The 57,671-nt window shown below is 63.7% G+C and carries 44 protein-coding genes and 1 pseudogene (1 of these 45 running past the window's edge); 15 read left to right on the forward strand and 30 right to left on the reverse strand.

Annotation, left to right across the window (positions count from 1 at the left end; genetic code table 11):
* The 12 genes and pseudogenes from A985_RS29350 to metE form a co-directional block, all read right to left on the reverse strand.
* Nucleotides 1-833 (reverse strand): type II toxin-antitoxin system HipA family toxin (locus A985_RS29350; protein ID WP_369751583.1); only part of this gene is annotated, 833 nt, incomplete at its 3' end.
* 26 nt (nucleotides 834-859) lie between these two features.
* Nucleotides 860-1,174 (reverse strand): helix-turn-helix transcriptional regulator, encoded by a 315-nt coding sequence (locus A985_RS0115715; protein WP_017234356.1) that lies wholly within the window; start codon nucleotides 1,172-1,174, stop codon nucleotides 860-862.
* Nucleotides 1,175-1,269: 95 nt separating this feature from the next.
* Nucleotides 1,270-1,686, reverse strand: coding sequence for an alternative ribosome rescue aminoacyl-tRNA hydrolase ArfB (arfB, locus tag A985_RS0115720; protein WP_017234357.1), 417 nt, complete (start codon nucleotides 1,684-1,686; stop codon nucleotides 1,270-1,272).
* A gap of 118 nt (nucleotides 1,687-1,804) precedes the next feature.
* On the reverse strand, nucleotides 1,805-3,259 hold the full coding sequence (locus A985_RS0115725; protein ID WP_083902326.1) for a heavy metal sensor histidine kinase: 1,455 nt from the start codon (nucleotides 3,257-3,259) through the stop codon (nucleotides 1,805-1,807).
* A gap of 32 nt (nucleotides 3,260-3,291) precedes the next feature.
* Entirely contained in the window at nucleotides 3,292-3,966 is a 675-nt protein-coding gene (locus A985_RS0115730; RefSeq protein ID WP_017234359.1) for a heavy metal response regulator transcription factor, read from the reverse strand.
* 9 nt (nucleotides 3,967-3,975) lie between these two features.
* Nucleotides 3,976-5,430, reverse strand: a complete 1,455-nt coding sequence (locus A985_RS0115735) for an efflux transporter outer membrane subunit (protein ID WP_017234360.1) — start codon at nucleotides 5,428-5,430, stop codon at nucleotides 3,976-3,978.
* An 8-nt stretch (nucleotides 5,431-5,438) separates the two neighbouring features.
* Nucleotides 5,439-6,692: an efflux RND transporter periplasmic adaptor subunit gene (locus A985_RS0115740; protein WP_017234361.1), complete on the reverse strand. Its 1,254-nt coding sequence runs from the start codon at nucleotides 6,690-6,692 to the stop codon at nucleotides 5,439-5,441.
* A 12-nt stretch (nucleotides 6,693-6,704) separates the two neighbouring features.
* Nucleotides 6,705-9,878, reverse strand: coding sequence for an efflux RND transporter permease subunit (locus A985_RS0115745; RefSeq protein ID WP_017234362.1), 3,174 nt, complete (start codon nucleotides 9,876-9,878; stop codon nucleotides 6,705-6,707).
* 317 nt (nucleotides 9,879-10,195) lie between these two features.
* Nucleotides 10,196-11,911 carry a glycosyltransferase family 39 protein gene (locus A985_RS0115750; protein WP_017234363.1) on the reverse strand — a complete coding sequence of 572 codons (1,716 nt, stop codon included), beginning with the start codon at nucleotides 11,909-11,911 and terminating at the stop codon, nucleotides 10,196-10,198.
* Nucleotides 11,912-11,971: 60 nt separating this feature from the next.
* On the reverse strand, nucleotides 11,972-13,339 hold the full coding sequence (locus tag A985_RS0115755; protein WP_017234364.1) for a HAMP domain-containing sensor histidine kinase: 1,368 nt from the start codon (nucleotides 13,337-13,339) through the stop codon (nucleotides 11,972-11,974).
* On the reverse strand, nucleotides 13,336-13,995 hold the full coding sequence (locus A985_RS0115760; protein WP_017234365.1) for a response regulator transcription factor: 660 nt from the start codon (nucleotides 13,993-13,995) through the stop codon (nucleotides 13,336-13,338). The genes A985_RS0115755 and A985_RS0115760 overlap by 4 nt, the downstream gene beginning before the upstream one ends.
* Nucleotides 13,996-14,377: 382 nt before the next feature.
* Nucleotides 14,378-16,677: pseudogene (metE, locus tag A985_RS25760) on the reverse strand (5-methyltetrahydropteroyltriglutamate--homocysteine S-methyltransferase).
* A gap of 345 nt (nucleotides 16,678-17,022) precedes the next feature.
* Between metE and A985_RS0115770 the strand changes: the two are divergent.
* Complete coding sequence (locus A985_RS0115770) at nucleotides 17,023-17,616, forward strand: molybdopterin-dependent oxidoreductase (protein WP_026132024.1); 594 nt, start codon at nucleotides 17,023-17,025, stop codon at nucleotides 17,614-17,616.
* 57 nt (nucleotides 17,617-17,673) lie between these two features.
* Here the strand turns inward: A985_RS0115770 and A985_RS0115775 are convergent, their stop codons facing one another.
* The 3 genes from A985_RS0115775 to A985_RS0115785 all read right to left on the reverse strand — a co-directional run bounded on the left by A985_RS0115775 (nucleotide 17,674) and on the right by A985_RS0115785 (nucleotide 20,545).
* Nucleotides 17,674-18,681: a sterol desaturase family protein gene (locus A985_RS0115775; protein ID WP_017234367.1), complete on the reverse strand. Its 1,008-nt coding sequence runs from the start codon at nucleotides 18,679-18,681 to the stop codon at nucleotides 17,674-17,676.
* An 11-nt stretch (nucleotides 18,682-18,692) separates the two neighbouring features.
* Nucleotides 18,693-19,637, reverse strand: a complete 945-nt coding sequence (locus tag A985_RS0115780) for a beta-propeller fold lactonase family protein (RefSeq protein WP_232424646.1) — start codon at nucleotides 19,635-19,637, stop codon at nucleotides 18,693-18,695.
* A gap of 338 nt (nucleotides 19,638-19,975) precedes the next feature.
* Nucleotides 19,976-20,545 (reverse strand): PadR family transcriptional regulator, encoded by a 570-nt coding sequence (locus tag A985_RS0115785; RefSeq protein ID WP_017234369.1) that lies wholly within the window; start codon nucleotides 20,543-20,545, stop codon nucleotides 19,976-19,978.
* A 188-nt stretch (nucleotides 20,546-20,733) separates the two neighbouring features.
* On the opposite strand from A985_RS0115785, the gene A985_RS0115790 reads away from it, so the two are divergent.
* Nucleotides 20,734-22,755: an NADPH-dependent 2,4-dienoyl-CoA reductase gene (locus A985_RS0115790; protein WP_017234370.1), complete on the forward strand. Its 2,022-nt coding sequence runs from the start codon at nucleotides 20,734-20,736 to the stop codon at nucleotides 22,753-22,755.
* A gap of 226 nt (nucleotides 22,756-22,981) precedes the next feature.
* On the forward strand, nucleotides 22,982-24,757 hold the full coding sequence (locus tag A985_RS25765; protein WP_017234371.1) for a diguanylate cyclase: 1,776 nt from the start codon (nucleotides 22,982-22,984) through the stop codon (nucleotides 24,755-24,757).
* A gap of 63 nt (nucleotides 24,758-24,820) precedes the next feature.
* Here the strand turns inward: A985_RS25765 and A985_RS0115800 are convergent, their stop codons facing one another.
* The 9 genes from A985_RS0115800 to A985_RS0115840 form a co-directional block, all read right to left on the reverse strand.
* Nucleotides 24,821-26,032, reverse strand: coding sequence for a cyclopropane-fatty-acyl-phospholipid synthase family protein (locus A985_RS0115800; RefSeq protein ID WP_017234372.1), 1,212 nt, complete (start codon nucleotides 26,030-26,032; stop codon nucleotides 24,821-24,823).
* Nucleotides 26,029-26,856, reverse strand: coding sequence for a DUF1365 domain-containing protein (locus A985_RS0115805; RefSeq protein ID WP_017234373.1), 828 nt, complete (start codon nucleotides 26,854-26,856; stop codon nucleotides 26,029-26,031). Before A985_RS0115805 ends, A985_RS0115800 begins: the two co-directional genes overlap by 4 nt.
* Nucleotides 26,853-28,157, reverse strand: a complete 1,305-nt coding sequence (locus tag A985_RS0115810; protein ID WP_017234374.1) for an NAD(P)/FAD-dependent oxidoreductase — start codon at nucleotides 28,155-28,157, stop codon at nucleotides 26,853-26,855. The genes A985_RS0115805 and A985_RS0115810 overlap by 4 nt, the downstream gene beginning before the upstream one ends.
* A gap of 151 nt (nucleotides 28,158-28,308) precedes the next feature.
* Entirely contained in the window at nucleotides 28,309-29,412 is a 1,104-nt protein-coding gene (locus A985_RS0115815; RefSeq protein WP_026132026.1) for a cyclopropane-fatty-acyl-phospholipid synthase family protein, read from the reverse strand.
* A 31-nt stretch (nucleotides 29,413-29,443) separates the two neighbouring features.
* The gene (locus A985_RS0115820; RefSeq protein WP_017234376.1) at nucleotides 29,444-30,235 is read right to left on the reverse strand and encodes a DUF1295 domain-containing protein; all 792 of its coding nucleotides are present in this window, start codon (nucleotides 30,233-30,235) and stop codon (nucleotides 29,444-29,446) included.
* A gap of 187 nt (nucleotides 30,236-30,422) precedes the next feature.
* Nucleotides 30,423-31,157, reverse strand: coding sequence for an anti-sigma factor domain-containing protein (locus tag A985_RS0115825; protein WP_017234377.1), 735 nt, complete (start codon nucleotides 31,155-31,157; stop codon nucleotides 30,423-30,425).
* Nucleotides 31,154-31,771 (reverse strand): sigma-70 family RNA polymerase sigma factor, encoded by a 618-nt coding sequence (locus A985_RS0115830; protein ID WP_026132027.1) that lies wholly within the window; start codon nucleotides 31,769-31,771, stop codon nucleotides 31,154-31,156. Before A985_RS0115830 ends, A985_RS0115825 begins: the two co-directional genes overlap by 4 nt.
* A 206-nt stretch (nucleotides 31,772-31,977) precedes the next feature.
* Nucleotides 31,978-34,530, reverse strand: coding sequence for a cation-translocating P-type ATPase (locus A985_RS25770; RefSeq protein ID WP_051060213.1), 2,553 nt, complete (start codon nucleotides 34,528-34,530; stop codon nucleotides 31,978-31,980).
* Between the two features lie 41 nt (nucleotides 34,531-34,571).
* Nucleotides 34,572-35,117: a carboxypeptidase-like regulatory domain-containing protein gene (locus A985_RS0115840; protein WP_232424638.1), complete on the reverse strand. Its 546-nt coding sequence runs from the start codon at nucleotides 35,115-35,117 to the stop codon at nucleotides 34,572-34,574.
* Between the two features lie 265 nt (nucleotides 35,118-35,382).
* Here A985_RS0115840 and A985_RS25775 point away from each other — a divergent pair, with 265 nt between their 5' ends.
* A complete protein-coding gene (locus A985_RS25775) occupies nucleotides 35,383-35,829 on the forward strand; it encodes a hypothetical protein (protein WP_017234381.1) in 447 nt (148 codons plus the stop codon).
* 56 nt (nucleotides 35,830-35,885) lie between these two features.
* Here the strand turns inward: A985_RS25775 and A985_RS0115850 are convergent, their stop codons facing one another.
* On the reverse strand, nucleotides 35,886-36,734 hold the full coding sequence (locus tag A985_RS0115850; RefSeq protein ID WP_017234382.1) for an SAM-dependent methyltransferase: 849 nt from the start codon (nucleotides 36,732-36,734) through the stop codon (nucleotides 35,886-35,888).
* Between the two features lie 368 nt (nucleotides 36,735-37,102).
* Nucleotides 37,103-38,131 (reverse strand): XdhC family protein, encoded by a 1,029-nt coding sequence (locus A985_RS0115855; RefSeq protein WP_017234383.1) that lies wholly within the window; start codon nucleotides 38,129-38,131, stop codon nucleotides 37,103-37,105.
* A 382-nt stretch (nucleotides 38,132-38,513) separates the two neighbouring features.
* Between A985_RS0115855 and A985_RS0115860 the strand changes: the two genes are divergently transcribed.
* From A985_RS0115860 to A985_RS0115870, 3 genes are all read left to right on the forward strand, one after another.
* On the forward strand, nucleotides 38,514-40,289 hold the full coding sequence (locus tag A985_RS0115860; protein WP_051060215.1) for a GMC family oxidoreductase N-terminal domain-containing protein: 1,776 nt from the start codon (nucleotides 38,514-38,516) through the stop codon (nucleotides 40,287-40,289).
* 114 nt (nucleotides 40,290-40,403) lie between these two features.
* Nucleotides 40,404-41,759: an MFS transporter gene (locus A985_RS0115865; RefSeq protein ID WP_017234385.1), complete on the forward strand. Its 1,356-nt coding sequence runs from the start codon at nucleotides 40,404-40,406 to the stop codon at nucleotides 41,757-41,759.
* A gap of 156 nt (nucleotides 41,760-41,915) precedes the next feature.
* Nucleotides 41,916-43,373 (forward strand): aldehyde dehydrogenase family protein, encoded by a 1,458-nt coding sequence (locus tag A985_RS0115870; protein ID WP_017234386.1) that lies wholly within the window; start codon nucleotides 41,916-41,918, stop codon nucleotides 43,371-43,373.
* An 80-nt stretch (nucleotides 43,374-43,453) separates the two neighbouring features.
* Here the strand turns inward: A985_RS0115870 and A985_RS0115875 are convergent, their stop codons facing one another.
* Nucleotides 43,454-44,143: a TetR/AcrR family transcriptional regulator gene (locus A985_RS0115875; RefSeq protein WP_017234387.1), complete on the reverse strand. Its 690-nt coding sequence runs from the start codon at nucleotides 44,141-44,143 to the stop codon at nucleotides 43,454-43,456.
* A 126-nt stretch (nucleotides 44,144-44,269) separates the two neighbouring features.
* Between A985_RS0115875 and A985_RS25780 the strand changes: the two genes are divergently transcribed.
* The 8 genes from A985_RS25780 to A985_RS0115915 all read left to right on the forward strand — a co-directional run bounded on the left by A985_RS25780 (nucleotide 44,270) and on the right by A985_RS0115915 (nucleotide 54,398).
* A complete protein-coding gene (locus A985_RS25780) occupies nucleotides 44,270-45,061 on the forward strand; it encodes a sterol desaturase family protein (protein WP_039830428.1) in 792 nt (263 codons plus the stop codon).
* 438 nt (nucleotides 45,062-45,499) lie between these two features.
* Nucleotides 45,500-48,544 carry a molybdopterin cofactor-binding domain-containing protein gene (locus A985_RS0115885; protein WP_017234389.1) on the forward strand — a complete coding sequence of 1,015 codons (3,045 nt, stop codon included), beginning with the start codon at nucleotides 45,500-45,502 and terminating at the stop codon, nucleotides 48,542-48,544.
* Entirely contained in the window at nucleotides 48,541-49,359 is an 819-nt protein-coding gene (locus A985_RS0115890; protein ID WP_017234390.1) for a xanthine dehydrogenase family protein subunit M, read from the forward strand. Before A985_RS0115885 ends, A985_RS0115890 begins: the two co-directional genes overlap by 4 nt.
* Entirely contained in the window at nucleotides 49,356-49,868 is a 513-nt protein-coding gene (locus A985_RS0115895) for a (2Fe-2S)-binding protein (protein ID WP_017234391.1), read from the forward strand. Before A985_RS0115890 ends, A985_RS0115895 begins: the two co-directional genes overlap by 4 nt.
* Before the next feature lie 11 nt (nucleotides 49,869-49,879).
* Nucleotides 49,880-51,433 (forward strand): AMP-binding protein, encoded by a 1,554-nt coding sequence (locus A985_RS0115900; protein ID WP_017234392.1) that lies wholly within the window; start codon nucleotides 49,880-49,882, stop codon nucleotides 51,431-51,433.
* A 20-nt stretch (nucleotides 51,434-51,453) separates the two neighbouring features.
* Nucleotides 51,454-52,911 carry a UbiD family decarboxylase gene (locus A985_RS0115905; RefSeq protein ID WP_017234393.1) on the forward strand — a complete coding sequence of 486 codons (1,458 nt, stop codon included), beginning with the start codon at nucleotides 51,454-51,456 and terminating at the stop codon, nucleotides 52,909-52,911.
* Entirely contained in the window at nucleotides 52,908-53,516 is a 609-nt protein-coding gene (locus tag A985_RS0115910; protein ID WP_017234394.1) for a UbiX family flavin prenyltransferase, read from the forward strand. The genes A985_RS0115905 and A985_RS0115910 overlap by 4 nt, the downstream gene beginning before the upstream one ends.
* Nucleotides 53,517-53,591: 75 nt before the next feature.
* The gene (locus A985_RS0115915; RefSeq protein WP_017234395.1) at nucleotides 53,592-54,398 is read left to right on the forward strand and encodes an enoyl-CoA hydratase/isomerase family protein; all 807 of its coding nucleotides are present in this window, start codon (nucleotides 53,592-53,594) and stop codon (nucleotides 54,396-54,398) included.
* Between the two features lie 66 nt (nucleotides 54,399-54,464).
* Here the strand turns inward: A985_RS0115915 and A985_RS25785 are convergent, their stop codons facing one another.
* From A985_RS25785 to A985_RS27115, 3 genes are all read right to left on the reverse strand, one after another.
* Nucleotides 54,465-55,427, reverse strand: coding sequence for a LysR family transcriptional regulator (locus A985_RS25785; RefSeq protein ID WP_017234396.1), 963 nt, complete (start codon nucleotides 55,425-55,427; stop codon nucleotides 54,465-54,467).
* A gap of 563 nt (nucleotides 55,428-55,990) precedes the next feature.
* Nucleotides 55,991-56,704, reverse strand: coding sequence for an HAD family hydrolase (locus A985_RS25790; RefSeq protein WP_017234397.1), 714 nt, complete (start codon nucleotides 56,702-56,704; stop codon nucleotides 55,991-55,993).
* A gap of 76 nt (nucleotides 56,705-56,780) precedes the next feature.
* Nucleotides 56,781-57,671 carry the 3' portion of a hypothetical protein gene (locus tag A985_RS27115; protein ID WP_125338883.1) on the reverse strand. Its footprint extends 975 nt past the window's final position, so 891 of the gene's 1,866 nt are visible here — the last part of the coding sequence; its start codon lies beyond the right edge, outside the window; the stop codon is at nucleotides 56,781-56,783.

Below are 57,671 nucleotides of genomic sequence, written 5' to 3' on the forward strand. Positions count from 1 at the left end.
AGCCCGCGCCCGTACTTGCTGCGCGGTGGATATTGCAGCACCTGCGCGAATTCCTCCATATGCACGCGCCGTCCGTCGGGCAGCCGGTCGAAGCGCGGCACGGCGAGGATATGTTCGAACGGTACCTGCTCGGGCAAGTCGGCATCGCGTCGCGAGATGATTTCGGCTTTCGCGCAATCGAGGCCGAGGGCCTCGCACAGTCGGTAGCCGGTGAATTCGTTCTCCACGAGATCCGGGTGGCGCGTCGTCGGCAACTTTAGAATGACCGAGCCCGCGCGCCCCTGGCGCTTGACGACGTAGCGCCGTCCATCGCGAACGGCTGAGAACTTGGTCACCACGCCGGGTAGCGATGCGGCGTCTTCCACCGGCGTATCAACGAAACCGGGTTCCACCATTTCCAGACCAAGCGCCGTGTGCCAGCGATGCACGATGTCGGGCACGCCCTCGCGCAAGGGCACGGGCTCGACCTCGAGTGCCCCCATCAGGTCGTGTCCGGCGGCGGCGAGCAGTTCGAACTCGTCGTCGGGGCTGCAGCGGCGCTCGGCGGCGAGTCGTTCGCGGTTATGGCCCTCGGGCAGCAGGTTCTCGAAATACATCGGCCAACGGCCGTCGGTGCGCACGAGACGCGCATCGTGGGGCGACGCGAGAATGGCTCGCGTGGCCGTCTCGTTGGCGCCGCGGTAGGCCAGGGAGAGCGCCGGCCGCTGGGCGTCGGCGATGTAGTCTTCATCGAACGACATGCGCAGGATGTCACCGTACTGCGACAGATAGCCGATGGGGCGGCGTGTTCCATCGGGCATGTGCAGGTACGCGCGCAGGTATTTGATGTTCATGAGCAGTGGCGTGATCCCATGGCTGGTTAGCCGGCAAGCGTCTCGACGATGGAGGGCGGGGCGGCGATGCCGCTGGGTTGCGCGAGGTATTTGCCGCCGGAGCGAAGAAAGGCTTCGACCTCCTGTCGCAGACCCGCCGGTACCAGCATCGGTTCGAGGCCGAGGGCGCGCGCGGCCTCAAGCACGGTCGACAGGCGCGGATCGAACGCGCCAGACTCCACTTTTTGTACGGTCATGCGTGACAACCCCGCCTGATCGGCGAGTTCCGCCTGCGTCAGGCCGGCTGCCTTGCGTGCCGCGATCAGCGGTGCAATGAAGCTCATCATGATGTGCTTTTGCATGGAAAAGATGCTTTATCTTAGCATTTTCTCAAGAGAATTTCCATGAAAGCTAATAATGATGATCTTTTATTGTTAAAAGATTGTTATTGTTATCATCAATCCTCGCGACCCGCATGCACCTTGCCACGCGTTGCCTTGACGCGGGCGCGACCTTGTTTGGCGTCTCGTCGGCGGACTTGACTGCCGAGCGTGGGCCGGGTCGGAACCCGCCGACGCGGCGCTACGGCTGCCGCATCGACCAGCGCCTGCAGACGCGCAAGGGCATCGGCCCGGTTGAGTTCCTGCGAGCGATGCTGCTGTGCCTTGATGACGATCACGCCGTCCTGAGTGATGCGCTGGTCGAGCCGGGAGAGCAAACGCGATTTGACATCGTCGGGCAAGGACGAACGCATCACGTCGAAGCGCAGATGGATGGCGCTGGAGACTTTATTGACGTTTTGGCCGCCGGCGCCCTGGGCGCGCATGGCAGTGAGTTCGACGTCTTCGGGAGCAATGAGAATGCGACGGTTCATGGGGCAAGGATACCGTTCTCACCGTCTCGCTCACAAGCGCGCCGAACGACGGCGCCGTGCCAAGGTGAGCGTGGGGTGAGCGTGGGGCGAGACTAGGGCAGCGCGCCGGAGGCGCCGATCAAACGGTGCCTTGACCGACGGGCTGGAGGTTTCGGCCGTGACCGCGCTTCGATGCCTCCGCGTCTGTATCCCCGCCGGTCGCCGCGTCGGCGCGCACCGAGAACCCGAACGTATTGAGACCGTTGGCGCTATGGGCCCAGACCGTGCCGCCATGCATGTCGGCAATCGCCTTGACGATGGCCAGCCCCAGGCCATGATTCTCGCGGCTGTTGGTGCGCGACGCCTCCGCCCGGTAGAAGCGGTCGAACAGGTGCCGCAGCACATCGGGCGAAATCGACGGGCCGGGATTCACGACATCGATGCACACGGTGCGGGCGTCATCGGCCTGGATACGCAGGTGAACACCAATGTTCGCGCCCGGGGCGCAATGCTCGATGGCGTTCATCACCAAGTTGGCCAACGCCCGACCGAACAGCGCCTTGTTCACTTGAGCGACGGCGCTCCCTTGCAAGCGGGCCGTGACCTGTGCCTCTTCCAGCAAAATCTCCAGAAACTCCAGGGTGTGCGCCGCCTCGCTCGCGAGCGACGCCGTGCTCAGCCCCGTGGCCCGTTCGCCCTGATCGGCACGCGAGAGGAACAGCATGTCGTTGATGATCGTGCGCATGCGCCCCAGCTCTTCCAGATTCGATTGCAGCAACGCTCGCAAATCCTCGACCGGTCGCTCTCGCGTGAGCGCCACTTCCGTCTGCCCGATCAGAATCGTCACTGGCGTACGCAGTTCATGCGCAACGTCGGCATTGAACGATTCCAGGCGTTCGTACGCGCTATCGAGTCGCGCCAGGGCGCCGTTGAAAGAATGTGCCAGATCGTCGAGTTCGACGGGCAATGAACGCGTGTCGAGCCGTTGCGAACGGTTGTCAGGGCGGATCTCGGACGCTTCGCGCGTCAGGCGTGTGAGCGGCGCCAGGCCCAGTCGTGTCGCGCAATAGCTGAGCAGCAGCACGCTCAGGCAGCCTAGCGCGGAGAGCACCGCGAGTCCCAGGCCGAAGGCGCGCAACGTGCGCTCGTTGCGCGAGTAGCTGGCGGCCACCTGCAGGGTGACGGCCGGACGCGTGCCATAGGGCGGCAGGATCTCGCGCGTGCTCAGCATGTCGTCGCCCCCGCCATCGGGGCGTAACCGAACGTAGCCGTTGGCCAGGCGTTTGACGAACATGCCGGTCAAGGGCTTGCCGAACGTGTAATTCGGGTCGTCGCTCGTCACCGCATAGGTCGTGGCACCGTCGCGCGGCGTCATGTCGCTGAGCTTTTCGCGCACGATCTGCCACTTCTGCGGCGTGGCGCCGTGATAGACGATGATGTGGGCGATCTGGGCCCGATCGTCGAGCGATTCGCGCAGATGCCGCTCCAACTGGATGCGCAGCATCAGGAAGAGGCCGGCCCCGACCATGGCGAACACCGACAGTGCCACGATCGCGAACATGGCGGCGAGGCGGCGGGAGATCGAATGGCTCACGATGACAATGACATGGCAACGACGCGCGGCACTCAGGCCTCGCGGACCTCCAGCACGTAGCCCATGCCACGCACGGTGTGCAGCAACTTGGACTGGAACGGCCCGTCGAGCTTGGCACGCAATCGCTTGATCGCGGTCTCGACCACGTTCGTGTGGCTGTCGAAATTGACGTCCCAGACGAGTTCGGTGATGGCCGTCTTCGACAGGATGTCGCCTTGCCGGCGCGCGAGCACCGACAGCAACTGGAATTCCTTGGCCGTCAGATCGAGCCGCTGGCCATCGCGCGTGGCGCGGCGACCGATCAGGTCGACGTAGAGGTCGCCGACCGAGACCAGCGTTGATTCCTGCACTCGCGTGCGACGGGCGAGGGCGTGCAGGCGCTCCACCAGCTCGATGAACGAGAAGGGCTTGGTCAGATAGTCGTCCGCACCTTCGCGAAGGCCGCGCACGCGGTCGTTTACGTGATCGCGGGCCGTGAGCATGATGACGGGCGTGGACTTGCGCTCGCGCAGCGCGCCGAGCACGGCAAAGCCGTCGCGCTTGGGCAGCATGACGTCGAGCACGATCACGTCGTAGTCGAATTCCAGCGCCAGATGCATGCCTTCCTCGCCATCGAGCGCGACATCGACCACCCAGCCTTGCTCGGTCAGCCCGGCGCGCAGGTAGTCCACGACCTTGTGTTCGTCTTCAACGATCAATACTTTCATCTCGCCACCTCATCTTTGCGCATTATACGAGTCGGCGCCGGGCTCCGACGGTTGCCAGCCGCCGCCCAGCGCCTTGACCAGCGCCACCGACAGGACCCATTGCTGAGCACGGATCTGAACATCCTGGCGCTCGCTCGCCAGGCGCCCCTGCTGCGCCGTGATCACACTCAGATAGGCCGTGAGCCCGCCCGAGTAGCGGTCGTTGGCCAGACTCAGGAGTCGTTGCGCGTCGACGACAGCCGCGTGCGATTCGCGCGCGGCGGCGTCGAGCACCGACAGGCCGGTCACGCCGTCCTGCACCTGCTGGAACGCGGAGAGCACGGTCTGTCGGTAATTCGCCTCGACGGCACGGTATCCCGCACTCGCAAAGTCCACATTTGCCTGACGCCGACCGCCGTCGAAGACCGCTTGCGTGGCGAGCGTGCCCAGCGTCCAGAGCAGACTCGGCGCCGAGAGCAGATTGGCGAATTCCGTGCTCTGCCAACCGATGCCTGGGTTGAGCGTGAGGCTGGGGAAGAACGCAGCCTTCGCCACGCCGATCTGGGCGTTTGCCGCCGCCATGGCGCGCTCGGCCGATGCCACGTCCGGGCGGCGCTGCAGAATGTCGCTTGGCACCCCGACCGGAATCACCGGCAGCGTGGCGGGCAGCGTCCCCGCCGGCACCGAAAACGCCGGGGCGGGCACGCCGACGAGCGCGGCGATCGCATGCTCGTATTGGTCGCGTTGCTGATGCAGCAGACGCGCTTGTACCCGCGTGGTGTCGAGTTCCGATTGTTGTTGAAGGACATCCAGACCCGACACGGCGCCAAGATCGTGCTGCGCGCTCACGTAGTCGAGCGCCTTGCGTTGCAGCGCGACGGATTCGTCGAGCACCTTGATTTCGTCGTCGGCGGCCCGTAGCTGGACGTAGGCGGTGGCCAGCTGTGTCGTGAGCACCAGACGCGCGTTGGCCAGATCGTCCCCCGCCTGTTCGGCGGAGGCGCGCGCCCCTTCGACCTGACGACGGAGGCGGCCGAACAGATCGGTGTCGTAGCTCACACCCAGACCCGCCTGCACATTGTTCTGAACAGTCGACATGCTGGTCGACGTATAGCTCGTGACCGGCCGGTTTGCCGAGACGCGCTGGCGCGCCAGACCGACCGACGCGTCGACTTCCGGCAGCCGTTGTGCCGAGGTGCCGGAGAGCGTCGCCTGGGCCTGGTCGTAATGCGCCACGGCGGCGGCGAGCGTCTGGTTCTGCGCGAGCGCCTGCACTTCGAGCGCCTCCAGCACCGGGTCGCGGAAAGCCTTCCACCAATCCGGCTGCAGCGCCGCGTGCGCCGGCTGGGCGAGCTGCCACCCGGTGTCCGTCTTCCAGTCGGGCGGCACCGCGACGTCAGGCCGACGATAATCGGGGCCGATCGCACACCCACCGAGCAATGTGGCGACGGCGAGCAGCGCGATGCCAGAGCGCGCGCCGCGCATTGGGGCGTTCACGACTGGCCCCCTGGCGCCTTGCCTTCGGGTTTGGCCGCCGGGGCGGTCTTGACCGCCAGCGCTTTGGCCTGCACCTGATCGCCGTCGTCGATCGAATCGCTCGGATTGACGATGACACGGTCGGTCGGGGAGACCCCGGCAGACAATTCCAGCGACTGTCCCAGATCGCGCGCGATCGCAATCTTGTGGAGATGCACGACACCCTGGTCGTCCACGACCGCCACGCGCGGCCCCTCGGCGCGGAACAGCAGGGCGTTGGCCGGCACGCTCAGATGGGCTTGCACGGCGCTTGGCAGCGCAAGCTGCACATAAGCGCCTGGGCGCAGCCTTCCGTCGGGATTGGGGAGGGCGGCGTCGATTTGCAGCGAGCGGGTCGCCACGTCGATGGCGCCGGACACATGCGTGATCTTGCCTTGAAAGTGCATGCCGGGCAGTTCGGCTTGCGTCACGACCACGGGCTGACCGACGCTCACGCTCTGTGCATAGGCCTGCGGCACCTGCACGGTGACGCGCAGCGGATCCGTCTGCGCCAGCGAGAATAGTGCGCGGCTGTTGCCGCTGCCCGCATCGATGAGATCGCCGATGTCGACGTTGCGCTGGGTGATCACGCCGTCGAACGGCGCGACGATTCGCTTGAAAGACTCGAGTTGCTGGAGCCGTTTGACATTGGCGTCGGCCGCCGCCAGGTTGGCGATACCCTGCGTGTACGTGCTCTGGCGCTCGTCGAGTTCCTGCTGCGAGACGGCGTCGCGCTGACGTAGTTGCTGCCAGCGCGCGAGCGAAGATTTCGCAAGTCCAAGGCTGGCATCGATCTGGTTGCGCTGGGCGATCGCCTGAGCGAGTTCCTGATCGATTTCGGGGGTATCGAGTTCGGCCAGCAACTGACCCTGCTTGACGCGGGCACCGATGTCCACGTATCGCCGCCGCAAATAACCGGTCGCTCGGGCATAGATGGGCGACTCGACCGCGCCGCGCAACGTGGCGGGCAACAGCGTTTCGCTTGCCGGCGTCGGTTGTGGCGTGACGACGCTGACATATTGCAAGGCGTTCTCGGCTGTGGCCTTGGCGACGTCGCGACGTTGCAGCGCATTGGAGATCGTCGTGCGTGCCGCACCGGCCGCGAGCAACACGGCCACAACGATCAACACGCGCCTGGCGCGCCGGAATTCGCCCTGTCGCGGGGGCAACTGCCGGCCGTCGGCGGAATTGTGTTCGGGAATGGCCAGTTCGGCGTGATGTTTTTCGGTCATGGGGGGCCCCCGTCAGGATGGGGTATTGGGTTCGGCACGGCGTGCCTTGCGTCGCGCGAGTCGCGTATGCACGCCGGCGAAGACCAGCGGCACGAAGAAGAGCGTCGAGACCGTGGCAAACAGCAGGCCGCCGATCACCGCGCGGCCCAACGGCGCGTTCTGCTCGGCACCTTCGCCGAGACCGAGGGCCATCGGCACCATGCCGATCATCATGGCGAGCGCCGTCATCAACACCGGACGGATTCGGCTCGCCCCGGCTTCGAGCGCCGCTTTGAGTGGCGCCATGCCCGCTTCCATGCGCTGGCGTGCGAAGGCCACCACGAGAATGCTGTTGGCCGTGGCCACGCCCATCGTCATGATGGCCCCCGTGAGCGCGGGCACCGAGAGCCGTGTGCCGGTCAGGAACAGCATCCAGACGATGCCCGCGAGGGCGGCGGGCAGGGCACTCACGATGATGAGCGGATCGACCCACGACTGGAAATTCACCACGATCAGTAAATAGACGAGCACGATGGCCATCGCCACGCCCAGGCCCAGCCCAAGGTACGAGCTTTGCATCGTGCTGACCTGGCCGCGTACCGTGATCTGGCTGCCGCGCGGCAAGTCCGTGCGCGCCTGGGCCACGAGCCGGTCGATATCGCGCGCGACGCTTCCCAGGTCCCGGCCTTCCACGCTCACGAAGATGTCGATCACCGGCCGGATGTTGTAGTGGCTGACCACCGCGAAGCGCTGCGTCGGCTCGACCGTGACGAAGTTGGCGAGCAGTTGCGGCTGGCCGTTGTTGGTCGTGCCCGCCACCGGCAGACGCAGCAAGTCGTCGAGGGAGCTGATACGGTACTGCGGCGATTGCACCGACAGGCTGTACTCCACGCCGTTCTGCGGATTGAACCAGAAGCCCGGCGACGTCTGCGAGCTGCCGGAGAGCGAGATCAGCACGTTCTGGGCGACGGCGTTGGCGTTCAGGTTCAGCTGCTGCAAGCGCGTGCGGTCCATGTTCAGGTGGATCGTCGGCGCGTTGATCCGTTGCTGGATATGCGTGTCGACGGTGCCGGGCACCTGTCGCACCTGCTTGAGGAGCTTCGTCGCGGCGTCGAAATTCGCCAGTTGTCGAGCGCCGCTGATCTGAATGTCGATGGCCGCGGGCAGCCCGAAGTTGAGAATCTGCGTGACGATGTCGGCCGGTTGAAAAAAGAACTCGACGCCGGGGAAGCGCTGCGGCAGCACCGCACGAAGCTTGTCGATATAGCCTGTGCTCGGGTGATGGTCGGGGGTGAGCGCGATCTGAATTTCGCCGTCGAGCGTGCCAATGGTGCCCGCGTTGCTGTACGAGAGATTGATACCGCTGTAGGGCAGGCCCAGGTTGTCGAGAATCGTTTCGAGTTCGTTGGCGGGCACGATCTCGCGCACGACCTTTTCGACTTCATCGGCCAGACGCGCCGTTTCCTCGATGCGCGTGCCGGTGGGCGCGCGCATGTGCAACCGGATGTTGCCCGCGTCCACGCTCGGGAAGAAATCCGCCCCCAACGCGAACACCAGCCCCATCGACAGCACGCAGAACGCCAGGAAACCCGTGGCGAATACGCGCCGGCGTACCAGCAGCATCGAGAGCACGGCGATGTAGGCGGCGCGCATGCGCTCGAAGGCGGCGTCGAAGCGCAGATAGACGCGCCGGAACGCCCCGGGCGCCGCGTTCGGATCGGCCGCGCGGGCGTGTCCCATGAGCAGCATCGCGAGCGTGGGCACCAGCGTGCGCGACAACAGGTATGAGGCCAGCATCGCAAACACGACCGCCTCGGCGAGCGGCACGAACAGGTAGCGAGCCACCCCCGTCAGGAAGAACATCGGTACGAACACGATACAGATGCATAGCGTCGAGACCAGGGCAGGCACGGCAATTTCGCCCGCACCGTGGAGAATCGCCTGGTGCAGCGGCGTGCCCATATGCAGATGGCGCTCGATGTTCTCGATGGTCACCGTCGCGTCGTCGACCAGGATCCCCACGGCCAGCGCCAATCCGCCCAGCGTCATGATGTTGATCGTTTGACCGAGCGCATGCAGCGCGAGCAGCGACGACAGAATCGAGAGCGGGATCGAGATGGCAATGATGCAGGTGCTGCGCCAGTTGCCGAGGAACAGCAGGATCATGGCGGCCGTGAGCGCGGCGGCGATCAGCGCTTCGCGAATCACCCCTTGCACCGCTGCCTTCACGAACACCGACTGATCGAACAGCGCGGAGATGTGCAGATCCGGCGGCAGCGCGGCGCGCGCTTCGGGCAGCAGGGCCTTGAGCGAGTCGACCACCGACAGCGTGGACGCATCGCCCGTCTTCATGACCGACATCAGCACGCCGCGCTGGCCGTTCTGGCGCACGATGTTCGTCTGCGGCGAGAAGCCGGTGCGCACGTGCGCGACTTCGCGCAGATAGGTCGTGGCGCCGTTTACCGTACGCACCGGGATGTTGTTCAGGCCCTCGACCGTGGCCGGCGACCCGTTCATGTCGACGCTGTACTCACGCGGGCCGATCTTCGTTGTGCCGGTCGGCAGGATCAGGTTCTGGGCGTTGACCGCAGCCACCACGTCCTGCGCCGTCAATCCCTTGGCGAGCAAGGCGCGCGTGTCGATGTCCACGGAGATCAGCCGCGTCTTGCCCCCATACGGATAGGGCACGGCGGCCCCCGGGATCGTCACCAACTGCGGCCGCAGGAAATTGAGCGCCGTGTCGTTGAGCGCGGGTTCCGACAGGCTGGGGCTCGACAAGCCGAGCTGCATTACCGGAATCGATGAGGCCGAGTAGCTGATGATGAGCGGCGGCGTGGCGCCCGGCGGCATCTGCTTGACCTGCGCCTGCTCGATCGCCACGACCTGGGCGATGGCCGTTTGGAGGTTCGCCGTCGGCTGGAGGAAGATCTTGATGATGCCGATGCCGGGCAGCGATTGCGACTCGATGTGCTCGATATTGTTGACGGTGGTCGTCAGTCCGCGTTCGTTGCCGGAGATGATCCGGTTGGCGACATCCTGTGCTGCCAGGCCGTTATAGGTCCAGATGACGCTGATGACGGGAATGTTGATCTCCGGCAGCACGTCGACCGGTGTGCGCATGAGCGCGAGCGGCGTAGCGAGCAGGATCAGGATGGCCATCACGATGAACGTGTAGGGCCGCTTGAGCGCAACGTTGACAATCCACATGGTTCAGACGCGCTCGGGCGCAGTCGCAGACTTACGGGGCAAGGGCCGTCCGGAGCGCGTGCGCCATGGCGCGGCACCGGTCCCGGAAGGAATGTCGCCATGGTAGGGGCGCACCCCCAACGCCAAAATGGCGCGAAAGTGGCGAAATTGACAGAAATCTCGGCACCGGCCGCACAGCCTTTTCCAACAAGGCGCTGTGCGTGGTCACGACGAGGGGCGTGGCATATTACGGTGTGTTGCGCTTTGAACGAGACGCGCAAAAAAAATGGCTGGGGGCAACGCGTCCCCCAGCCATTCCTGCCTCGGCGCGGCCGCGCTCAGTTGGCGGCCGGCGGTGTGTCGGTCGTCGGCTTCTCGATGATGACGCGACGGTTGTCGCGCGCGATGACCTTCATCGGCAGACCGAGCGTCTCGAGCACGGTGAACTTTTGCGGGTCGACCAGCGCAAGCGCCTTGGGCGCCGCCATCCAGACGTCGGCAAACTTGTTGAGCGTCGGGATCCAGCTATCCGGCGCTTGCGAGATGCCGAATTCGAGTTCGTCCTGCACCGCGACCATGATCATGGTGTGACGCAGGTAGAACGGCATCGTGTGGTCGAGCGTGCCGACGGAGTAGAACGGCGTGTCCGGTCCCAGGCGATCCATTTCCGCACGCACGGCCGGCACCAGATCGATCCCGGAGCTGCTGCGCCCGAAGGCTTCATGCCCGGAACCGCCGATCATCGCAAACGCCAGCCACGCGCCGGCAAAGGCGACGAGCGCCTGCTTCGTGCTGCGCGTGCTCAGCCAGCGCGCGATGGCGAGGCCGATCAGTCCGGCGACGCTGGCGGCGTAAAGGTAGTACGAGAAGGTGCGGTAGGCTTCGACCGGGTTGCGACTATCGGAGTGATGGGAGAGAAAGACCAGGCACGTCACGATCGTCGCCACGAACAGCACGGCGGACACGACGAGGTGCTTGCGCAGCGACTCGCGCGAGATGCCCGCGAGCCCCAGCCCGATCAGCAGTGCCAGGGCCGGCGCGACCGGCAGCACGTACGACAGCAGTTTCGAGTGCGACACCGAGAAGAAGCAGAAGATGAACACGGCCCAGACCGTGAGCATCAGTACCGGACGGAACCCATTGGCCTGACGCGGTGCAGCGCGCGACGCCGACACGACGCGCGGAATCATCGACAGCCATGGCAGGAAGCCGATGATCAGCACCGGCACGAAGTACCACAGCGCGCCGGGACGATGGTGATCGGGCTTCAGGAAGCGGTTGAAGTGCTCGTTGATGAAGAAGAATTCGAAGAACGACGGGTTGCGCGCCATGACCGCGGCGAACCACGGCACGGTGACGGCGAGCATCACGATCAGGCCGCTCGCAAGGTGCAGACGCTTCCACAGGGCCCAGTCGCGTGAAATCAGCGTGTAGATGATGAGGACCGCACCGGGCAACACCACGCCGATCAGCCCCTTGCTCAGGATCGACAGGCCCATCGCCGCCCAGCACAGCCACATCCAGTTGCGGACCTGCGTGTCGGTGAGCCCGGGGCGTTGCGCCAGCAGCAGCGCGCACAGCGCCAGCCCCATCATGAACGACACGCCCATATCGAGCACGTTGAAGTGGCCGAGCAGGCTCCACAGCGGGGCACTCGCCAGTGCCAGCGCGGCAAAGAAGCCCGCGCGCGCGCCGAACACCCGACGGCCGGTATAACCGACGAGCAGCACGCCGCCGAAACCGGTCAATGCGGTCCACAGACGCGCCTGCCAGTCGCCCAGTCCGAAGATCATGAACGTCAGCGCGTTCATCCAGGTCTGGAGCGGCGGTTTCTCGAAGTATAGATAGCCGTTGTAGCGCGGGGTGACCCAATCGCCGGTCGCCAGCATTTCGCGCGCCATCTCGGCGTAGCGGCCTTCGTCGCTAGGCACCAGATGGCGCAGGTTCAATACGCCGAACCAGACCAGCGCGAATGTGGCCAGCAGCCAGAGCAGGGCGGCGGGAGAGATCGGCCAGGGTTCCAGCCCGGCGTCACGTTGAGGGCGTATGGACATGAATGGGAGGTTTCCGGTCTTGTTGAATGAGGTAAGTGTCGTGAATAAGGCGCATGACGTTCAGGCGCCGGTGTTGTCGGCGGCATCGGGGTTAGGCAGCGTCACACGCACATGCAAGCCGCGCGGCGGAGTCGGACGGGCATCCGCCAGCGTCACCCGACCGCCGAGGCGGTCGACGATCGCGCGCACGATGGCGAGGCCCAGGCCCGTGCCTTCGCCGCCGTGATCGCGGGCCTCGCGTTGGTCGCTCGCGCGGTAGAACGCATCGAATACGCGCTCGCGCTTGTCGGCGTCGATGCCTGGCCCCGAGTCGATCACGTCGATGACCACCTCGGCCGCCGTGGCCGACAGGCGCACGCCGACACTGCCGCCCGCCGGCGTATAGCGCACGGCATTGCCGACAAGATTGCTCAGCAGCGTGACAATATCGCGTTTCGATCCCGTCACGCGCAGCGTGGGGCGGCCGGGCGTGGCCTGCGACGTATCGACCAGGTCGAGCACGATCTGCTTGCGGTCCGCCAGCACGAACACGTCTTCGAGCGCTTCGTGCACGGCGGGCAGCAGCGTGAGCGGCGTGGCGGCGACCGTCGGGGCGCTCTGGGCGCGCGCGAGGGTCAGCAATTGTTCGAGCAGCGCGCGTGTGCGGCGCAGCCCGCTCTTGAGCTTGGTCAGGCGATTGCGCGTCTCGGTATCGAGGGGCACCGGGTCGAGTGCCCGGTCGAGGTTCTCGGACTGAATCACCAAAGCGGTCACCGGCGAGCGCAATTCGTGCGCGGCGTCGGCCACAAACCGGCGCTGCTCGTCGAGCGCCTTGGCGAGTCGCGCCAGCAGACGATTGATCGACACGATGAACGGCTCGATTTCCGTGGGCGCGTCTTGCGCGTCGAGGCCGCGCAGATCGGTATCGCGCCGGGTGTCGACATCGTCGGCCAAGCGCTGCACCGGTCGCCACGCGCGGCGCACCGTCACGACGATGGCGCCGATGAGCAACGGCACGAACCCCACGAAGGGCAGCGCGGTGCGCAGGCCGCTGTTACGCGCAATCTCGTTGCGTCCTTCCGTTGGCTGGGCGACAACGATACGCAGCTCCGGCTCGATAGTGCGCACGAAGGCGCGCCAGGTGTGGTCGCCCGTATTGACCGTGTGAAAGCCGTCGGCCAGCGTGACCGGGAAGCTGCCGCCGAGCCGCTGTACCGTGAGACGGTAGTCGTGATCCTCGACCGGCAGGCCATGCATGGCGCTGTCGGCCTCGGCGAGATTGCGGGTGTCGACGAGCGCGGCGAGTTGCAGCAGTTGATCGTCCTGGAAACGGTAGGCCTCGCGAAAGGCCGCCGCGTAGGAGACGAAGCCCGCGACGATGGCCAGTCCCAGCGCACAGGCCGAGAGCGTGACCACCAGTCGTGACTGCAGCGAACGCATCATGATCATGGCTTGGGCACCAGCCAGCCCGCACCACGGATGTTGCGGATGACGTCCGCCCCGAGCTTCTTGCGAATGGAATGGATCAGGAAGTCGATCATGTTGCTTTCGATCTCTTCGCCCCACCCGTAGAGGCGGTGCTCCAGCGCGTCGCGCGAGAGGATCGTGCCCGGGCGCAGCATCAGCGCGTGCAGCAGGGCGTATTCGCGTGCCGAGAGCACACACTGGTTCTCGCCGTAACTGGCCTGGTGGGTGGCGGGGTCGAGGACCAGCGCGCCGTTCGTGAGCACCGGTGCGGCAACGCCCGCCTGCCGGCGGATCACGGCGCGCATGCGCGCAAGCAACTCGCCCACTTCGAACGGCTTCACGACGAAGTCGTCGGCGCCCAGATCAAGCCCGTGGATGATGTCGTCGGCACCGTCGCGGGCCGTCACCACGATGATGGGCGTGCGTCCTCCCGCCGCGCGGTGCGCCCGCAGCACCTCCCAGCCGTCTCGCCCGGGCAGGCCGAGGTCGAGCAGCATGAGGTCGTAGCTGTGCGCGGCCAGCGCCGCCAGGGCGGCGTCGCCGTCACGACACCAGTCGGCCGCATAAGAGGCGTCCTTGAGCGCCTGCATCATGGCCTCACCGATCATGGTGTCGTCTTCTACGAGCAATATCCGCATGGTTTTCCGAACGCTTCCCGACGTCGCCACGCAGACGAACGCCTGATACCCCGCTCGTCACGCAGGACGGCACGGGCGCACGATAGCGCGCGAGAATTAGGAGAAACTTAGTCCGCGACGAGGTGCGTCCGCGCGACTATGCCATGCAAACCAATAGCTAATCAATGACTTAGCAAGGTTTTTTCACGTAACCTCGCCATGACGGGACCGCATCGGCTTAGTCGTGCGGCATCGCTGAGGCCGGTTGGCGTCGTTTCACAGCGGATCGGGAGACAAATACGGCGACCCAACGCCAGCGGGCCGGCTAGTGCCGGCCCATGCGTTTGAAATGATTGTCTGGCGCCAGACCGGACCCTCTCGAACCCTTTCGCCGGGAGGCCGCTTACTGCGCGCGCAGCGTCTTTGCGGCCGCCACCATGTTTTGCAGTGCCGGAATCACTTCCGCCCACTGGCGCGTCTTCAGGCCGCAGTCCGGGTTGACCCACAGACGCGAAGCCGGAATGCGCTCGGCCGCCTTGCGCATGAGCGACACGATGTGCGCCTGCGTCGGGATATTCGGCGAGTGGATGTCGTAGACGCCCGGTCCGATTTCGTTCGGGTATTGGAACGAATCGAAGGCATCCAGCAGTTCCATGTCGGAGCGCGATGTCTCGATGGTGATGACATCGGCGTCCATGTCGGCGATGGAGGCGATGATGTCGTTGAACTCCGAATAGCACATATGCGTGTGGATCTGGGTGTCGTCCTGCACGCCGTTCGCGGTGATGCGGAACGACTCGACGGCCCAGTCCAGATACGTTTGCCATTGCGCACGGCGCAGCGGCAGGCCTTCGCGCAGGGCTGCCTCGTCGATCTGGATCACGCGCACGCCCGCTCGCTCCAGATCCAGCACTTCCTCGCGAATCGCCAGCGCCAGTTGGTAGCACGACACCGAGCGGGGCTGATCGTCGCGCACGAAAGACCAGTTCAGGATCGTGACCGGCCCGGTCAGCATGCCCTTCATCGGTTTGCGGGTCAGCGATTGCGCGTACCGGATCCACTCGACGGTCATGGCCTTCGGGCGGCGGATATCCCCGAACATGATGGGCGGCTTCACGCAACGCGACCCGTATGACTGCACCCAGCCGAACTGACTGAAGGCGTAGCCGTCAAGCTGCTCGCCGAAATACTCGACCATGTCGTTACGCTCCGCTTCCCCGTGCACGAGCACGTCGAGACCGAGGGCCTCCTGTTCGCGCACGCTGCGGGCGATTTCGGCCTGCATCGCGGCGACATAACCGGACTGATCCAGTTCGCCGGCCTTGAACTGGCGGCGCGCAGCACGGATTTCGGACGTTTGCGGGAACGAGCCGATCGTCGTGGTCGGATAACTCGGCAGGTTCAGCGCGGCGGCTTGCTTCTCGGCGCGCACGGCGTACGGGTGCTGACGACGGCCCAGCGACGCTTCGATCTTTGCCACCGCAGCCTTGACGGCCGGATTGTGGACGCGCGGCGAGGCGCGACGGCTGGCGATGGCGGCGGCATTGGCGGCGAGCTCGGCGCGCAAGGCGTCGCGGCCTTCGTTGATGGCGCGCGCCACGACCGTCACTTCGGCGAGCTTCTGCTTGGCGAACGCCAGCCATGATCGGATTTCGGCATCGAGGTTCTGCTCGCTGTCCAAATCCACCGGCACATGCAGTAGCGAGCACGACGGTGCGACCCACAGGCGATCGCCTAATGCCTGGGCGACCGGCTCCAGCCAGTCGAGCACGGCGGTCAGGTCGGTCTTCCAGATGTTGCGGCCGTTGACCACACCAAGCGACACGACTGCATCCGAGGGCAGGGCGTCGATGACCTTGGCGACTTCGCTTTGGGCATTCACGGCATCCAGATGCAGGCCGTCGACGGGCAATCCGCAGGCCAGCGGCAGGCCAGCGGCAGGTTCTCCTGCAGTTCGCCGAAGTACGTGGCGAGCAGGCGCTTGACCGGGGCGGCGGCGAGCGCGGCGTAAGCTGCCTCGAAGGCGTACTGCCATTCGGTGCCGAGTTCGGTCACGAGGATCGGCTCGTCGATCTGCACCCATTCGACGCCCTGCGCGGCGAGCGTCTCGAGCAGCTTCACGTAGACCGGCAGCAGGCGCGGCAGCAGGGCGAGCTTGTCGCTGTCGTCCTTGGCTTTGCCGAGCCACAGGTAGGTGACCGGGCCGATGATGACGGGCTTGACCTTCACGCCGGCAGCACGGGCTTGCGCGAGTTGTCCGACCAGACGTGAGGCGTCGAGCGCGAATGTCGTGGCGGCGGAGAATTCGGGGACGATGTAGTGATAGTTCGTGTCGAACCACTTGGTCATTTCCCCTGCGGCGACGCCGCCGCAGCAGGCGTCGTGCGCTTCGGCACCATGGGCCGACCGGCCGCGGGCGACGCGGAAGTAGTTGTCCAGCGCATCGCCGTGGAAGCCTTGCACGCGTTCCGGCAGATTGCCCAGCGTGAAACTCATGTCGAGGACGTGGTCGTAGAACGAGAAATCGCCGACGGGCGCCAGATCCAGGGCGGCTTGATCCTGCCAGTGACGCAGGCGCAACGATGCGCCGAGCGCTGTCAGCTCGTCGCGCGACGATTGCCCTTTCCAATACGCTTCCTGACCGAACTTCAGTTCACGCTTCGCGCCAATGCGCGGAAATCCCAGATTGTGTGTCTTTGCCATGGTCTCTTATGACGCTTGTCGCCGGATGAATGAAATCGTGACGACGATCATAGAGGTTCCGATACATGAATGAAAATGGTCTTATTTTGGATTAACGTTAATTATTTTCATGTTCGGGATTCGGCTGACACAGAGCGCGCGCCGGACGCCTTGCAACCCTTCGAGGAGAGCGAGTGTCGTTGAACGAGGGACATGGCCACCCAGCACGCCGACGCTCGGGAGGGGCGTCTGGGGGAACATGCAGGCCGAAGTCGTGGAGGGCTGAGACGTCGGCCGATGGCGAACCGGGCGGATTCGATGGTACGCTCGCGCGGAGCCTGTCCGTCCCTTGACTTCGCCAACGTCATGAAGAAACGTGAATTCCTCGCCGGTGCCGCAGCACTCGGCGCATCGGTACCCGTGTTCGCCAAGGCGCCCGTTCCGCCAGGATCGTCCGCGACCACGCCGCTCGTCACGATCAGTGGTGCTATCGGGCATCACAACCGTGGGCCTGTCGATCCCGCGCTGGATCAACTTTTTCACAAGCAACTGGTGAAATTCGACGCCGCGTATGCGCTCGACTTCGGCATGCTGACGCGCCTGCCCGCGCAGACCATCCGTCCGACGCTGGAATACGATGCCAGGCCCCACAAGCTGCGAGGCCCACGTCTGTCCGATGTTCTTGAGCAGGCCGGCGCCCCCGCCAATCCACAGACGCAGGTGCTGTTGCGCGCCATCGACGGGTATATCGTCGCGACCACGCTGGCGCAATTGCGCGAGTATCGCTTCCTGCTTGCCACGCATCTGGACGACAAGCCGCTGGCACTCGGTGGTCTGGGGCCACTGTGGGCCGTCTACGATCCGGCCGCAATCCCTTTGCTGGCGGGCAAACCGCTTAAGGAACAGTTCGCGCTTTGCCCGTGGGGCATTTATCACATCCAGGTCAACGCCATCACCTGAACCGGCCGCGCGATATCGCGTCGGGTCACGACGTATCGGTTCTCGGGATGGCGCGGGTCAGGAAGCGTCGGCGCTGAAGGCCGGGCGACGCAGGGTGAGACGCTTGGCGATGCGTCCGAACGCGCGCAGTTGTTGCGCCATCACGCCCATCCCATACCGGCGCGAACGGCCTTCGGGGGCGGGGAGTTGGTCGCGAATGCCGGTCGGCTCCACGGCGCGTTCCCAGGAGGCGGTACGGAATACCACGTCCCACCAGGGAACCAGCACGCCGAAGTTGCAGCCGTACCGAGTGCCTTCGTGCCCGTAGCCGATGGCGTGATGACGACGGTGAAACGTCGGGCTCACGATCAGACGTTCGAGCACCGGGCCGTACGGTAGCCGTGCATTCACGTGCTGAACACTCTGCAAGAAATTCCCCACAGCCACGAGCACGACGTATTGCGCGGGTTGCACGCCGATGAACAGCGCAATCGACGCAAAGAAGGCGGCTTGCAGCATGTTGTCGAGGAAGTGGTTGCGGTCGTCCGTCCACATCGACATCTGTTGCTGGCTGTGGTGCACCGCGTGCAGTTCCCACCAGACGCCGAAGCGATGCTGCCAGCGGTGGTACCAGTAGCCCGCGAAGTCGAGCACGATCAGGTAGAGCAGGAACGTCACGAGCGGTTGATCCGTCACGCCCGGGTACAAGCCGTCCAACTGGACGTTCGGCAGCCCGTGGATCACCATCTGGCTCTGCAGCGCGTTAAAGACCGGTTGCAGCACCATGAAGAAGAGCAGATTGAGAATGCCGAGCTTGGCGATCCACGTGTAGATCACGTCGGCGCGCACCTGGCGGCGATCCTGCCACTGCTCGACCGGACGCAACGCCTCGAGCGGACGCAGCAGGGCATACGTTACGCCGATCTGGAAGACTCCGACGAGCACCCAATACAAGGCGTCATAGATATCGTCGGCGTAGCCCATCAGGTTGAAGTGGAACAGCAGCGGCTGCACCCCATCGACGTAGACGAGCGTCTGCGCAGCGGCGATGCCGCTGTCTACGAAGTTGATGGCTTCCTGAATCATCTGGGGTCTCGTCAGTCCGGATTCGGCGAAAGTACGGGCGCGCGATCAGCAAAGAAAATACCATGCGGCGATCGATTGACGGCAATTCGGTCGATGAGTTTGCGCGTCGTCAAGTCGATCACCCCCACATGACGCGCAAACCGGAATGTCACCCAAAGATAACGCTTGTCGGCGGACAATTCCATATCGTCCGGCCCTGGCATCAGGCCGGTGATATCGCCCACCTTGGTCAGCGACTCGTAATCGAGAATGCTGATCGTGCTCTCGACACGGTTGCTCACGGCGATGTGACGGCCATCGGCGAGCGAGCGGAAGTTGTGGGCGCCGCGTCCCGTCGGAATGCGTTTGACGATCTTCTGCGTGCGCCAGTCGACCACGGCCACATCGTCTTCCCCCGTCATGCCGACGAGCAGGTACTTGTCGCCCGGTGTCATCCAGAGCCCCGCAGGCGTCTTGCCAAGCGCCATGCGCCACTTCACCGTTTGCGTCGCAAGGTCGATGGCGGCCAGCTCGCCCGTGTCCTGCACCGTCACGAACACGGTCTTGCTGTCCGATGTGAAGGTCATATGGCTGGGTGTCTTGGCCAGCGGAATGCGCTTGGCGATCGAGAAGTTCTGGCCGTCATAGTGGTACACGTCGAGACGGTCAAGGCGCAGTGCCGTCGTGACGAACCATTTGCGGTCAGGCGAGAACGCGAGCTGATACGGGTCTTCGATGTCCGCGATCTGACGTTGCAGCTTGCCGGTGTTCGGATCGAGGAACATCAGGCTGTTCGAGACCGAATTCGCGACGATCAACGAACGCTTGTCGGGGGTGATCATCAGGTGATGCGGCTCCTTGCCCGTCGGCATGGTGCCGACGACTTTGTGCGACGCCTGATCGATGAGGGAAAGCTGGGCTGCGCCGGAATCGAGCACGATGACGGTGCCGGCATGCGCGGGCGAGAGCGGGAGCATCGCGGCGACCACGACCGAAAGCGTCGCCAGGGTGTGGGCACGGCCGCTCAGCCGGGAAAACTTGAAAGAGAACGCCATGAGAGCCTGAGGTGGGGCATAGGACAGTAACGCAGGGCCGGTAAGCCATGCGTCGATTCCTTCGTTAAACGCGCCACGTGCCCGGCGCGTTGACAGAAAAATGGGACGAGACGGGACGAAACACGGCAAGACGGGATATCGGCGGACGAAGTGGGGAGACAGGGTGCGACATTGGCCGAAACGTGGCGCGAAGCGGCGGGATGCCGCAGTCCGATAAAACTTATCCGCTCCCCAAGCGCGTAGGCTCACGCCGCGTCTTGTCAGGCGGAAGGCGCATCGGCGGGTGCCACGCCATCCCATTTTTCCAGCAGGGCCAGCGCCTCGCGCGTCCAGTCGAGCCAGCCTTGCTCATACCGCACGCCAAGTAACAGAATGTGCCGTTGCAGTGTGGCGGCGCGCGTTAGCGCCTCGTCCGGGGGAAAGTCGCGCGCTTCGATGGCCTGGTAGGCAGCGAGCTTTTGGGCGTGGAGTGCCGCGCGCCGCTGCAATTCCGGCTGCAGGCCGAGCGGCCCGATGGCGGCATCGGCACGCAGTCGCACCATCAGATCGTCGCGCAGATCGGCGGGGGCCGTGGGGGTGGCGGCCCAGTTGAGCAATTCATCGCGCCCGGCGTCGAGCACGCGGTAGACGCGCTTGCGCGTGCGCCCGCCATCCGGCGCAGCCATCGAATCGATCCAGCCGGACGCCTCCATACGCGCCAGTTCGCGGTAGATTTGTTGATGGCTGGCATGCCAGAAAAAGCCGATCGACTTGTCGAAACGGCGAGCAAGGTCGTATCCGGAGGACGATTTCTCCAGCAACGAGGTCATCAGGGCGTGGGCAAGCGGCATGTCCGGCAGTGTAGGGACTCTATTTAGACTATGCAACCAGTTGCATAGTGGGCAACGCCCCCTTAAAATCGCCCTCGAACTATGCAACCGGTTGCATAAACCAAAGACGCGCGAACGACGCGTCATGTGCTTGCCGGGTAGTCCCTGCCAAAACCTGCGGCCCGCGCCGAATGACAAGTGAGACAACGATGAGCGGCTATCCCCACCTGATGCAACCCCTGGATCTGGGCTTTACGACGTTGCGCAACCGTGTGCTGATGGGCTCGATGCATGTCGGGCTCGAAGAGGCGCGCAATGGCTTTGCCCGCATGGCCGAGTTTTACGCGGAACGGGCGCGTGGCGGCGTGGCGTTGATGGTGACGGGGGGCATCGCGCCGAACGACGCCGGTCGGCCCTATGCGGGCGGCGCCAAGCTCAGCACCGGGGAAGAGGCCGAGAAGCACCGTGTCGTAACGCAGGCCGTGCATGCCGCCGGGGGCAAGATCGCTTTGCAGATTCTTCATTTCGGGCGCTATGCGTACCATCCCGATCTGGTCGCGCCCAGCGCATTGCAGGCGCCTATCACGCCCGCCAAGCCGCGCGAACTGACGAGCGACGAGGTCGAGGCGACCATCGGCGACTTCGTCAACTGCGCCGCGCTCGCGCAGCAGGCCGGATACGACGGGGTCGAGATCATGGGGTCCGAGGGGTACCTCATCAACGAATTCATTGCGGCCCGCACCAACCATCGCACCGACGCCTGGGGCGGCAGCTATGAGAACCGGATCCGCTTCCCCGTCGAGATCGTGCGCCGCGTGCGCGAGCGCGTGGGGCGCGAGTTCATCATCATCTACCGCCTCTCGATGCTCGACCTGGTCGAAGGCGGGTCCACCTTCGAGGAAGTGGCGCAACTGGCCCGCGCGGTCGAGGCGGCCGGGGCGACGCTGATCAATACGGGGATCGGCTGGCACGAAGCCCGCATCCCGACGATTGCCACGAGCGTGCCGCGCGCCGCATTCGCATGGGTCACCGGCAAGCTCAAGGGGCACGTCGGCATTCCGCTCGTCACGACCAACCGCATCAACATGCCGGACGTGGCCGAACGCATTCTTGCCGACGGCGAAGCGGACATGGTGTCGATGGCGCGCCCGCTGCTGGCTGATCCCGAGTTCGTGAACAAGGCGGCGGCCGGCCGCGCCGAGACGATCAACACGTGCATCGGCTGCAATCAGGCGTGTCTCGATCACACGTTCAGCGGCAAGATCACCTCATGCCTGGTCAATCCGCGCGCGTGCCATGAGACGGAACTGCGCATCGAGACGGCCGGGCGCACGCGTCGTGTGGCCGTCGTCGGCGCGGGCCCCGCAGGTCTGGCGGCGGCAACCGTCGCGGCGCGGCGGGGACACGACGTCACGCTCATCGAAGCCGATGCCGAGATCGGCGGGCAATTCAACATGGCCAAGCGGATTCCCGGCAAGGAGGAGTTTTTCGAGACCCTGCGCTACTTCCGTCATGAACTGGATGCCGCGGGCGTCAACGTGCAATTGCACACGCGTGCGACGGTGGCGTCGCTGGTCGACGGCGGGTACGACGACATCGTGCTGGCCACCGGGGTCGTGCCGCGTCGGCCTGCTATCGAGGGACTGGATCACCCCAAGGTGCTCAGTTACATCGATGTGCTGCGTGGCGGGGCATCGGTCGGCAAGACCGTCGCCGTGATCGGGGCAGGTGGCATCGGCTTCGACGTGGCCGAGTTCCTCACGCAAGCCGGAGAGAGTGCCACGCTCGTGCCGGCGAAGTTCTACGCGGAGTGGGGCATCGACCCGGCCTACGCGCATGCCGGCGGCCTGCGCTCGCCAGTGCCGCAGACGTCGCCTCGCAAGGTCTACCTGATGCAGCGCAAGACCTCGAAGGTGGGCGACGGACTGGGCAAGACCACGGGATGGATTCACCGCACCGCGCTCAAGCATCGCGGCGTGGAAATGATCCCCGGGGTGACCTATCGCCGGATCGACGACGAAGGTTTGCACGTCACCATCGACGACACGCCGCACGTTCTGCCCGTCGATAACGTAGTGCTGTGCACCGGACAGGAGCCGTTGCGCGAGCTCGCCGAGGGCCTTCGGGCGGCGGGTGCACGCGTGCATGTCATTGGTGGGGCCGATGTGGCGGCCGAACTCGACGCCAAGCGCGCGATCCAGCAGGGCACCGAGGTGGCGATCGACCTGTGACGGTGCCGGGCGAGCGCGGGCGGCGCCAGATCGTTGTGCGACAATGGCGCCTCGTCGATTTCGGCTGCTCGTTTATCGTCCGCCGGCGTTGTCGCAATGCCAAAGCGTGGGCGCCAAGTGCCGGGCGTCACGTGTCCGAGGCACGCTGTGGATTGTCGCCGTCACGGCGGTGTCCGACGCGGCCCGCGTGGGAGCCTGAACCGTGTGGCCGACGGTGTCATCGTCCATGAAGCGCACGTTTCTCTCTACCGTCTCGCTCACCGGCCGCCTGCGGTGGCTGAATCTCGCTGTCGTCTGCGTTGTCGTCGTCCTTTGCAGTAGTTTGCTCGCCTGGACTTGGGGAACGTACCAGCGCGCGAGCGACGCGTCCCTTGCGCTTGAGGCCTTGCGTGCCACGCTGCTCGCGATGGAGAAGGCGTCGGCGGAGCGCGGGCCGGCCAATGCCGTGCTGGGCGCCGATCTCCCGCTTCCCGACGCATCGGTCGTTGCGCTGCGCAATGCCCGCGAGGCCACCAACGCGCGTCTTCAGGAACTGCTGTCTGCGCTCTCGGCCGATCGGTGCGACGCCTGCGGCAGCAGCTTGCGGATCGTCGAGCGCGCGCGCCTGGATCTCGCGGCGGCCAGCGCGAACGTCGACCTGTTGGTGCAACGTCCACGCGACATGCGCGGCGACGCGGCCGTGCGCGATGCCGTCGATCGCATGATCCGTGTCATCCCCGAGTTCACCTCTGTGGCATCGTCGCGCATCGACGTGATTTCGCGAGGCGCGCCCGACGCGCTTCACTACGTCGTCCTGGCGCGACTGGCGGCGGATCTGCGCGAGTTTGCCGGACAACTCGGCTCACGCTTCACCGCGGCGCTCACCACCGGGAAGCCGCTCGCCGAGGTCGATCAGCGCGCGATTGAACGCACGCTCGGGCGCGTCGAGCAATTGCACGACATGATCGCCGCGCGCATGATCGATCCCCCTGAACTCAGCCCCGAGACGCTCGACGCCCTGAACACCCAGTACTTTGGCGCGGGGCTGCATTATGTGGCGACGGTACGCACGCTAGCCAGTCAGCCCCAACCGGTCGCGCCAACGACGGCCGAGTTTGCGCGCCAGTACGTGCCGACGATGCGCGCGATCACCGACTTCCGCGACAACATGCTGACGCTGGCCCAGCGCAAGGTCGACGCCCGCGCCGCGCTCGCGCTCAAGTGGCTGATCGTCACGGCGATCGCTGCGATTACGCTGGTGCTCGGGATGATCGTTGCGTTGCGGAATTTCCGGCGCAGTGTGGTGCAACCGTTCGAGGCGGCAACGCGTTTCGTCGAGGCGCTGGCGCAGGACAATCTCGATGAGGCGGTGCCGGTTGACGACATGCCGACGCAACGTCCGCAGGTGCGGGCCGTGTTCGATGCGCTGCGCGTACTCAGGCTCAACGCCCTTGAATTAAGGCAATTGCGGCGCGATCGCATCCGGTTGCAGAGTGAGCTGGAAATGAGCGGGGACACGGACCCGCTGACGCAACTGATGAACTGGCGGGCGTTCGAGCGGCAGGCCCAGGCGCTGTGTGCGATGCCGTCGCCGGGGTTGGTGGCGTTGATCAAGCTGGATATCGACAACTTCACGCAGATCAACGCGACCTGGGGACACGGGGTCGGCGACGATGTGTTGCGCCGTGTCGGCGCGGTGTGTCTCAACACGTGTCAGCCGGGGGATGTGGTGGCGCGGCTGGGTGCGGACGCGTTCGCGATCGTGGCCCGTGTGCTTGCCCCATCTCGCGCGCAGCAATTCGCGGAACTGATGTGCGGGCGTATCGAAGCCACCGCATTGACGTTGCCGAACGGCGAAGTCGTGCCGCTGACAGCGAGCGTCGGCATCGCCATCGGCGATCCGGCGACGTTGGGCCCGACGCCGGTGTCCAGCGGCGGGCCGGCCAATGTGTCGGCACTCTTGAGTCAGGCAGAGCGCCAGCTCGACGCCGCGCGCCGCGCCCGGCGGCGAGCCATCGAGTAGGGCGCGTCGCATCGCGTCAAGGCAAGGTCCGCGGGCCACCGCGCGCAAACGCGCAAGGGCCCATCAACGCCCATGCGCCACAACGAAGTGCCGCACATCGATGCGCTGTTCAGCGAACGCCGCCTCGCAATATTGGAGATACAGCCGCCACGACCGGATGAACGTGTCGTCGAAGCCTTGCGCACGCACCGCGTCGATCTGCGCTTCGAAGGCGGCACGCCAGTGCTGCAACGTTCTGGCGTAATCGAGACCGAAGCGTAGTGTCTCGACGGCGGTCATCCCGCATGCCTCCGACGCGCCGACAAATCGCTCCGCACTTGGCAGCATGCCGCCTGGAAAGATGAACTCGCGGATGAAGTCGCTCGACGAGCGATAGGCGTCGAAGGCGCTGTCGTCGATGGTGATCGATTGAATGAGCGCACGGCCTCCGGGGCGCAAGCGCGACTTGAGCATGCTGAAGTACGCCGGCCAAAACGCTTCGCCCACGGCTTCGAACATCTCGATCGAAACGATGGCGGCGAACTGGCCTTGCACGTCACGGTAATCCGTGAGCGAGACGTCCGCCAGGTGGCTCAGTCCCTCGGCGTCGATGCGGGCTTTGGCGAGCGTCAGTTGCGCTGGCGAGAGGGTGATGCCATGCACTGCGATGCCTTGCCGGGCCGCGTGCAGCGCAAATCCGCCCCATCCGCATCCCACTTCCAGCACCCGCTCGCCCGGACGCAGCGCCAGCGTATCGATGATCCGCTGATACTTGGCGGCCTGGGCGTCGACAAGCGAACGGTGGGGGTCGCCCTCGAACCAGGCGCTGGAATAGGTCCACGTGGCGTCGAGCCACAGTTCGTAGAAGCGATTGCCGAGATCGTAATGCGCGTGAATGTTGCGACGGCTGCCCGACTTGGTGTTGCCGCGCAGGCGATGGCGCAGGTGATACCAGATTCGTGCGATCCGCGAGCCCGTGACGGTGTTGGAGATCGACGCGAGGTTGCGTATCGCGAGCCGGAGCAGCGCCACCATATCGGGCGAGTCGACCCAGCCGGCGCGATAGGCGTCTGCAAAGCCGATGTCCCCGGCGTGCATGATGCGGCGGCAGGCACGCCAGTCGCGCAGGTGAAGCGTTGCGCCTGGCGAACTGTGGGGATCTCCGAACACATGCAGGGTGCCGTCGGGACAGATCAGCGTAAGGTGTCCGGCGTGAATCCGGCGCAGCAATGCGATAAACAGGCGCGCGGAAATCGGTGCGATCGGACGCACGGAAAGCAGGCGGAGCGGAATCATGGACGAATCTCCCGGTCGGCGGAAGCGGCGCGCTCCGGCGCCGTTGCACGTAGCGTTGGCGGCGTCTTGCCGAAGAACGGCACGCGCTTGAGCCAGAGCCTCAGCGCTTGCCAGTGAATTCTGATGACGACGTTCAGCGCATTGGAGGGCTGCGAAAGCACGGCGAACAGAACGCGCCGCCCCGTGAACGGTTCGGCCCGCATGGCGATCGCCGTGCGCAGCAGCAGCGCATCGCCGACGCGGTAGTCGATGGCGACTGACCATATCGCGCCCTTGCGGCGTACGCGAAACTCGTATTGCCCCTGCACGTCGCAAAACGGGGAGACATGAAAGACTTTGCGGCAGACGAGCCGCGTATCGCCACGAATGGGCGCATGATCGTCGGCACTGAGCAGATACCCGTGGTGTTGACCAAAGGTGTTGCGCACATCCGCATACAAGGCGCGCAAATTCCCCTGACGGTCATGGCAGTACCAGAAGCTCACCGGATTGAACGCGTAGCCGGCCATGCGTGGAATCGTCTGCAGCCAGACGGCGCCGTCGGCGGGAATTCCCGCCTCCGCCAGACGTGCGCGCATCCAGGGCAGGAGCGCACTGCCGTCGCGGGGACCGTAGTCGGACGATTTCAAGGCGAGTGGGCGTCGCCGGTCCAGCGCGAACCATCGGCTGCGCAGGGCGTCGAGACGCCCGACATCGCAGGCGATCTGAAACATCGAATAAGTGAACGCATGCCGGACCGGATGCAGCCGTTCGTGGGTCACGAGACCGCGCAGCAGCCAGGCAGGCGGTGTCGAGGGGGTGCCCGAGACCTCCTTCGTGCTCATGGCTGCGCCCACGTCGGCATCACGCCGAAGGCGTCAGCCACCCGCAGCGCGGATTTCAGGCCGTCCTCGTGAAATCCATAGCCGGTCCAGGCGCCTGCGAACCACGTCCGTTGGCGGCCTTGAATATCGGGCAAGCGCGATTGCGCGTCCACGGCCGCCAGATCGAGCAGGGGGTGTTCATAGGCATAGCGTCCCAACACCTTGTCGGGCGCTGGCTCATGGCTCGGGTTGAGCGTGACAATCACGGGCGACGTGAAGGGCAGGGCCTGGAGCTGGTTGATCAGATAGCTCACGCACACTGGACGGTGCGCGTCGGCGGCCGCGTTCGCCTGACTGACGTAATTCCACGCGGACCAGACGCGACGGCGGCGCGGCAGCAGCTTCGGATCCGTGTGCAGGACCGCGGCGTTCGGTTGATAACGCACCGCACCGAGAATCTGATGCTCGGACGCGTTGGCGTCGCCCAGCAACCGCAGGCTGTCCGGGGCGTGCCCGGCGAGCACGACGGCGTCGAAGCGCTGCGATTCGCCGTTGCCGAAAGCGATTGTCACGCCATCGCGCTCGCGCGTCACCCGCCGTACGGGCGTTCGCAACCGGACATCGTCAAGTGTTGCCAACATGCGGCGCACGTAGGCGCGTCCACCACCGGCGACGGTTTTCCATTGCGGACGATGCCGAATCTGCAGCAGCGCGTGATTCAGGCAGAAGCGCAGAAAGGTCGCCGCCGGAAAGTGCAGAATGTCGGCCGCCCGGCTCGACCAGATCGCGGCGGCCATGGGCAAGAGATAGTGGTGCTGGAACGGTTGTCCGTAACCGTTCGCCACCAGCAGGTCGCCGACGGACTGGCGCTCGCGCACCGCGCTTTGCAGGTGTTGCTCCGCCGTCGCGTTAAAGCGCAGTACGTCGCGGAGCATCCCCAGAAAGCGCGGGGAATAGAGGTTGCGACGTTGGGCAAATACGGTGTTCAGGTTCGTGCCCGCCCATTCGAGCGCACCGCCGTCGACCGACACCGAGAACGACATATCGCTCGCGATGGCGCTCACGCCGAGTTCGTCGAACAACGCGATCAGGTTGGGATAGGTGCGATCGTTGAAGACCAGGAAGCCCGTGTCGACCGGGGCACAATGCCCGTCGAGCGTGACATCGACCGTGTTTGTATGTCCTCCGGCATAGTCGCCCGCCTCGAACACTGTCACGTGATGCTTGCGCGCGAGGAAATAGGCGCTGGCCAGTCCGGCGATGCCCGCGCCCACGACGGCGACACGTTGTCCGGGAGGCAGGGTGGCGGTCGATGCATTCATTGGCTTGTCTCGTCGAAGTTTTTTGCTTATACGAAACGTAAGCGCGCGCGGATGCATGCGCGTTTGAAAAAGCGGTGAGCCACCCACGAATGCGCCCGCCGCGGCCGGATACGCAGGGCGCGCCACGTCATGGCGGCGGCGGGGCGGCGGCTCATACCTGTTGGCGCCGCTTTTCGAACAGATAGTGGCCCACGCCCCACTCGCGGCCCTGGGCGTAGCCGAACAGTTCGGCAACGGCCATATAGAACATGCGCCAGCGCTGGAACTGAACGCCGGCCTGCGGGCCATAACCGGCCTCGAGCATCGGCAGGGTCGTCGCACGCGACGCGTCCAGGGCCGCCAGCCAGTCGTTGGCTGTGCGCTCGTAATGGCGACCATCGACCCACCAGCGGTTCACGATGCGCAGGTCGTCCTGGAAGTGCAGCAACAGATCCGCGCTGGGCATGGTGCCGCCGGTGAAGAAGTGTCGCGACATCCAGTCGCTGCCATCCTTGTTCTGGAAAGGGTAGGCCACATGACGATGCGCGAAGAGATGGACGAACAGGGTGCCATCGTCGTTCAGCCAGCGGGCGATCTTCCCGAGCAATGCGCCGTAGTTCTTCATGTGCTCGAACATTTCGATGGACAGGATGCGATCGAATCCTCCGCGAACGCCGTCATCGAACTCAAGTTCCGCCACATTGCCGGTCACGATCTGCAGATTCCGAAGCCCGCGTCGCGCCGCCGTCGACTCGATGAAACGGCGTTGACCATGAGAATTCGACAGCCCAACGACCTGCGTACCGGGGTATTGCGCGGCGAGCCAGAGCGAGAGCGAGCCCCAGCCGCAGCCAAGATCCAGAATCCGCTGACCGTCGGCGATATCGGCGCGCTGCGCGTAGAGGGCCAGCATCGCCTGCTCGGCCTGGGCCAGTGTCTCGTCGCCATTCGGGTAATAGCAGCACGAGTACTTGACGGCGGGCCCCAGGTGCTCGGCAAAGAAGTCGCTTGGCACCTCGTAGTGCTGCGTGTTGGCGGCCTGCGTATCCACGGCAATCGGACTCGCGCGCAGTTCACTGACGAACGCGGCAAGCGATTCGACGCTTTTCTCGGGATCGTGCGCATGCGCTTCGCGCAGGCGCTGGCGCATCAGCATGCGCATGCCCGCGCGCAAAACGATATCCGGCACAAGGCCCCGCTCGCAAAGCCGGATCAATCCGGTTTCGTCGGGCGCTTCGGCTCGGGCGGCGGGGGGTTGCGTAAGGGAGGCGGTCATCGCGATGGGCTCCTGACTTCAATGCGCGGATTCATGGCAGCGGCGTTTCCGCGGACTTCCTGGGTGGCCAGGGAATGAGCACGCTGGTGGTTTGCATGTACGTCTTGTAGGCGGGGCGAGAGCGCATCAGATGCGCTTCAAGCAGCGGAATGCCCGACACTTTGAGCAGTAGCCACGCCATGAGCAGCGGCGCGAGCAACGTCGTCCATGCCCAGGGCGCGCCAAATGCGATCACCGGGTAGGCACACCAGTGCAGGCACTCGAAGAAGTAATTGGGATGCCGCGAGTACCGCCACCAGCCGACCTGGCAGACTTGGCCACGGTGGCTGGTGACGGCGGTGAAGCGTCGCAGTTGACGGTCGGCCGACGCCTCGCCCGCGACGGCGGCCAGCCAGACGAGTGCGGCGACGGCCAGCGCCCACGGCGCCGGCGCGTGGGCGTTGAATGCCGGCACGAAGAACGCTGCCGCGAGCAGCATGGCGATCACGCCCTGCAACTGGAAGAACCAGAACATGTTGCGTCCGGCATGCTCGCCCCACTGTTCGCGAAACTGCCGGTAACGCGCATCTTCCGGATGCCCGTAGTTGCGACGCCAGAGATGCATTGCGAGGCGCAGGCCCCATACGCCTCCGGCCACGCCGACGAAGGCGCGATTGATCGCGTGGCCGGTGCCGAGCCCTGCCGCCGCGATCGCCACACTGCCGAGTGCGGCGGCCCAAACCGGGTCGACCATGCCGGCGTTGTGCGAGCGCCATTGGTAGCACCAGGCGAGCGTCAACGCAGCACACATTCCAGCGAACGATACGACGACAGCAAACAGCATGCTGGCTCCAGATAGGGATTCGGGGCTCGATGCTGCTGTATACGAACGTCACGCGTTGCCGGATGCACGCGCCGGAGACATCTTGGAATCGAAGCGGGGAGCGGGCTTGCGGGAAAGCGACGAAGGGGTTGTCCAACGTACGGACAACCCCTTCAGATGACACGATGGCGGAGGCGCGCCAGGGCGCTCAGGCGGGTCGGATGGCGCCGGTCGCGACCACGGGGCCGGTCGGTTGGCCGGTGGGAGAGCCGCCCGGCGGTTCGACGGACACCGCGAGTACGGCGTTGCTGTCCATCTGCGCGAGGATTTGCGGCGACAGGGACATCGACGCGGGTTGATCCGAAGCAAATACGCCTAGCGGAATGGGTTTGGCGTTCCGCGGGATCAGCCACAGCTCGGTGGCGCGGCCGGCGGCAATGACGGGCTTCACGACCGGTACCACGACCATGCTCGACCGGCGCCTGTCGACCGTTGCGGTCCAGTGAGCGACGCCATCTTGGCGGGCGATCGTCGACACCATATAGGCATTGGCCGTCACGGCGGGCGGACTGCGCGAGGGCATCAGCGTCACGACGTTCACGGCAAGCAGCGCCAGCGCCGCGAGGCTTGCGCCGAGCCCCACCCATCGCCAGAGGCGCAAGTTGTCCCACCAGGTGGCCGGTCGCGGGCGGGCCGTGCGCGGGGCGTCCGGCACGGCGCCAAGATCGCGCTGGATGCGTTGCCACACGCGCGGCGGGGGGGCGATGGGCTCGACGTCTTCGGCCAGTCGCGCGATGCGCGATTGCCACTGGTGCAGGGTTGCCTGAATCAGCGGATTCGCGTCGGCGGCCTGCTCGAGTTCGCGCCGTTCGGCGGCACTCAGCACGCCGAGGGCATATTCGGCGCAACGCAGCTCGTCGTCTTGGTTGGCGGGCGTATTCATTGCTCGAGGCACACTTTCAGTTGCATTAGGCTGCGGCGAATCCAGCTTTTCATCGTGCCAAGCGGCACGCTAAGGCGCGCCGCGAGTTCGCTGTACGAGGCGCCAGTAAAGAACGCCTCGCGCACCACGCCACGTTGTTGCGGCTCGAGGCGTTGCAGGCATTGCTCCAGGCGTTGCCGTTCCTCGGACGCTTCGGCAAGTGCGGCGGGCGACGGGTCATCCGATGGGATGGCAAGGGCATCGGCATCGTCGAGGGCGGCCTCACGGTGCTCGCGCAGTCGGTCGATGGTTCGGTTGCGGGCCAACGTGATCAGCCATGTCATGGCGTTGCCGCGCTCGGGATCGAAGCCGCCGGCGCGTCGCCAGACGCTGACGAACACCTCCTGAAGCAGGTCCTCGGCTTCCGCCTTGTCGCGCACCATTCGCAGGATCACGCCGAACAAACGTGCCGATGTCATCTGATAGACGGCGGCAAAAGCTTCGCGGTCTTCCTGCCCCACGGCCGATAGTGCTCGGTTCAATGCGTCGCGCCATGCCATGTCGGCACTGGGGTCGTGCTGGCGCTGCGAGGGGGATGGACGTGCTCGATTGGCACTTCTGGGCATGTCGTTCATGCGGACGTGGCCTTCGTGTGGGCCATAGCATTGACGTTCCGCGCAATATAGCACCTTCGGTGCGAAATGGCGCGTTGTGTCCGGCATGAGAAGGCGAGGATTCGGCATGGCGTGCTGACTGACGATGAGCGTGTTGAGTCATACGTATCAGGCACGCGTCCGGATGCGCGGCATCGGTGTATTCTCGGTTCCCCTTTGGCTCGCGTTCAGGGAGTGAGCAGTGCTACAAGTCCAAACAGTCGTGCCAGGGGCGGTACGGACATCAGCAGTATTAGCGCGCCCCCGGTCAGGCCCAACACCCGCCAGAGATAGGGGTTTCGGGGCTGTCCGCGATCGGGACGCTTCGTACGCAGTACCCGCTGGACCACGAAGATCAGCGCGACATTGACCACGACCAGCAGTTCGAATGCCAATGTGCGGGCCAAGGGGATCGGGTCGGCGTCGGCGCTGACATAGCGCAGCAGTCCCGCGTAGACCCCGAGGACCAGCACGCCGGCCAGCGCGCCCACGGAGGCCACTCGCAGGAAGGCGCGGGACGATAGGAGTCGTGCCCCGGCGTGCCGGGGAGGGGTCGTCATCAGGTGAGCGGCTTCCGGTTCGTTCTCGAATACGATCGAGCAGACCGGATCGATCACGAGTTGCAGGAAGACGATGTGGACCGGCGCGAGCATGGGCGGCAAGCCGACCAGAATCGGCACCACGGCTGCCGCGACCATGGGAACATGCACCGCGATGGTATAGCTGATCGCGAGAACGAGATTGGCGTAGATGCGTCGCCCGAGTCGGATGGCCGACACGATCGGGGCGAAGTTGTCGCGCAGCAGGACCAGCGCGGAGACTTCGCGAGCGACTTCCGCGCCGCGCAATCCCATCGCAATGCCAATGTGGGCCGCCTTCAGGGCCGGTGCGTCGTTCACCCCGTCGCCCGTCATCGCCACCACTTCGCCGTTGTCTCGCAGTGCATTCACCAGGCGAAGCTTTTGCTCGGGGCGGATGCGGGCGAAGGTCTCGACGTCCTTGACCGCGTCGTGCACTTGCGCGTCGGTCATGGCCGCCAGGGCCTGCCCAGTCACGATCCGTCGGCAGTCGATACCGACCTCGGTCGCGATCGCTTGCGCCGTCGACGGATAGTCGCCGGTCACCATGACCACGCGAATGCCTGCGGCATGGCATTGCGCGATCGCCTGTGCGACTTCCGGCCGGACCGGGTCGGACAGACCGACCAGCCCCAGGAACTCGAACGCGAAGTCGTGCTGATCCTTCGGCCACTCGGGGTGCGAATGCGAGGCCTTCGCCACCCCCAGCACCCGCAATCCGCCCGACGCCATGGCCGCCGCCTGATCCAGGACCGCCTGGGTTGCCGTCTCGTCCAGATGGCAGAGCGCACAGACGGCTTCCGGTGCCCCCTTGCAGGCCACCGAATGATGGATGGGTTCCGGGGTGCGCCACGCGTGGGACATTGCTGGCACCTCGGGCGTCAGCGCGTACTCGTGCACCAACGACCAATCCGTGTGCAAACGTCCGGTGCCCGCGAGGCCCAGGCGTCCGGTCTCGTGGAACGCCCGCTCCATCGGGTCGATGGGTTCGATTTCGCTGGCGAGCACGAGGTATTCGATCAACTCGTGAAAGGCGGTGTCGATCCGTGGGGTCGAGGGATCCACGTCAAATCGTCTGCCATGGGCGACGAGCGCGCTCACCGACATGCGATTCTGGGTCAGCGTGCCCGTCTTGTCGACGCACAGCACCGACGTTTGACCGAGTGTCTCGATCGCGCTCATCCGGCGCGTGAGCACGCCCTCTTTGGCGATGCGGCGTGCGCCCAAGGCGAAGAACACCGTGAGGATGACCGGAATCTCTTCGGGCAGGAGGCCCATCGCCAGCGTAATCCCGGCGAGTATGCCGGGAAGCCATTCGCCAACGCGCCAACGGTACGTGAGCGTGAGGAGAACGACCGTGGCGATGGCGACGGCGGCAAAGCGATTGACGAAGGTTCTCGTCTCGATTTGCAGCGGGGAGAGCGCTTCCGAGATGCCGCTCAGCGACTTGCCGATGCGACCGAGCGTCGTATTCGGTCCGGTGGCGGTCACGACCATGCGGGCTTGCCCTTGTACCACCATGGACCCGAAAAATAGCTGGCTGTCGGCGGCCTCGCCCTGTTCGATCGATTGGCGGGAGCGGGCATCGAGCGGGGTGACGGCCTTGCTGACGGCAACGGATTCCCCCGTCAGCAATGACTCGTCCACACTGAGTTCGTGGAGTTCAACGGCAAGGCCGTCTGCGGGCACGCGGTTGCCTTCATCGACGAAAACGATGTCGCCGGGGACCAGTTCCGAGGCGGAGACCAGTTGACGGCTGCCGTCGCGAAGCACCTTGGCGCGCGGTGCCGACAGTTCGCGAAGCGAGTCGAGCACCTGGGCGGTGCGATGGCTCTGATAGACGGTGAGAAGGACAATCGCCGTAACGAAGGCAAGCAGCGTCAGCGCTTCGGCGCGATCTCCGAGAATGAGATAGACGGCGCTTGCCGCGAGCAACAGCAGGAACATCGGCTCGCGCAGCACTTCCCATAACGTGATCCACCAGGTGCGGCGTGCGGCGTAGTCCACGACGTTCCAGCCGAACCGAGCGCGCTGGGCCAGCACCTCGGCGCTCGATAGGCCGTGTTCGGCGTCGGGCGGCCGGATCGGGGCGGCCTCGGGTGCGCTGGCGATGTCACAGGATCCACTGGAAGCGGATGTGGATGTGGATGGCGTTGCGCACATGCGTGTCGGCGCTTGGACGTCTCGCGGCGTGGCAATGCGGCTCACCGGCGATGGGGTCTTGGACACTGCTTGCAGAGATGCAGCACGGCTGGCGCGTCCGGATCGTCCCAGGAGAAATGGAGGTCGACGGCGCCGCGCTTGGGGACACGGATATTCCTGGATTCCGATCTGGCGGGGGTGTGCACAGAGACGCGATAGTCGCCCGCCGGCATCCGGACAAAGAGGAACGGTCCCTCGGTTCGCACCGCCAGGACGTGTCGCCCGGCCCCTGCGGTGATAGTGACATCGACGTCGGAGAGATAGCTTCCCGACGTCGACGTGAACGTCATCCGGAGGTTGTACTGGGGCGCTGCGGCGCGAAACACCTGGACTTCGTCCTCGCCAATGCCGCCCGTGATGTACGAGACGCCACTTTCCGATTCCGGTTGTGGTGTCGATGCTGCCAGCGCGACGCCAATCATGCATAGCCATGCGAAAAGTGGCACAAACAGCGAAACGCGGGCGCTTCTCGACATCACAATTCTCCCCATATCGGTCTCGTTTCCAGAATGGCCGGTGGCGCTCGTTTGCGTGTTGATCGATGTCAAGGAGCCGCTTGCGATGTCATCGCATTGGGCGCACCGTTTGCCGTGCGTCCATCGACACGCGCGCGTGCCGCGCTGCCGGCCGGCGGCAACGCTTGATGCGCACCGACGTCGTTGGCGCGGCACGGCCGACGCGATCAAAGGTTTGACCTGCCTCAAGGCACGCCTTGGGGCGTCGCCTACCCTGAACATGCACGATTGGCCCGGCATTCGCGCGGTTTGTACACGCGTTGGTGCTGTCAGGATTTAGGTTCAGGAGATTGATGAGATGGAAAAGAGAACCATGAAGCGCGCGTTATCGATCGCGTCGTCAGCGGTTTTGATAATCACTGCGATCCCGGCGCTTGCCCAACCGAAGGATGACGACTGGGGGTGCGGGCGGGGATATGGGCCGGGCATGATGGGCGGCGGTTATGGCTACGGGCCGGGCATGATGGAGGGCCCTGGCGGCTGCGGGCCGTGCTGGGGGCCTGGCGCCGCGGGCGGGGGCGGGCCGGGGGCCCAGCGTGAAGATCTCAAGTTGAGCGTTGATCAGGTCCGAAACAACATGGACGGGTGGCTCAAGCGCATGGGCAACGCGCGCCTCAAACTCGGCAAGGTGGTCGAGCGAGATGCCGACACCATCACTGCCGATGTGGTGACGGCGGAGAAGGATGTCGTCGTTCAGCGCTACGAAGTCAACCGGCACTCCGGGTTCGTTCGACCGGCGCGTTGAGAGGAGGGCGCGTGGCGCGTTGTTGTTCGCGCTTCGCGCACCTCAGATCGTAGGGACTACTCCGCTGACACTGGTGCTGGCGAGGTAAAGAAACGTTCGCGCATTTCTTCCAGCCCGAGCGAAGCGAGCACCTCGTCCAGGCGTTCGGCGGGGCGGCGGCGCGGCAGGTTCTTGTATTGCGCGATGATCAGCTCGTTTTTCATTGAGTGTTCCCAGCCCACCAGTTCGGTCACGCTGACGTGGTAGCCGTGGGCCTCCAGCTGCAGGCAGCGCAGCACGTTGGTGATCTGGCTGCCGAATTCACGCGTATGCAGCGGGTGGCGCCAGATTTCCGTGAGTGGATTGCCCGCCAGTTGTTTGCCTTTGTTTTTGCGCAGCACGCCCGCGATCTCGGCCTGGCAACAGGGCACGAGCACGATATGACGCGCTTGCTTGGCCAGCGCGAAACGGATCGCGTCGTCGGTGGCGGTATTGCAGGCATGCAGCGCGGTGACGACGTCGACCGTCGGCGGCAGTGCCGGCGAGGTGATGGAGTCCGCCACGGACAGGTTCAGGAACGACATTCCCGTGAAACCCAACCGCTCGGCGAGCGCTTGCGAGGTTTTGACCAGTTCCTCACGGGTTTCGATGCCGTAGATATGCGAGTCGTCCGCGAGTGCCTTGAAGAACAGGTCATAGAGGATGAAACCCAGGTACGACTTGCCGGCTCCGTGATCGACGAGCGTTACGCGACCGCGCTCGGTCTTGATTTCCTGGAGCAGCGGCTCGATGAACTGGAACAGGTGATAGACCTGCTTGAGCTTGCGCCGGCTGTCCTGGTTCATCTTGCCGTCGCGCGTGAGGATGTGGAGTTCCTTGAGCAGCTCGATGGACTGGCCGGGGCGGACTTCGTGGGTATTTGACATGAGCAGACTAAGTAAGCAGCGGGCGGTGGTCCGTCCCGTAAATACCGGCAGTTTACCGAAAAGACTCGCTGACGCGCGGAATCGCCCTGCTGAACATGATCGGCGGCCGTGCTCACGTCTGGTCGGGTGGAGCGACCGTATCCATCGCGCGCATACGCCCAGCCACGGCGGCCGATGGCATCGCACAGGCGCTGCGGCCAGTCTCCCCCACATCGAAATCGAGCAGAGCCCTTCATGCAGGAACACGATCAGCCTGGCGTTCGTTCCGGCGCGATCCATGGTGTTCCCAACTGATGATCAGGTCCGTGCAGGGCGACGGTGACCATTTGCGAGTGAGACACCGTCATGCGCACCGCTGGAATTTCAAACTATGCTTGACCTTGCTCAAGCAGCACATCCCTCAGGCGAGGCGAGGCGAGACGATGCGCGTGCCGCGTCTCATGGGTTTGCAGCACTGGCACGCCATTGCGTATGGCGGTCATCTCCGCAAGGATTGCGATCGCGATTTCAGGTGGCGTGCGCGCACCGAGGTGCATGCCGACCGGGCCATGCAGTCGCGCGATTTCCGCCTCGCTGATATCGAACAGTGCCAGTCGCTCGCGCCGCTTCTCGTTATTCGCCCGTGAGCCGATAGCGCCGACATAGAAGGCCGGTGATATCAGTGCCTCGAGCAATGCCATGTCGTCCAGCTTGGGATCGTGGGTTAGCGTCAGGACTGCGCTTCGGGCATCGAGCTGCAGTCGGAGAAGCAGATCGTCCGGCATCTCGCGCGACAACTCGACGCCTTCCACATCCCATTCATCCAGGTACTCTTCGCGCGGATCGCACACGACGACCTGATAGTCCAGGCTCTTCGCCATCGCGGCCACATAGCGCGACACCTGTGCGGCGCCTACGATGATCAGGCGGTAGCGCGGGCCATGCACTGCCGTGAGGCAATGCTCGTCGAATCGGAGGGCGGGGACTTGCGCACCCGGCGTGAGTGATACAACGCCGGTGTCCAGGTTCAGCTTGCGCGTCACCAGCTCTTGCCTTTGCAGCACCTGAAGCAGTTCCGGCAGCCGCGACTGAGCGCAAACCGGTTCCAGTACGAACTGCAGGGTTCCACCACATGGCAATCCAAAGCGATGGGCTTCGTCGGCACTCAGGCCGTATGTGAGTACACGTGGTTTCCGGTCGCGGTACTCGCCGGTGCTTATCTTCTGTATCAGGTCGTCTTCGATGCAGCCGCCCGAGATCGACCCTTTAACATGCCCGTCCTCGCGGATGGTCATCAAGGAGCCTACGCGCCGCGGTGCCGAGCCCCACGTGCGAACAACGGTGGCAAGCAGCGTGTAGGCCCCTGACTCAGACCACTGCACTGCGGTCTTCAAGACTTCCAGATCAATGTTGTCCATGATTTTCGTGTATGCCAGATGGTTCAGTCCCATCGAATGATGGAGAGGATGGGCATTGAAGGGCAAAGGGATCGATTCGTCGGAATGAATGCATGGGCGCCTTCAGTGGCTTTGCGTCGCGACCTGCATTTCTTTGTATCAGTCATAATGATAGTTTAAATCAGTAAACATTATTTGAAGCGATGACGTGATCAGTCTAATCTTTGCCAAACGTAAGGACAAGATGTGCCGTGAATGCCCAAAAAGCGCTGCAGCAGGAAGAACGCAGTCCGGTTCCAGGCAAAAGGCACACGTCGAAGAACAAGTTGTACCTGGCCGGAAGGCAAGTCGCTGCATGTCGCCGCGAATTGCGGCACCCGTTGGCGATAGTCGAGATGCGGCAATGCCCCGAGGCCATGCGCATCGACGAATCAGGAGACATTCTGTGCAAAACGTGCGTGAGCGATTCGATTACGTGATCATCGGCGGTGGATCGGCGGGCTGTGTACTCGCGCATCGACTGTCCGCGAATCGCGAGCTGCGAGTCGCCCTCATCGAGGCGGGTTCCGACACGCCGCCTGGTGCCATACCGGCGGAAATCCTCGACAGTTACCCAATGCCCGTATTCTGCGGGGACCGCTATATCTGGCCGGAGCTTAAAGCCAAGGCGACCGCAGCCTCACCGCTCAAGGTCTATGAACAGGGCAAGGTGATGGGCGGCGGATCGAGCATCAATGTCCAGGCTGCCAACCGCGGCTTGCCCCGCGATTACGATGACTGGGCCGAGCAGGGCGCCTCCGGCTGGGCATGGAAGGATGTCCTGCCCTACTTTCGCAAGCTCGAGCGTGATGCGGATTACGGTGGCTCTGCGCTGCACGGTGCCGATGGGCCGGTTGCCATCCGCCGCATCAAGCCGGATGCCTGGCCGCGCTTCTGTCACGCGTTTGCGGAAGGCTTGCAGCGCAACGGTCTACCAATGCTTGAGGACCAGAACGCGGAATTCGGCGATGGCATGTTTCCCGCTGCGTTTTCCAATCTCGACGACAAGCGTGTTTCAACCGCGGTTGCCTACCTCGATGCGGCGACGCGCGCGCGGACCAATCTCCGTATTTACTCGAATACGACAGTCGAACGCCTCATCGTCACCGGCCAGCGCGCGCATGGCGTGGTGGCGATGAGCGCGGGCGGCGAGCGCCTGCAGATCGATGCCGCGGAGGTCATCGTGTCGGCCGGCGCCCTGCAATCGCCGGCCTTGTTGTTACGCGCCGGTATCGGCGCCGGCAGCGAGTTGCAAGCGCTGGGCATTCCGGTTGTCGCCGACCGGCCGGGCGTGGGCCGCAACCTGCAGGACCATCCCTCGCTGACCTTCTGCCACTTCCTGGACCCTGAATTTCGCATGCCGCTCTCGCGACGCCGCGCGAGCATGACCGCAGCGCGCTTTTCCTCCGGCCTGGACGGGTGTGATAACGCCGACATGTATCTGTCGAGTGCCACGCGCGCAGCATGGCATGCGCTGGGCAATCGGCTTGGCCTGTTCTTCCTGTGGTGCAACCGGCCATTCTCGCGCGGGCGAGTGCAGCTCACTTCCGCTGACCCTTTTACGCCACCGCGCGTCGATTTGAATCTGCTGGACGACGAGCGCGACGCAAGGCGCATGGCCATCGGCGTGCGCAGGGTCGCGCAGATCGTGCAGCAGACGGCATTGCACCGCCATCCCGACGATTTCTTCCCTGCAGCGTTTTCGCCGCGGGTCAAGGCACTTAGCCGCTTTAGTGCCGGCAATGCCGCGTTGACCAAGGTGTTGGGCCTGGCTCTCGACACACCGGCGCCGCTGCGCCGATGGATCATCGACACATTCGTCACCGGCGGCATTCGCATGTCGGCGCTGCTGGCGGACGACAAGGAGCTCGATGCTTTCATCCGCAAGTATGTATTCGGCGTCTGGCATGCCAGCGGCACTTGCCGCATGGGGCCGGCCAGCGATCGCATGGCGGTAACCAATCAGGAAGGGCTGGTGCACGACGTGGCGAACCTGCGCGTGGTCGATGCTTCCCTGATGCCCAAGCTGCCGTCGGCGAATACCAATATCCCGACCATCATGATGGCGGAAAAAATTGCCGACGCGATCTTGGCGCGGCGCAAGGCGCCTCCCGGCGTCCTCGTTAGCAGTGAGGCGTAGGTCGACAACGCGAATTGCACACCTCTTCCCAGGAACGATTCATTTGGTTTGATTTGATTTGACCACATGCGCCGCATTTGCCACGCGCGCTTACAAAAACACAAGGAGACAATCATGGCTGTAGCAACAAACGATGCGGCACTCGCTCAACCGGTCAGCAACAAACAGGTATTAGGCGCCGTACTGGCCTCCTGCGTCGGCTGGTCGCTCGACCTCTTCGACCTTTTTATCCTGCTCTTCGTGGCACCGATCATCGGCCGCCTTTTCTTTCCGTCGGAACATGCGATGCTGTCGCTGGCCGCGGTCTATGCCTCATTCGGCGTCACCCTTCTGATGCGCCCGCTGGGTTCCGCGCTGTTCGGTTCGTACGCTGACCAGCATGGCCGCAAGCGCGCCATGATTTTTGCGATGGTCGGCGTTGGCGTTTCAACCGCATTGTTCGGGGCGCTGCCAACCGTACATCAAGTCGGCTTCATTGCGCCGGTCATCTTCCTGGCTCTGCGCTTGGTGCAAGGGATATTCGTCGGTGGCGTGGTCGCTTCGACGCACACGATCGGTACGGAATCGGTGGCGCCAAAGTGGCGCGGTGCCTGCTCCGGACTTATCGGTGGTGGCGGTGCCGGCTTGGGGGCGTTGCTCGCGTCGGGAGTGTATTACCTTCTGTCGTGGATCTTCCCTGGCGCGGCCTTCGATGAATGGGGCTGGCGCTGCATGTTCTTCTCCGGCCTGATCAGCGCCATCCTGGGCATCTTCGTCTTCAACAACCTGGAAGAATCCCCGCTCTTCAAGAAGCTGCAGGCAGCCAAAGCGACCAAGGCGGCGCAGGCCAAGTCGTCCCGCTCGCCGGTGCGCGCGCTGTTCTCGGCAGACTACCGTTCCATTCTGTTCGTCAACCTGCTGCTGACGATCGGCGGCGGCAGTGGTTACTACCTGACCTCCGGCTTCCTGCCGACCTACCTGAAGGTCGTGAACCATACGCCCGGCGAAACCGCTGGGGCCATTCTGATGCTGGCAAGCGTAAGCGTGATCGTTGCCTCGGTCCTGACCGGACACCTCAGCAACTTGATCGGCCGCAAGAAGACCTTCCTCGTCGTCGGCGTTGCCCGTCTGATTCTGTTGCCGATGCTCGCATTGAAGATGCCCGGCATCTCCGATATCACCACGCTGACCTGCTATGTCGTCCTGTTCAGCATGCTGGGCAGCAGCGGTTATGCGCCGGTCCTGATCTTCCTGAACGAACGCTTCCCGACGGCCATCCGCGCCACGGGTACCGGTCTGTCCTGGAACATCGGCTTCGCCATCGGCGGCATCATGCCGACCTTCGTGTCGCTGGCTTCGCCGGCACCGACGAGCCTGCCGACGACCCTCGCATTCTTCCTCGCGGGCATCAGCGTGATCTACCTGATTGGGGCGCTGATCGTTCCGGAGACACAGGGCAATCTCGACAAGCCGTCCAATGACGCAGTTTAAGTAGTGGCTAGTGGTAGTGGTTAGTGGCGCGGCCCTGCGGACAAGCGGGACCGCCGCTTCCCAACCTTGTTATGAAAATGCGCAGGACGTGCGCAAAGTCATCCGTCATCCGATGGCGATGCCGACCGCACTCGCCGCAATGCATCGAAAATCAACATGACCGAGCTCGCAGCACTGAATCTGATCAATGGCCAATGGCAGGGCGCGCTGAGCGGCGCCACTGGAGAAAGCCGCAATCCGGCGAACGGCAGCCTTTTGGGCACCTTCGCGCAGAGCAATCGCGAAGATGCCAGGATCGCGATTGCCGCAGCGAAGCAAGCGTTCGAGACCTCGCTGTGGCCGCATGATGCGCGCCTGCGCCAGAACGTCCTGCTGCAATGGGCTGATCGTCTGGAACGGCACCCTGAGCTGGCCGGTCTGCTGACGCAGGAAAACGGGAAGATCGTGGCCCAGTCACGAGGAGAATTGGCGGGCGCGATTTCCGAGATCCGCTACTACGCCGGCCTGACCCGGCACATTCCTGGTCACTTCATGGAAGTCGAGCCGGGCGCCTACACCGCCACACTACGTGAACCCGCCGGCGTCGCCGGCCTGATCATTCCGTGGAACGCGCCTATCGTGCTGTTGATCCGCTCGCTCGCTCCGGCCCTGGCCGCAGGTTGCACGGTAGTCATCAAGCCGGCGGCACAGACCACGCAGATCACCGCGCAGGTGCTGCGGCAGCTGGCGGCGGTCGAGGCCTTGCCGCGTGGCGTGGTGAATCTCGTCTCCGAAGGCGGCAGTGAAGTGGCGCAGGAGCTGGTGGCATCGGAAGACGTCGACGTACTCAGCTTCACCGGTTCGAATGCGACCGGCCAGCGCATCATGGCTGCCGCCGCGCCGACCATGAAGAAACTCTCTCTGGAGCTCGGCGGCAAGTCCTGCTGTCTGGTGTTTCCGGACACTACCGAAAACTTCGCCACGGTCGCCACGCGCATCGCGGCAGCAGCGACGGTGATCTCCGGCCAGCAATGCACCGCCGCGCGCCGCGTGCTGGTGCATGCCTCTTGCTACGACGAGATGAAGCGCGAGCTGAAGATGGCGCTCGAAGCCATCGTGGTGGCGCCGGGAGATACGCCAGGCGCCGGCATGGGGCCGTTGATCGACGCGAGTGCCGCCGCAGCGGTAGACCGCGCGGCCCAGCAGGCCATGGATACCTGTGATGAAGTGGTCCTGCGCGGCGGTCGTCCCGGCGGCAAGCTGGCCAACGGCCACTTCCTGACGCCGACCCTGGTCGCGCACGCCGACACCAGCGCCTCCTTCGTGCAGGAAGAGATCTTTGGCCCCTTCCTGGTGCTGGAGAAGTTCGAGGACGAGAAGGAAGCGGTGGCGCGCGCCAATCACACGGTGTACGGCCTCTCGGCCAGCGTCTGGACCGCCGACGGCGACCGCGGCATGCGCCTGGCGCGTGCACTGCGCAACGGCACGGTCTGGATCAACGACCACAACCGGCTGTTCGCGGAAGCTGAGACAGGCGGTTATCGCCGCAGCGGCATCGGCCGCCTGCATGGCTACGAGGGCCTGTTCGACTTCCTCGAGACCAAGCACATCTTCCGCCGTTCGGGCGTGATGTAAGCGGATGTAGGGCGCGCCTCCGCCCTCGAGGTTCTACTTGCCAGAAACGGCCAGGTCGCGCGGCTCGACCTGGCCGATTTTCATGCGCTGTCGCGCTCGTCCAGCAGTTCCAGCGTCGATGCCGAGGGCGTGCATTCCAGCATGGCCTGGAAAGTGTCGATGATGTTGTCGAGCGTGTAGGGCACGCTCCAGAAGCGGCTCGACGTCCGTCCCTCGTCGCGTGCCGCTTCCTTGGCGGCAAAGATGGCCGTGGCATAGGTAGCGACCAGCGACATTCGCTGCTCCACCAGTGCCGGCGGGATGTGGCCGAGCAGCGCGCGGAAGTGCTCCAGGCATTGCCGGTAGCCAGCGTTCCAGCGGTTACCGATGTGGGTCTTGATCAGCGCACGGTGCGTCATCTGTACGTTGGACAGGAAGCGCAGATAAGTGCTGCCCTCGGCACTCTCCGCCATCTGATCCACTGGACGGATGAAGGCTTGCAGCACATCGCGCACGTTGCGCGGTCCGCCGGCAGCCGCCATTTCGTTAAGCATGGCTTGCCGAAAGGCATCGATCTGCTTGGCGCCGTCCACCAGCAATTCGCCGATCAGGCCTTCCGTCGAACCGAAGTGATATTGCACCGAGGCCTTGTTCCGTTGCTCGGCGGCCTCGACGATGTCCTTGATCGCAACACCGTGAATGCCATGCAGCGCAAACAGCCGTTGCGCTACCGCCTTTATCCGGGTGCGGGTCTCGTTGCCATCCGATCTTTGTGTTTTTGGAGTTGACATCTGAATTTAAGTATGTAGACTTAACTAAGTCAATTGACTTAATTGTGCCATCGTCATTCTATGGCACAAGTTGCCCGACAAAAATTTCGGGCTGGACCAGCGCTTGGAGACAGGAAGGTATTGATGATGAACCGCGAAGAAGAAATCGTCGCGCGCTCGCGCGCATTCCGGCAGGATTATGTGCAAAACACGCCGAGCTGGTACCGGGGCGAAATGCACCTTGGTTTCACCCTTGTGTTCACCCTCTCGGTGATCGTATATTGCGCGACCCACCTGCACAACGTGAGCTGGCAGGAATGGGCGTACGTCGTCGTGCCCATGTTCTTGTTCGGCAATTGGGCGGAGTGGGCCGCCCACCGCTACCTGCTGCACAGCCCGAAGAGCGTGCTCAAGTCCGCCTACAAGCGCCATGTCGCTACCCATCATCAGTTCTTCTCGCACAAGACCTTGGAATATAACGGCCAGAAAGAGTGGCGCGCGCTGCTGTTCCCGCCGTTCGCGCCAATCCTGTTCGTTTTCGCCGCGCTGCCTCCTGCGCTGCTGGTCGGCAATCTCTGGACGGCCAACGCCGGCTATATTGCCATGCTGGCCATGGCTTCGTACTTCCTGATGTATGAAGGGCTGCATACCGCGTCTCACCTGGATCATCCGATCCTTGACCACATTCCGCTGATTAACACCGTGCGCCGCATGCATGTTCTGCATCACAATCCGGACTTCATGCATGACCGCAACTTCAACCTGACGTTTCCGATCTGTGACGCGTTGTTCGGCACCAGCGACCTGAACAAGGGGGTAGTCGCTACCTTGTTCAATGGCATGTCCGACGACGCCCGCAAGCCGGAAGACAAGGAAAAGCTCGCCGCCCAGCAATTGGACCGCGAGGCGAGGGCGCAGGCCAAGCGCCGGGCTGCCTGAGCACGGGTCGCGGCATGTCAATCGGAGATACTGACTCAGTATCCCTTGCAATGAAAAGATAACGAAAAGCGCCCGCCCGGCTTAGCCGGGCGGGCGCTTTTTTACGTGGTTCCGTCCTATTTCGCCCCCTCTTGCGGAAACGTCAGGAAAGAAATCCTGAAAAGCCCGATGCGTGAATCTTGTCATCATAAATACTGATGAATTGAATCATTAAAGATTATTTGATGTGATGATATTCGGTGCTTATACTCGGAACGATTAAATCGAATACGCCGGCCCGCATGCCGATATCAGGCAGTGCGCGAGCGCTGCACAGCGTTCAGCGCCCGCGTGCGGAGTACGAATGGAGACGCCGATGACCCAATTATTTCGCCACGCCATCTATGGCTGGCGCGCTTGCGCGGTCCCGTCGCGCACCGCCGTTACGAGGCTAGCACCATGGAAATGAAAGTCGCTCAACCTCGGGTAGCGTCGCCACAGGCCGAGCCGCATGTCGGCCGCCCGCAGCGCCGGATCGAAGACGCGTCACTTCTGATCGGCCGCGGTCAGTATGGCGACGATGTCGGTGTGAAACCTGGCACCTTGTTCGCCGCCATCGTGCGCTCACCGCATGCGCATGCCGTCCTGAAGCACGTCGACACCAGCCACGCCGAGCGCGCCCCGGGCGTGCGTGCCGTGCTGACCGGCAACGATATCCGCGATTGGTCAAAGCCTTTTGTCGTCGGCGTGAAGGCGCCGATGGAGATGTGGGCGCTGGCGACGGATCGCGTGCGCTATGTCGGCGATCCCGTTGCCGTAGTGATCGCGGAGTCGCGCTACCTTGCCGAGGACGGCGCCGATCTGGTTGCCGTGGACTACGAGCCATTGCCGCCGATGGTCAGTGTCGAAGACGCCATCGGCCCAAATGCGACGATTCTGCACGAAGGCGTGGGTTCGAACGTGGTGAGCGATCGCAGTTTCCGTTACGGCGATCCCGAAACCGCGTTCGCCAACGCCGCGCACTGCATTGAAATCGCTACCGAATACCCGCGCAACTCCTGCACGCCGATTGAGGGGGCTGTTGTGGTTGCGGAATATCTTTCCGCCGAAGAAGGCTTCGACGTCAGTTCCAATTTCATGGGGCCGTTCTCGCTGCACACCGTGATGGCCATGGCGCTGCGGGTGCCCGGCACCAAGCTACGCCATCGCACCTTCCGCGATTCGGGCGGAAGTTTCGGCGTCAAGCATGCTGTGTTCCAGTACGTGGTCCTGATGTGCCTCGCCGCCCGCAAGGCCGGTGCTCCGGTGAAATGGGTGGAAGACCGCCTTGAACACTTGGTGGGTCTCACATCCGCCACCGGCCGCGTGTCCAATCTCAAGGCGGCGGTAGAAGCCGATGGCCGCATTTCCGCGCTCGCGTACGACCAGTTCGACGACTGCGGCGGCTATCTGCGTGCGCCGGAACCGGCAACCTTCTACCGCATGCACGGCTGCCTCACCGGCGCTTATGCGATCCCCAACCTGCTCGTGCGCAACCGCGTGGTGCTGACTAACAAGACGCCCGCCGGCCTGGTGCGCGGCTTCGGTGGCCCGCAGGTCTATTTTCAGCTCGAACGCCTGATGCAGCGCATTTCGCGCATGCTCGGCATTGACGAGCCCGAACTCTATCGTCGCAATTTCATCCCCGCCGACGCCTTTCCGTACCGTGCCGCTGCCGGCGCGCTGATCGACTCCGGCAACTACCAGTTGGCGCTCGAACTTGCCTCGCGCGAGGGCGGGCTGGAAGCGCTTTATGCCAAGCGTGCGGCAGCGCGCGCCGAAGGTCGGCTCTACGGCATTGGCTTCGCTGCCATCGTGGAACCTTCCATCTCCAACATGGGCTACATCTCCACCGTGCTGCCCAAGGAAGCACGGGCGAAAGCCGGTCCGAAGAATGGTGCCATCGCCGCCGCAAGTGTCAGCATCGATCCGCTTGGCGGTATCAACGTGGTGATCGCCTCGGCACCGGCAGGGCAGGGCCATCGCACCGTCTGCACGCAGGTTGCGGCTGATGTGTTCGGCATCCATCCCGATGAAGTCGCCGTCAACGTCGAATTCGATACGCAAAAGGATGCCTGGTCGGTCGCGGCGGGTAACTATTCCAGCCGCTTTGCCGGTGCCGTCGCTGGAACCGTGCACCTCGCCTGCTGCAAGCTGCGGGACAAGCTGGCCCAGATCGCCGCGCCGCAGCTCGGATGCACGCCGCAAGATGTCGTGTTTGCCGGCGGCAAGGTCTACGCGACGCAGAATCCCGAGAAACAACTCGTGTTCTCGCGCATGGCCGCCAGCCCGCACTGGGCGCCCGGCCTACTGCCCGAAGGCGTCGAGCCGGGTCTGCGGGAAACCGCGTTCTGGACTGGCGAATCGCTACAGGCACCCGACGAACAGGATCGCATCAATACCTCGGCCGCGTACGGCTTTGCCTTGGACATCTGCGCCGTGGAAGTAGACCGCCACACCGGTCGGGTGCGTATCGACAAGTACATCACGACCCACGACGCCGGCAAGATCCTGAATCCGGCGCTGGCCGACGGCCAGATTCGCGGCGCGTTCGCCCAGGGGGTGGGCGCGGCGCTAATGGAGGAGTTCCGCTATGGCGAGGACGGCAGCTTCCAATCCGGCACCTTTGCCGACTACCTGGTGCCGACCACCTGCGAGATCCCCGAACCGACCATCATTCACATCGAGACGCCGTCGCCCTTCACGCCGCTCGGTGCCAAAGGCCTGGGCGAGGGCAACAACATGAGTACGCCGGCATGCATCGGCAATGCCGTCGCGGATGCGCTCGGCGTGGACGATGTCACGCTGCCACTCACGCCCGCAAAGATCATGGAGCTGATCGGCATTGACGAACCGCCGCCGAGCAAACAGGTGCAGCAGCAGATCCAGCAAGAGCAGGGCGCACTCGCCGACACAGGCGCTGAGGCGAAGCGCGGCAAGGGCGGCAAGTCGCTCGCCGCCAAGGGCGAAGTTGTGCTGTCCGCCCCGCCCGAAGCCGTGTTCCGCGTGTTGCTCGATCCGGTGGCGCTGGCCAAAGTCATCCCGGGCTGCAATGCGCTCGAACCTGTGGGCGAGAACCGCTATCGCGCCGACGTCACGCTTGGCATCGGCATGATCAAGGCGCGCTATACCGCCGAGGTCGCGCTGTCCGAACTGCAGCCGCCGCACAGCCTGCGCCTGGCCGGCTCCGGTCTGTCGTCGGTCGGCAGCGCGCGCGGCAGCGGCCTCGTGATGCTCGAGCCCAAGGATGGCGGCACGCGGGTGCGTTACGACTACGCCGCCGAAGTCTCGGGCAAGGTCGCTGCGGTCGGCAGCCGCATGCTTGAAGGCGCGGCCAAGATGGTCCTCAACCAGTTGTTCGAACAACTCGGGCGTGAAGCTGGCGGCACTGGGGCGCAGGCTGCAACGACAACCAAGCCCTCGTTCCTCGCCCGTCTGCTCGCTTTCTTCGGAATCGGTAAATGAAGCCTCAAGCATTTGACTATGTTCGCGCCGACGGCGTCGCCGAAGCTGTCGAACTGCTCGGCAGCAGCGGCGAAGATGCGCGCATCCTCGCCGGCGGCCAGTCGCTGATGGCGGTGCTCAACCTGCGTCTGGCCCAGCCCAGCGTGCTGATCGACGTATCGCACACGGTAGACCTGAACTATGTGCGTCCTGACAACGGCTATCTGGCGATCGGTGCGGCCGCAACGCAGGGCAGCGTGGAATGGCGCAAGACGCTGACGCAGGAAGTGCCGCTGCTGGCGCAGGCCTTTCCCCATATCTCGCATTTTCAGATCCGTAATCGCGGCACGGTCTGCGGTTCGGTGGCACATGCCGACCCGAGCGCGGAACTGCCGCTGGCTCTGGTGGCGCTCGGCGGTCAGGTGGTGTTGCGTAATCGCAAGGGCCGTCGCGTGTTGGCGGCGGAGGACTTCTTCCTAGGCATGCTGATGACCGCACGCGCACCTGACGAGTTGGTGGAGGAGGTGCGCTATCCGCTGGCTGATGGACGCTTTCGCTATGCCTTCGACGAATTCTCTCTGCGTCACGGCGACTTTGCCATCGTCTCGGTGGCGTCCGTGGTCGGTCCGAACAGCATCCGCCTCGCCGTCGGTGGTGTGTCCGACCGTCCTCGCGCGAAGACCTGGGAGCGGTTGCAGGGTGCGGATCTCGAAAGCGCGATCAACGATTTCGCGTGGGAACTCGGCGCACGTGACGATCATCACGCTTCGGCGAAATTCCGGCGCCAGCTCGTGCGCCACCTGGGTAACGCCGTCATCCAAAAGGCACTGTCATGAAAAAGCATGAAAAGGGCAGTACCGTGAAAATCTGCCTCACCTTGAATGGCCGCGAACGCACCGGAAGTTGCGAGCCGCGCATGCTGCTGTCCGACTTCCTGCGCGAAGCACTCGGCGCAACGGGCACCCACGTCGGCTGCGAACATGGCGTCTGCGGCGCCTGCACCGTGCAGCTCGACGGCGTCGCGGCGCGTTCCTGCCTCACGCTCGCCGTCCAGGCCGACGGCCGCCGCGTCGATACGGTCGAAGGACTCAACGGCGGTGGTGATGGGCTGTCGGACCTGCAGGAGGCCTTCCGTCGCAATCACGCGCTGCAATGCGGCTTCTGCACCGCCGGCATCATGATGTCGTGCCAGGACTATCTGCAGCGCAAGCCCGACCCGACGGAAGCCGAAGTGCGCGACATGCTTTCCGGACACCTGTGCCGCTGCACCGGCTACACCAATATCGTCAAGGCTGTGCTCGAGACGGCTGCATCCCGCCGTGCCCGCGCCGCAGACCAAAAATAAAGGGGACATCAATGCTGGATCTTGGACGCACATTTTTGCAAAGTGTCGAACGCAGTCCGAATGCGCTGGCCATCGTCGACGGGCAGCAGCGACTGACGTATGCACAGTGGTATGAGGTCATACAGCGCACTGCCGCGGGCCTGCGCGAGCTTGGCTTCCAGCGCGGCGATCATCTCCTGGTGGTACTGCAAAACCGTATCGAGATGGCGACCCTGCACTGGGCCTGCCAGTTCCTGGGCGTGGTCGCCACGCCGCTGAACTGGCGCGCGAAGCCGGAGGAGGTGGACTATTGCGCGACCGACGCCGACGCGAAGGCCGTGGTTTTCGAAGCCGTGAGCGCGGCCGCCGTTGCCGAGAGTCCGGTGGCCCAGAAGCTGACGCGCATCGCCGTCAACGGCGCCGAAGGCGGCACCATGGCATTCGGCAAGCTACAGGAGCGCGCTCCCGAGCAGCCCATCCTGCAGGCCGAGAGCGACGACATCTCGCTGATGCTCTACACCTCCGGCACGACCGGCAGGCCCAAGGGGGTACCGCGCCGACACCGGCATGAGCGCGCCGCGGCCCTGGCCCATGTGGCACAAAACTTGTATCGCCGTGGTGAGCGCACCCTGGGCGTGATGCCGCTGTACCACACCATGGGCGTACGCTCGCTGTTGGCCATGGCGCTCATCGACGGCCTGTTCGTCTGCGTGCCGAAGTTCGACCCTGTCGCCGCATTGCGCTACATCGCCGAGGAACGCATCACCTGCCTTTATCTCGTGCCGACGCTGTATCACGACATGCTGGCCCAGCGCGAGAAGCATCCGTCGGACGTTTCGTCCGTCACCAAGCTGGGCTTTGCCGGTGCGCCCATGCATGATGCCTTGCTGCAGCGACTGAACGACACTTTCAAGCCGGAGCTGTTCGTCAACCACTACGGCTCCTCAGAGGTCTATACCTTCGCCATTGACCAGGAGGCCATGCGCAAACCCGGAAGCGCTGGCCGTGCTGGCATCAATACCCGCATCCGCGTCGTCAAGCTCAATGCCACGTCGCCCGACGATGTCGCTGCACCGAACGAAGAAGGGGAGGTCATTGCAGACCTCGCCGGCGACGAGGCCTTCGAGCGGTACTGGAACCGTCCGGATGCCAACGCGAAAGCGATTCGTCAGGGCTGGTATTTCACCGGTGACACCGGCTACATCGACAACGACGGCGACCTGTTTGTCAGCGGCCGCGTGGACGACATGATCATCAGCGGCGGCGAGAACATTTCACCGGTGGATATCGAATCGGTGCTGTCGCTGCATCCGAAGGTCGATGAAGTCGTTGTGGCTGGCCTCAAGGACGAGCGTTGGGGCCAGCGCGTGGTGGCCTTCATCAAGTGCAAGGAAGTTATCGACCCGACCGAGCTGGATGCGCACTGCAAGCAATCCGACCTGCTGAACTTCAAGCGCCCGCGCGAATACGTCTTCGTGCGCGAGATTCCGAAGTCGCCGGTCGGCAAGGTGCTGCGCCGCAAACTCGTCGCCGGCGAATATGAAGGCGTCGTACCGCCGGCCGACGCAACAACGAACACCAAGTAAGAGAAGAGGAGGCATTGAAAATGGAGGCAGCAAAACGCCCGGCCGTCGCCGGCGACCTGCGCCAATGGCTGGAGCATCTGAGCAACACGGGCCGCCTGGCAGTGCTGCGCGAGAACGTGCCGCTCAAGCATCGCCTGGCCGCCATCGCCAAGCGCCTGGACGGCAAGCAGGCCGCGTTTTTCCCCCTGCCTGACGGTCACGCGATCCCAGTCATTTCCGGTTTCATGGCGAGCCGCGGCTGGATCGCCGAGGCAATGGGCGTGCCATCGTCGGAACTGCTCGGAACCTTCCGCCGCGCGGCCGAGAATCCGCTGCCGTGGCGCGAAGTGCCGCAAGCGCAAGCCACCTGCCAGCAAGTCGTGCATCGCGAGATCGACCTGCATGCACTGCTGCCGATCCCGACGCATAGCGAGCATGACAACGGTCCCTATATCACGGCCGGCATGGTAATCGCCCGCAATCCGGTCACTGGCATTCAGAACGTCTCGATCAACCGCATCCAGGTCCACGCCAAGGATCGCATGGCGATCCTGATGCTGCCGCGCCACCTGCACGCGTTTTATCAGGAGGCGGAAGGGCGCAACCAGGCGTTAGACGTCGCCGTCGTGATTGGCGCCGACCCGCTCACGCTGCTGGCTTCGCAGGCGATCACACCGATCGACCATGACGAGCTGGAAATCGCCGGCGCCCTGCAAGGTGCGCCGCTGCCGGTGGTCAAGTGCTTGACCAACGATGTGCGCGTGCCGGCCAATGCCGAGATCGTCATCGAAGGCAAGATTCTGCCCAAGGTGCGCGAACTGGAAGGTCCTTTCGGTGAATTTCCGAAGTACTACAGCGAGCAGGAAAACCGCGAAGTGATCGCCGTGGATGCGGTCACACACCGCAACTCGCCCGTGTATCACACCATCATTCCGGCCGAGATGGAGCACCTGCTGCTGGGCTCGATCCCGCGCGAGGCCACGTTGCTCGCTCATCTGCAGCGCAGTCATCCCAACGTGCTCGATGTGCATCTGTCCATCGGCGGCGTCGGCCGCTACCACTTGTTCGTCAAGATGAAAAAGCGTCGCGAGGGTGAGGCGAAGAACGTCATCCTGGCCGCGTTTGGCGCGCACTACGACATCAAGCAGGTCACGGTGGTCGATGATGACGTCGACGTGCATGATCCGCAGCAGGTTGAGTGGGCAGTTGCCACGCGGTTCCAGGCCGATCGCGACCTGATCGTGATCTCGGGCGCGCTCGGTTCGGTGCTCGATCCTTCCACCACGGTGGGCACCGAATGGCCCAATGGCGAGCCGGCCCCAACCCATATGCAAGGTGTCAGCGCCAAGATGGGCCTGGATGCCACCAAGCCGGTGGTTTACCACGGCCACGTCTTCACCAAGGTCCGCATCCCCGGCGAGAACGAGGTTGATCTGAACGAAGAAGTGCTAAGCGGCGTTGCGGTGAACTGGAACACCCTGAGCCTCGTACGCAAATGAACTCCGCCCCGCCAAAGCGCAAGCTCATCGTCGCCATCACCGGCGCCAGCGGCGCGATCTACGGCGTGCGCATGCTGGAAATGCTGCGCGCCGCCGGCACCTGCGAAACGCATCTCGTGATGTCGTCGTCCGGTGTCATGACCGCGCAGCAGGAGCTGAACATGAGGCGTGCCGAGATCGAAGCTCTGGCCGACGTCGTGCACAACGTCAAGGACATCGGCGCCACCATCGCCAGCGGCTCCTTCCAGTCGGCGGGGATGGTGATCGCACCGTGCTCGATGAAGACGCTGGCGAGCATTGCGCAGGGTTTCGCCGATAACCTTGTCAGCCGCGCGGCGGACGTGATTCTGAAAGAGCGGCGCCGCCTCGTGCTGCTCGCGCGGGAAACGCCGCTCAACCTCGCCCACCTGCGCAACATGACGAGCGTCACCGAAATGGGCGGCATCGTCTTTCCGCCGGTACCGGCCTTCTATACGCAGCCGGAAACGCTGGACGACATCGTCAACCATACGATCGGCCGGCTGCTCGACCTGTTCGACATTCCACATGAAGGTCTGGTCAAGCGCTGGGCCGGCATGGAAAAGCGAAACAGTCACGACGAATAAGCCGGAAATGAAAATTCCAGCGGACAGCCGCCCCATCGGGCAGCGCCGCTTCAACAAGCCACCAAGGAGAACGCAATGACACAAATCAGCCATCCCGCTCAAAACCTGTTGGAGAACCTCGACGGCTTCCGCGTTGAAATCGACGCCACTCGCCAACGCGCCGACATCATCCTGCAGCGTCCGCCATTCAACATCATCTCCATGCCGGAACGTGACCAGTTGCGCCTGGTGTTCGAAGCGCTGGATGCCGACGACCGTGTCCGCGTTATCGTGCTGCGCGCCGAGGGCGAGCACTTCTCCAGCGGCGGGGACATCAAGGGCTTCCTTGAGGCCAGCCCCGAGCATGTGTCGAAACTGGCATGGAACATTGCCGCCCCGGCTCGCTGCAGCAAGCCGGTGATTGCTGCCAATCGCGGCTACTGCTTTGGTGTGGGGTTTGAAATCTCGCTGGCTTGCGACTTCCGCATCGTCACCGAAACCACGCAATATGCATTGCCCGAGCAGAAGCTGGGCCAGATTCCGGGCTCCGGTGGTTCGGCCCGTCTGCAGAAGATGGTCGGCATCACCCGCACCAAGGACATCGTGATGCGTTCGCGCCGCATCCCCGGCAAGCAGGCCTACGACTGGGGCGTCGCTACCGAGATCGTGCCGGATGCCGAACTCGAATCGGCCACCGATCGACTTGTGGACGAACTGCGTGCGTTCTCGCCGATCGCCCAGCGCACCGCGAAGAAACTGCTCAACGACACCGAGGATTCCCCGTTGTCCATTGCCATCGAACTGGAAGGGCACTGCTACAGCCGGCTGCGTTCTTCCGACGACTTCCGGGAGGGCGTGGAAGCATTCCACAGCAAGCGAGCGCCGAAGTTCATCGGTTCCTGATCACGGCCACCGACGGAACGGTCAGTGATTTGATCCGCAATGCCGCCGCAAGCCGGCGGCGTTCCGTCATTCTGCATCTGCCGATGAGCGCTCCCCGGTCGTGCCATGCACAGACCCCTCGGCTTGTTGCTGCAGACGCAGGATCATGTTCTTGGCCAGCATTGCCAGGAAGAGCTTGGTTGCCGGATTCAACGGTCGGCGCGGATGCGAGACGGCGACCACCTGCCTGATCAGGCGCGGCGAGACGATGTTGTGAGAACGCAGGCGGCCAGCAGCCAACGCCTGATGCACGGCGATACGCGGCACGATGGTTGCCAACTGGGTTTGCTCCACGAGTTTGATGGTCGCGACCAGGGAGTCAATCTCGAACTTCGGTACAAGCTCGATGGCCTCGTTCTGCGCGAAGCTGTCGATGTTGCTCCGCAGGCCATGCCCGCGGGTGGGTAGCACGAGTTGCAGGCCGAGCGAGGCGACTTGGCGCAGCGTCAGCTGGCGTGGCAGCGTCGACGCATTGCCCGCGCTGGTAATCAGCACCATTTCCTCGTCGACGATGTGCTCGACGTTGAGCGCCAGCGGCCGGCGCGGCTTGTTGACAATGGCAGCGTCGAGATGACCCGCGGTTACCGCATCGATCAACGTGGTACTGTAACCGTCCGCGACTTTCACGCTCACGTCCGGGTATTTCTGCGAGAACGCGCTGAGCGTTTCCACCAGCACGCCTTCAGTGATGGAGGCGATCAAGCCGATGTCGACGTGACCGAGAATTTCACCATCGCTGCATATCAATTGTGCGCGAGCATTTGCGAAGTCGCGCATGATCGGCAGAAAAAGACGGTACATTTCGCGAGCCGCCGCAGTCGGCACCATACCTTGCTTGGTGCGCTCGAACAACTGCTGACCAAGCTGATCTTCCAGCTTCGCAATCTGCATGCTGAGAGCGGGCTGCACAATGTTTAGACGGTGCGCCGCCTTCGTTACGGTGCCTTCCTCAAAAAGACAGAGAAAATATTGAACCTGACGAAATTCCATGACTCGTGCCAAATAATAGCGCTGCTTGCGATGATCTGATGAGGGACAAGGAGCAATGACGGGCGCTGGTTGCTAGCACAGTGATCGTGCTTCAGATAAATTCCCGACGAACGTTAAAGATTATCAACAGTGTTGATTGTAGCGGCTAGGCTACATTATTTGGCATGATGCGCGGCCACTCTGATAACTTTCTACGCTTAGAGGGATTGCTGGCGGACGCGACGCTGGACAATGTGGGATTGAAGGATGTTGCGGAGCGAAAGTGGTAAACCCGCAAGCCCAAAATGCGGATTCTATTCGCATAATGTACATTATGTTAAATTACGAAAGTTAGCGAACACAAAGTGGACTAGCGAAACCCGTTTGTGGACAGCAATAATAGTCGGCGGACACAAATTAGGTTAACAAAACCCGTTTTTGGGACACAAATGTGCGACTTCAGCCAATTTGCGGATTCGCAGCAATTTTCTGTCTTGCAAACGGTGACTCGCAGAATCGTGGCAAATTTGTGTCCATCTAGGCAGGTGCTGTTGTTACGTCGATCAATGGTATTTGGAGTTTCCCTACTGTTTCCCTGGCGCGTGGATGGTCCGCAGCAGCAGCTCTAGCGAACCAATGCTGGTGATCCCTTGGTGCCGAGAGGCAGATCGGTCAATGAGAACTGCCCGAATGCCTGCGGAATTGGCACCTGCGTAATCACCGGCGAGCGAATCCCCCACCATTACGGTGTGCTGGACGTCAACCCGAAGCTCGTCGCATGCCCGTTCGAACATTCGAGAATCTGGTTTGAGCCATCCGGATTCAAATGACCAGATGCAGGTCGTGGACGTGATGGGCAAACAATCGAGTGCCGGTTGTGCGTACGGGCTCGTCAAATTGGACACTAGCCCGATCTTGACGCCCCTTGCTGCAAGGACTCGTAGGGTTTTGTCGGCATCGGGAAATAGCCTGATACTCGCCAGTTCGATCTGCAAGTCCCTTTCGAGTGAGGCCAACATGTCGGCGCCGGCATGGACGTGATTGGCCATATCCTCAAGCGTCATGCGACGCGTCATCACCATTTCAAGCGCTGCGCGCGGATCTGGTGACAGCTTCGCCAACTTCAAGAACGGGTGCTTTCTCCGACCGACGTTACAGAGGGTTCCGTAGACGTCGAAAAGCACGGCGTCGATTGTCGCGGAATGCTCTTGCGGTGCAATTGGCATGATCGGCGTCCGAAGGTCTGCGGGCGAATCACAAAGACCGCGTGACATGTTCATGTGGGCATACCAGCCCATACTTGTTTCGAATCTATCTCCCTCTCCCCTGCCCGCTGCATTTCCGAACCTTACGCCTCGCTCGTCCGTCGCAAGGCTAACGCCACAGGTGTGAAATTCTAGCGAGTTCTTTTAGCAGTCTTTCGGCGGGAAGTCTGCCACGAGGTCCCAAGTATGCCAACGTCGAGGATGGAATGCTGTAAGGCTTGCCAAAGAGTGCCCAGTTGTTTCCCCCAGCATCTTCGACCTGTTGCAAAAATGTGTTCGCCAATCGCCGGGCACCTGCATGCAATAGTTGCTCGGCTGTGTGAGCATCCGATACTGCGGTCGCCAATGACGCCGCATCGCGGAACGCCTGCCGTGCGATCTGTTGAATCCCCACGAGACCCGTGCCAAGAAGGGGTTCCGACGTGGGATTGGCAGGCGCTTCTTCAACCGTCCACAAGTCGTCCGACGAAGTTTGGATGGCCATCAGACCGACCCAGTGGCTCAGCATTTCGGCTAATGGCGGCACCACATAGACGATCTGACGATCGGGCAATCTGCGCCGAACTTTGAGCACAGTTTCATGCGGCTGAATGGAGAGGTCCGCGCCTGATAGTGCTTGAGCTTCGGGCAGGCTTAGCGTCCCGTAAAAGCAAAGCGATATCAGGAGTTCACGTCGCAACCCTTCCGGCGTGCCATCATTCTTAATCGCCTGCCAGAGATAGGCCATTGCAGAGGAACCAATAGGCTCGCTGCGAATTTGCTTTACGCTCCCTGCGATCAGCGGGTTGGCAAGGGCCAGCGGCCCGGTTTGATACGGACGGATTTCGTGACAGTTCGTGGCATACTGAATGCTGCTTAACCATTCGTAGAATAGGCGGACTGTGACCATTGTCGTGCGAATGCTCGATAGCGCGAGTGGGCCACGAAATGGTGCCCATTGTGCATCGGTGCCGTTGCCCATGATCCACAACGCCCGTGGATTGGGCTCCAGCAGGAAGGC

The organism is Pandoraea sp. B-6 (genome assembly GCF_000282835.1).
Classification (GTDB): domain Bacteria; phylum Pseudomonadota; class Gammaproteobacteria; order Burkholderiales; family Burkholderiaceae; genus Pandoraea; species Pandoraea cepalis.

Excerpts from the sequence above, each read along its gene's own strand:
- A985_RS25780 (WP_039830428.1), top strand. The coding sequence starts at position 44,270 with ATGAACCGCGAAGAAGAAATCGTCGCGCGCTCGCGCGCATTCCGGCAG.
- A985_RS0115775 (WP_017234367.1), bottom strand. The coding sequence starts at position 18,681 with ATGATTCAGGAAGCCATCAACTTCGTAGACAGCGGCATCGCCGCTGCG.
- A985_RS25770 (WP_051060213.1), bottom strand. The coding sequence starts at position 34,530 with ATGTGCGCAACGCCATCCACATCCACATCCGCTTCCAGTGGATCCTGT.
- A985_RS0115755 (WP_017234364.1), bottom strand. The coding sequence starts at position 13,339 with ATGATCATGATGCGTTCGCTGCAGTCACGACTGGTGGTCACGCTCTCG.
- A985_RS0115715 (WP_017234356.1), bottom strand. The coding sequence starts at position 1,174 with ATGCAAAAGCACATCATGATGAGCTTCATTGCACCGCTGATCGCGGCA.
- A985_RS0115850 (WP_017234382.1), bottom strand. The coding sequence starts at position 36,734 with ATGTCAAATACCCACGAAGTCCGCCCCGGCCAGTCCATCGAGCTGCTC.
- A985_RS0115910 (WP_017234394.1), top strand. The coding sequence starts at position 52,908 with ATGAACTCCGCCCCGCCAAAGCGCAAGCTCATCGTCGCCATCACCGGC.
- A985_RS0115860 (WP_051060215.1), top strand. The coding sequence starts at position 38,514 with ATGCCCCGAGGCCATGCGCATCGACGAATCAGGAGACATTCTGTGCAA.
- A985_RS0115805 (WP_017234373.1), bottom strand. The coding sequence starts at position 26,856 with ATGAGCACGAAGGAGGTCTCGGGCACCCCCTCGACACCGCCTGCCTGG.
- arfB (WP_017234357.1), bottom strand. The coding sequence starts at position 1,686 with ATGAACCGTCGCATTCTCATTGCTCCCGAAGACGTCGAACTCACTGCC.
- A985_RS0115750 (WP_017234363.1), bottom strand. The coding sequence starts at position 11,911 with ATGTCCATACGCCCTCAACGTGACGCCGGGCTGGAACCCTGGCCGATC.
- A985_RS0115890 (WP_017234390.1), top strand. The coding sequence starts at position 48,541 with ATGAAGCCTCAAGCATTTGACTATGTTCGCGCCGACGGCGTCGCCGAA.
- A985_RS0115825 (WP_017234377.1), bottom strand. The coding sequence starts at position 31,157 with ATGAATACGCCCGCCAACCAAGACGACGAGCTGCGTTGCGCCGAATAT.
- A985_RS0115780 (WP_232424646.1), bottom strand. The coding sequence starts at position 19,637 with ATGCTCCCGCTCTCGCCCGCGCATGCCGGCACCGTCATCGTGCTCGAT.
- A985_RS25785 (WP_017234396.1), bottom strand. The coding sequence starts at position 55,427 with ATGGAATTTCGTCAGGTTCAATATTTTCTCTGTCTTTTTGAGGAAGGC.
- A985_RS25775 (WP_017234381.1), top strand. The coding sequence starts at position 35,383 with ATGGAAAAGAGAACCATGAAGCGCGCGTTATCGATCGCGTCGTCAGCG.
- A985_RS0115745 (WP_017234362.1), bottom strand. The coding sequence starts at position 9,878 with ATGTGGATTGTCAACGTTGCGCTCAAGCGGCCCTACACGTTCATCGTG.
- A985_RS0115785 (WP_017234369.1), bottom strand. The coding sequence starts at position 20,545 with ATGCCGCTTGCCCACGCCCTGATGACCTCGTTGCTGGAGAAATCGTCC.
- A985_RS0115865 (WP_017234385.1), top strand. The coding sequence starts at position 40,404 with ATGGCTGTAGCAACAAACGATGCGGCACTCGCTCAACCGGTCAGCAAC.
- A985_RS0115875 (WP_017234387.1), bottom strand. The coding sequence starts at position 44,143 with ATGTCAACTCCAAAAACACAAAGATCGGATGGCAACGAGACCCGCACC.
- A985_RS25790 (WP_017234397.1), bottom strand. The coding sequence starts at position 56,704 with ATGGGCTGGTATGCCCACATGAACATGTCACGCGGTCTTTGTGATTCG.
- A985_RS0115905 (WP_017234393.1), top strand. The coding sequence starts at position 51,454 with ATGGAGGCAGCAAAACGCCCGGCCGTCGCCGGCGACCTGCGCCAATGG.
- A985_RS0115735 (WP_017234360.1), bottom strand. The coding sequence starts at position 5,430 with ATGCGCGGCGCGCGCTCTGGCATCGCGCTGCTCGCCGTCGCCACATTG.
- A985_RS0115870 (WP_017234386.1), top strand. The coding sequence starts at position 41,916 with ATGACCGAGCTCGCAGCACTGAATCTGATCAATGGCCAATGGCAGGGC.
- A985_RS0115760 (WP_017234365.1), bottom strand. The coding sequence starts at position 13,995 with ATGCGGATATTGCTCGTAGAAGACGACACCATGATCGGTGAGGCCATG.
- A985_RS0115790 (WP_017234370.1), top strand. The coding sequence starts at position 20,734 with ATGAGCGGCTATCCCCACCTGATGCAACCCCTGGATCTGGGCTTTACG.
- A985_RS0115895 (WP_017234391.1), top strand. The coding sequence starts at position 49,356 with ATGAAAAAGCATGAAAAGGGCAGTACCGTGAAAATCTGCCTCACCTTG.
- A985_RS0115900 (WP_017234392.1), top strand. The coding sequence starts at position 49,880 with ATGCTGGATCTTGGACGCACATTTTTGCAAAGTGTCGAACGCAGTCCG.
- A985_RS0115830 (WP_026132027.1), bottom strand. The coding sequence starts at position 31,771 with ATGAACGACATGCCCAGAAGTGCCAATCGAGCACGTCCATCCCCCTCG.
- A985_RS0115810 (WP_017234374.1), bottom strand. The coding sequence starts at position 28,157 with ATGAATGCATCGACCGCCACCCTGCCTCCCGGACAACGTGTCGCCGTC.
- A985_RS0115885 (WP_017234389.1), top strand. The coding sequence starts at position 45,500 with ATGGAAATGAAAGTCGCTCAACCTCGGGTAGCGTCGCCACAGGCCGAG.
- A985_RS0115740 (WP_017234361.1), bottom strand. The coding sequence starts at position 6,692 with ATGACCGAAAAACATCACGCCGAACTGGCCATTCCCGAACACAATTCC.
- A985_RS0115730 (WP_017234359.1), bottom strand. The coding sequence starts at position 3,966 with ATGAAAGTATTGATCGTTGAAGACGAACACAAGGTCGTGGACTACCTG.
- A985_RS0115915 (WP_017234395.1), top strand. The coding sequence starts at position 53,592 with ATGACACAAATCAGCCATCCCGCTCAAAACCTGTTGGAGAACCTCGAC.
- A985_RS0115855 (WP_017234383.1), bottom strand. The coding sequence starts at position 38,131 with ATGGACAACATTGATCTGGAAGTCTTGAAGACCGCAGTGCAGTGGTCT.
- A985_RS0115770 (WP_026132024.1), top strand. The coding sequence starts at position 17,023 with ATGAAGAAACGTGAATTCCTCGCCGGTGCCGCAGCACTCGGCGCATCG.
- A985_RS0115820 (WP_017234376.1), bottom strand. The coding sequence starts at position 30,235 with ATGCTGTTTGCTGTCGTCGTATCGTTCGCTGGAATGTGTGCTGCGTTG.
- A985_RS25765 (WP_017234371.1), top strand. The coding sequence starts at position 22,982 with ATGAAGCGCACGTTTCTCTCTACCGTCTCGCTCACCGGCCGCCTGCGG.
- A985_RS0115815 (WP_026132026.1), bottom strand. The coding sequence starts at position 29,412 with ATGACCGCCTCCCTTACGCAACCCCCCGCCGCCCGAGCCGAAGCGCCC.
- A985_RS0115800 (WP_017234372.1), bottom strand. The coding sequence starts at position 26,032 with ATGATTCCGCTCCGCCTGCTTTCCGTGCGTCCGATCGCACCGATTTCC.